Below are 57,671 nucleotides of genomic sequence, written 5' to 3'. Positions count from 1 at the left end.
CTTTTTCAGCTATCTCTGAGACAGAAACCTCTTTTATCCCATTTTCCATAAACATCTTCAAAGCGGTATTTAAGATAGTATCGCTTTTTTGCTTCCTTCGTCGTTCAAAACCGTCCATGCTGTTCACCTCACTATTATAATAATAAAAATAATGTAATTAAACAATGCAAATAGTTCATAAATATCTTGTAATGGCAGTCATTTTTATATATTATGAACTCAAAAGTATAAAATATTTCATAATTAAAAGGGAGGTCACAGTATGATGGTTTTAAAAGCAGCGAATTTAACAAAAAGATTTGGAAAGTTTACCGCATTGGATGGTATTAATCTTGAAATAGATGAGGGGCAGGTCTATGGTTTTATTGGTCCGAACGGTGCTGGTAAATCAACTACGATTCGCATACTTCTAGGCATTTTAAAGGCAACAGAAGGGGTTGTGGAGATTTTCGGGAAAGATGCTTGGAGTGATGCTGTTGAAATCCACAAACGGATCGCATATGTTCCTGGAGATGTTAACTTATGGCCAAACTTAACAGGTGGAGAAGTGATCGATCTTTTTACAAAACTGCATGGTCCCATCAATAAAAGCAGGCGTGAGGAACTGATCAGGAAATTCGATTTAGATCCAACGAAAAAATGCAGGACATATTCAAAAGGAAACAGGCAAAAGGTGGCTTTAGTTGCTGCTTTCTCTTCTGAGGCGGACCTCTATATACTGGACGAACCAACATCAGGTCTTGATCCTTTGATGGAGCAAGTTTTTCAGGAATGTGTATTGGATCTTAAAAGCCAAGGTAAGAGCATACTTCTTTCCAGTCACATCCTATCTGAAGTAGAAAAGCTATGCGATAAAGTGGCAATTATTCGGGATGGCCGCATTATCGAAACAGGGACACTGAATGACCTGCGTCACCTGACACGCATCCAGGTTCTTGTCGAGACGAAAATGCCGATCACGAATCTGAAGGATTTGAAAGGAATGCATCAAATAGAAGAGACCAATCAAGGGTTGTCCTGCCAGGTAGATACAGAAGAAATGGATAATGTGATGAGACATATTAGTCGATTTGGTATTGTTAAGCTGGAAAGTGCGCCACCAACATTGGAAGACTTATTTATGCGTCATTACGAAGGAAATGGAAAAGTTGCGGGTATAGGAGCGGGAGGTGATAACTAATGGCTCGGGCATTCATGGATAAAACAAGCTATCTTTCCCGGTTTCTTATCCGGCTTGATCGAATAAGGATAATGTTATGGCTATTTGGATTGGCATTCTTTACATTAATTGTGCCGAATGCGCTTGCTGAACTATATGGATCGCAGCAGGAAAGGGATGGGATGGCTGAGACAATGGCAAATCCTGCAATGATAGCAATGGTAGGTCCCGGCGATTTGACGAATTATACCGTTGGGGCTATGACTGCCCATCAGATGCTGCTGATGACTGCAGCTGTTGTCGGTTTAATGAGTATTTTACTTGTTAGTCGTCATACAAGGGCGGACGAAGAAGATGGTCGTATTGAAATGATACGATCCTTGCCGACAGGACGTCTGTCCTACTTGAATGCTTCCTTACTTGTTTCTGGAGGGACGAATGCAGTTTTAGCAATCATTACAGGTTTTGGATTATATGCACTTGGAATTGAAAGTATGGATTTAGAAGGATCATTGCTTTATGGTGCCGCATTAGGTGGAACTGGATTGGTTTTTGCAGGAGTGACAGCGATATTTGCACAGCTATTTGAAAGTTCCCGCAGCACAATTGGGTGGTCTGTCGCAGTCTTGCTTCTTGCCTATCTTTTTCGGGCGGTTACAGATATAAGTAATGAGGGACTTTCCTGGCTTTCTCCTTTAGGGTGGGTGACAAAGACCGAGGCGTATAGTTCTGATAATTGGTTGCCAGTCCTATTGATGATAGGCGTTTCTGGTACTTTGTATATCCTAGCAAATTATTTATATTCCATCCGCGATTTAGAAAGAGGTTTCTTCCCGTCCAGGCCAGGGAGGATGTATGCATCCCGCTTTTTGCAAAGTCCGATCGGTCTGGCGCTAAGACTGCAGCAAACAGGGACGATCTCATGGGCAATTGGATTATTTGTGGTGGGGGCTTCTTATGGATCGGTTTTAGGAGACATGGAGTCATTTTTTGCGGGTAATGAAATGATGGAACAGTTATTGCAGCCGGCTGAAGGTGTATCGCTTACAGAGCAATTCATTCCTATACTATTAATGGTAATGGCGATTCTGGCGACCATCCCTCCTGTCATGGCCATGAATAAGTTGAAGGGTGAGGAGAATAAGGACCGTGTTACACATTTGCTTGGGAGGGCAGTGTCACGTACCCGGCTAATGGGAGGATACTTAATGATTGCAATAGTGAACGGATTTGTGATGATATCTCTTACCGCGATTGGTCTGTGGGCGGCAGGAACCGCTGTGATGGTCGATGGAATTGAATTTGGAACGATTTACGGAGCGGCACTATCGTATTATCCAGCAATATTGATTATCATCAGCATTACAGTGTTCTTCATTGGATTTTTACCAAAACTTACTTCAATCGTTTGGTTGTACCTTTTTTATTCCTTCGTGGTTTTATATTTAGGCAGTTTAATGCAATTTCCGGATTGGGTAGGTAAACTGTCGCCGTTTGGCTATATTCCGCAAGTACCTATTGAAGATGCAGCACCTATGACTCTTATCATCTTGAGTGTAATTGCAGCAGGTCTAATTGTTTTTGGATTCATTGGATACAACAAGCGGGATATCCAAGGCTGATGGAATACAGAAAATATGGGCATTCAGTTCGTTATTCGAACTGAAGCCCTTTTTGGTTCCTATATATGATATGGCTGGATAAAGAAGCGCCGTATTTACTGCGGAAGAGATAACACTTCATCTCCTGCAGACTTACCAAACTTCTTCATAAAAAATATTATTTAGTACCTTGTAATAAACAGTACCATATGATATATTCTAGTCAGGTATTATACAATAAACAGTACTGAAAAAAGAATGAGGAGTAACTTCTGTATGAACATACAATTTAAAAAAGGCGTATTGGAATTATGTGTTCTCGTACTGCTTGATAAGCAGGACCGATACGGTTATGAACTTGTCCAAAAGATTTCCTGCCAGATCGATATATCTGAAGGGTCAGTATATCCGTTATTAAGGCGTTTAACGAAAGAAGGATACTTTACCACGTATCTAAAAGAATCCAAAGAAGGGCCACCCCGGAAGTATTATCGTTTAACAGCTGAAGGAAGAAATTATCTTCATGAACTGCTACAGGAATGGAAAGATTTCACGAATGGTGTGGATCAATTAATCAAAGAAGGTGTTAATGATGACTAAAGATCAATTTATGGCAAACTTGGAAGCGGCTTTAAAGAAACTGCCAACTGCGGAAAGGAAAGGCATATTAGAGGATTTTGAAGAGCATTTTACAATTGGGCTATCGGAAGGGAAGACGGAGGAGCAAATCTCAGCCTCACTTGGTATGCCACAGCAAATTGCAAAAGAAATGGTTGCAGCGTATCACGTTGAAAAAGTCGAGGCAACTGCCACGACTGGAAATATTTTTCGTGCATTATGGGCTGTCATTGGATTAGGATTTTTTAATCTGGTTATTGTGCTAGGGCCGTTTATTGCTGTATCTGCACTCATCATTGCTGGCTGGGTAGTTGCGGTTACGTTTGTTGCTTCCCCGCTGCTGGTACTGATAAATGTGATTCTATATCCGCAAAACTTCAAGTTTTTTGATTTATTCGTATCGCTTGGGCTTGCAGGTCTAGGCTTGTTTTTAGCAATTGGGATGCTCTTCATCACTCGCTGGCTAATCAGCGGATTTGTCCGGTATTTGAAATACAACATGAGTGTTGTTAAAGGGGGAATGAAACATGTTTAACCTTAAAAAGGTTTCATTAGTTGCTCTTATTCTTTTGGTAGTGGGGTTGGTCGGAAGCCTGCTTACCTTTCATTCAGTCAGCAGTACTCAAGTTGAAACCGAGGAGACTATCAAGGACCAATTTCAGCAGATTGATATCTCTACCGATAATGCCCGGGTAGAAATCTTGCCAGCAGATTCGAATGTGGCCACGGTAAAGTTTTCAGGCAATGATGAAGACAATAGGAAATATGATTTTAATACGAATGTAGAAGGGGATACCCTTCGAATAAACGTTAAAGAAAGAGGGTTTAGATTTTTCAGCTTTGACTTTTCTTTTTCAACGCCATCATTAAAAGTATATATACCTGAGAAAATGTATCAAACAGTAAATGTTGAAAGCAATAATGGACGTATCACTGCTATCGGACTGCAATCAGATGATATTAGTGCCAAAACGAACAATGGCAAAATAGAATTTAATAATGTCGTAAGCTCTGCCATGAGGGCAGAGACAGATAATGGAGAAATCCGTTTGGAAAACATCGAGGGAGAGGTCTCGGGCAGGACTAATAATGGAGGGATTTCTCTGATAACAGATAGAATAGATCGCCCCATTAACTTTGAAACAGACAATGGGCGCATTGCGATCCATACGGAAAAAGAGCCTGTCAATACGACCTTGGATATAAAGACTGACAACGGGAAAGTGACAGTTTTCGGGGATTCCAATTGGGATGCTGTGGCAGGAAATGGTGAAAACAAAGTGAAATTGACAACCAATAATGGGAGTATAACAATTGGAAATTAGCATAAGATCATCGTTCATTACAAGAGGGCTGTCGCATGTTCGGCAGTCCTCTATTTTTATTTACAGTTATGATATACACAGTCTATTAGAAATTGTAAACATAAAGGCTCACCAGACTGGTGCTTTTCCAAAATTAAAGTAGAATGAATAATAGAGAGTAATACGCTTGGGGGGAGTTTTTATATGAAAGAAAAACGAACGGGGCTAAAGCCATTTATATCGCTGGTACTATCAACAAATATACCGAAATGGTTTCTGACAATTGGTTTAATCGGAAGTATTATCACGATGCTTGTAGGTCTCTCGATTCCATTACTTACAAGAGAATTGGTTGACGGGTTCTCTGTAGAGTCCTTAAGCATTACATTGATTGTCGTCATTTTTGTGGTATTCATTCTTCAGGCAGTGGTTGATGGAATATCCACGTATGTACTTGCAGCTGTCGGACACAAGATTGTATCCAGGCTGCGTGAGATGATGTGGTTTAAATTGATTCGATTACCGGTAAGCTACTTTGACAAATCGGCAAGTGGTGAATCGGTAAGTCGTGTTGTCAATGATACAGGAATTGTAAAGGATTTGATTTCACAGCATTTCCCGCAGTTCATTACAGGCTTCATTACGATTATCGGTGCATTGGTGATTCTGCTGATCATGGACTGGAAAATGACACTCTTAATGTTAATTGCAGTTCCGGTTACATTTGCCATTATGATGCCGCTTGGCTCCAAAATGGCGAAAGTATCCAAGGGAGTGCAAGATGAAACGGCATCGTTTACAGGTAAAATCCAACAAACATTAGGTGAAGTCCGTTTAATGAAATCTTCATCCGCAGAACAAGTTGAAGAAGTCAATGGGATGAAGGGCATTATGAAATTATATGAATATGGTCTAAAAGAAGCACGCATATTTGCATTGATTGGCCCTTTTATGTATACGATTATGATGTTTGTGATAGTAGCTATTATCGGTTATGGCGGCATACGGGTTGCAGAAGGTTCTATGTCTACCGGGTCCCTTGTAGCATTTCTGCTTTACCTTTTTCAAATCATTTATCCGATCACTTCTTTCGCAATGTTTTTCACTGAACTGCAAAAGGCGAAAGGTGCAACAGAGCGGATTATCGAAATACTGGAAACGCCGGAAGAAGAAGGGCAGGAAGGGATTGAAAAGGATATCTCAGATGAGCCTGTCCATGTTGAATCCGTTTCGTTTGCCTATACGGAAAAAGAACCTGTTATTGAACGTGTTTCGTTTGAGGCATTGCCCGGCGAGATGATTGCCTTTGCTGGACCAAGTGGCGGAGGAAAGACGACCTTGTTTGGTTTGCTGGAAAGGTATTACGAACCGACAGAAGGTGAAATACGAATTGGGGAGACGCCAATACATGCCTTATCATTGGCTTCATGGCGCAGTCAAATCGGCTATGTTTCTCAGGAAAGTGCGATGATGGCGGGTACGATTCGTGATAACCTGACCTATGGATTAAAGGATTCTGAAAAGATTACGGATGAACAGTTATGGAAAGTTACGGGTATGGCATATGCCGATCAATTTATCAAGGCTTTCGAAAAAGGACTGGATACAGAAGTAGGGGAACGCGGGGTAAAATTATCGGGTGGTCAGCGGCAGCGGATTAATATTGCACGTGCATTCTTAAGGGATCCTAAAATTTTAATGCTTGATGAGGCAACGGCGAGTTTGGATAGCCAGTCAGAACATGCCGTTCAGGAAGCCCTGACCCGATTGATGGAAGGCCGTACCACCTTTGTCATTGCACACAGGTTATCAACAATTGTAGACGCAGATAAAATTATTTTTATTGAAAAAGGTAATATAACTGGTATAGGTTCACACCAGGAGCTGATTGAAAGCCATGAATTATACAGGAAGTTTGCAGAACAGCAATTAACATAAGCCATAAGCCAATATGAAAAAGACCGATAAGATGGATATTCCATTTTATCGGTCTTCTTTTTCTAGCGAATGTAATTCCTAAAAGGTTTCTATAATTTAATCGCTACTCTTTTTGTGATTATCCGGATCAATGCAAGGATAATGCCAATTAGCACGATCGCTCCTAAAAATGACCCATATAAAGGCAGATCAATGGAGCTGAATGGCAGCCAATTGGACAGGGGCTCTTCTAAAGCAATCCCCCAGATTAGATCGCCGATGACGATCAACACGATTGCCATCGCAATAAAGCCAAACCCGGCAATCCATCCAAAACGATAATAACCTGCGCCGATTAACCAGCCGATGGTATACATGGTAAGGATACTGAGGGCATACATCAGGATGGAGACTAACCAATTGCCGCTGTGGGCCAGAATCGATGTGTCCAGAATTTCCTTTGGTGAGAAATTGCTCACAGTATTGCTCGAACTTCCGGAACCGTTTCCTGTCATAGAATGGTCTATGGTTAAGGATAGGTTCGTCATTTCTGTGATGAGATGCTCCATCCCGGTAAATAACGCTGCGATGATGGCTATTGCGAGTGAAATTCCACATGCTGCCAAAGCTGAACCGTAGAAATAATCTCTTCTGGTTATCCCCTGACTTACATAGAAACTCAAGAAGCCATAAGCTGAGATAATTCCAATCACCAGCATATAGATTTTGGAGGAGCCATGTGAAAAGAATAAAAAGCTATCAATACTCTCTCTGGCAATTGCAGGAATGGCCAGCATGACGATATGCGCCAGCAAAAGAAAACTAATAAACCATAGTGACCATTTTAGCTGCGCTAGAAACATATCTATAGCAACTTTAGGAAAAAATGTATTTTGCTGCATTATGCATCCACCTCACCCGTCAAATGAATAAATAATTCCTGAAGAGAAACCGGACCAATTTCCAGACCGTTGTATTGTGCTGCTTGCCGCTGTTGCTCATTCAGATTTCCATAAACCATAACCGATTTCGTATTACCTAACTGCTGTACATTCAATTGCTGCATCCCGGCAGCAAATTCATCAACGATTTCAGCAGTTCCCGTGATGGAAGCGCCGCGAGAGGTTAGTGTCTCATAATCCTCTTGTATGACAACGGCACCCTTATCAATGATAATAATTTCATCAAACAAATACTCCATCTCGGAAACAAGATGTGTAGACAGAATGATGGTTCTTGGGTTTCTGGATTGTTCTTCTAATAATTCTTTGTAGAATATTTCTCTTGTAGGTGCGTCCATACCAAGATATGCTTCATCAAATATCGTGATGGGCGTCCTGCCGGCTAATCCCATCGTGACGTTAAGGGAAGATTGCATTCCTTTGGATAGCTTATTCACAGGCTTATCCAGCGGCAGCTTAAAGCGTTTCACAAGATATGCGGCATATTCAGCATCATAATTCGGGCGGTATCTTTCGATAGATTCAAGCATTCCGCTCACTTTTTCGTATTCGTCACTATAATCCTTTTCATAGATAAAGGCTAGATCTTGCATAACACTAGCATTTTCAAAAGGTGCTTCCCCGTTTATTTCAATGGATCCGCCCGTTGGCTCCCGGTAAGATGCAAGCAATGAAAGAAGAGTTGTTTTACCGGCTCCGTTCCTGCCGAGCAATCCACAGATTTTTGCACCGTCAATCCTAAATGAAATGTTTTTCAGAGCTTCGAAACTGCGATATTTCAAGGAAAGATTGCTAACTTTTATTTCCATCTTAAACACTTCCTTTAACTTTTTTATCATTTCGGCAATTTCATTCTCGGAAATCCCTAGCTTATCAGCTTCCAGCACTAAACTTAGAATGTAATCTTCAATAAACGCATTCTTGCGTTTTTGAATCAGTTTCTCTTTGGCTCCTTCAGCGACAAACATCCCAATCCCTCTTTTCTTAAAAAGGATTTCTTCATCGACTAATTGATTGATTCCTTTTGATACAGTCGCATGATTAATCTTGTAAAAATTCACAAGCTGGTTCGTGGAAGGGGCCTGTTCCCCTTCCTTCAATTGATCATTCACAATCTGATCTTCAATCCTTTCCCTCACTTGAATGAATATGGGTTTACTGCTATCGAACTGCTTACTCAAATTGGTTCACCACCTGGTAATTATCATAATGGTTATATGGTTATATACTCATGTGTATAACCATAACAGCTAAAGTTTAATAAGTCAATTTTTTTCTGAAGTTAGTGCTAACGAAACTGGAGCAAAGTTTCAAAATAAGTTATCGTAAAAAATAGATAGTTTTAAGGAGCTGTGTATATGAAATCTCTTGTGAAGGTTAGGGGATTAACGATAGGGGAAGGGATTCCAAAAATATGTGTGCCGATGATCGGGACTACGGATGCTGAGTTATTGGAAGAAGCGGAGACGTTGGCAGCTCTTCGCGTTGATATGGCAGAATGGCGAGTCGATTTATTTGACCATGTGGAAGATATCCGGCAGGTAAAGACAACATTAAAGAAGCTTAGAGAGATTCTGATAGATATTCCTATTCTATTTACGTTCCGAAGTGCCAAAGAAGGTGGGGAAAGGGAAATAGCTGCGAAGGATTATATGGGATTGATTAAGGGAATAGCTGAAACAGGGCAGGTTGACTTGGTGGATGTGGAGTTATTTCAACGTGAAAGTGATGTGAAAGAACTCATTCATACAGCCCATGATAACAATGTCGGTGTGATTGTTTCCAATCATGATTTTGAAAAAACCCCACCTGTAGAAGAGATCGTTTTGCGGCTGCGCAAGGCACAGGCATTGGGAGGAGATATTCCAAAAATTGCTGTGATGCCAAAAGATGCTGGAGATGTGCTGAAATTATTGCATGCAACTTATGAAATGAACGACCATTATGCAGACAGGCCGATCATTACAATGGCTATGGCGGGGAAGGGAGTAGTCAGCAGGCTCTCGGGAGAGGTATTCGGATCTGCCGTAACCTTTGCCGCGGTCAAGAAGGTTTCCGCTCCTGGCCAGATTGGAGTGGCAGAACTGAAGCATGCTTTGCGTGTAATTCACAATAGTCTTTGACGTGACGATGAGAGGGAGTGCTATCGATGAGATCACTAATTGTAAATGATGAAATTGTTATTAATGCTTCCGCTTCAAAGGTATGGGAGGTTCTTGTTAACCCAATCTATGTTAAGCGATGGGATGAACTCCCAGAGGATTATCCTGAAGAAATTATGGGGGTTGGAAGTGAAGTGATTTGGGACCTTCCAGATGGGGGGATTACGAAAACAGAGGTTATTGAAGCTGAATCGGAGAAAAGGCTGGTCATTTCACTGTCTGTTTCCGGCTGGGATGTTCATCTAAAGCCAGAAGACATAGCATACACATATACGATTGAAGAACAGGATGAAGGAGTAAAGTTGTCGTTTTCAATCGGTGATTTCTCGGTGCTGCCAAATGGGCGGGATTATTATGATTCATCAGTCGAGTTCGCAAATACTGCCAAGTTGAAAATCAAACAATTGGCTGAAATGTACTGATTTTGGCCATGAACAAAGCCACTGCAACTGCAGTGGCTTTGTTTCATTTTAATATGGGTCTGCATCATGCCCTTTTTTAATAGCATCTTTCGTTGCTTCTTCAGCACCATCGGCACCAAGCGGATGCATGCTTGATTTTTCTTTCATCATCTTGCTTGCTTCTTGCAGCCCTTCACGCAATCTGCGTCCATATTCATCATCTGCTTCTTCTGCCAGTGCAATCATTTTATCCTGGATACGCTGGTCGCAGGTAGAAAGGTCATTGACGAGATTGTTGATCAGCTCATCTTTTTCCCAGTCTTCAAACTCACGAAACGTCTGCCCAGCCTGCTTGGTATTGTCATTTCTGTCAATCGATTCACGTGATAATTTACCTTCAACATATGGCATATGTTCTTTGCCTGCCTGCTCAGCTTCTTTCAATCCGCCAAGTGTCGATGGCTCGTAATTTATATGTGGATTTTGGCCGGGCGCTTTATCATTCTGATGTCTTAATTGCCCGCCTTCCTGGTTAGTGGCTACACGTTTCTTGGCAGCATTGATTGGCATTTGCAGATAGTTTGCGCCTACACGATAACGCTGGGTATCTGAGTAGGAGAATGTTCTTCCCTGAAGCATTTTGTCATCGGAGAAATCAAGTCCGTCAACAAGAACTCCCGTACCAAAAGCTGCTTGTTCTACTTCATTAAAATAGTTTTCCGGGTTCTTATTCAGCACCATTTTCCCTACAGGACGCCAAGGAATTTGGTCTTTTGGCCAGAGCTTCGTATCATCAAGCGGATCGAAGTCCAATTCAGGATGCTCATCATCACTTAAGATTTGCACAAACAGTTCCCACTCCGGATACTCGCCACGTTCAATTGCATCATAGAGATCCTGTGTTGCATGGTTGAAATTCTCTGCTTGTATTTCTTCTGCTTCTTTGGCTGTTAAGTTTTTGATACCTTGTTTTGGTTCCCAGTGATATTTGACAAGTACAGCTTCTCCTTCACTGTTGACCCACTTGTATGTGTTGACTCCAGAACCCTGCATCATGCGGTAGTTTGCCGGTATGCCCCAAGGGGAGTAAATAAATGTGACCATATGGAAAGATTCAGGAGAGTTGGAGCAAAAGTCAAAGAAACGCTCAGCATCCTGAATGTTAGTTACCGGATCGGGCCTGAATGCATGTATCATATCAGGGAACTTCATTGCATCGCGGATGAAGAATATCTTTAAATTATTTCCAACCAAGTCCCAGTTCCCATCTTCTGTGTAAAATTTAACTGCAAATCCGCGCGGGTCACGTACCGTTTCAGGGGAACCAGCATTATTGACCACGGTGGAGAACCGGACAAATAAAGGCGTCTGTTTTCCTTTGTCCTGAAAAACTTTCGCACGTGTATATTTGGAAACGGGTTCGTCGCCAACTGTACCATATGTTTCAAAGTAACCATGAGCACCAGCTCCACGTGCGTGAACAATCCGCTCTGGCACTTTTTCCCGATCGAAATGACTGATTTTTTCAATGAAATCATAGTTCTCTAATGTGGCCGGACCGCGGTTTCCAACCGTTCTTATGTTTTGATTATTCGTAACGGGATGACCTTGTCTCGTTGTTAGCGTGTCATCGTTTTCTGCGTTCGTTTGAGAATGATTTTCTTTGGATGGATCTTTTGCCATTTACTCTCCTCTTTTCTCATAAAATTTTGGCCGATTTAACAAGAACCAACAGTAACTATAATTACCCTAAATATCAGAAATTAATCTGCTTAAATAGAATTATTGGAAACGGATTGCTCTTATTTACGGCAGCTTTTGGGAAGGAAGAGATTATTGGGGAAATGGAAGAACAGTAGTAAATCAGAAAGATACATCATAAGTAAAAATAAGTGTTAAAATAAGGAAGTATGGTCATAGAAAAGGGGAATGATGAAATGAATACAACAGAGAAAACTCAGGCTATAACGCCTGCAAACGATCCATGGGAAGCATACATGGATGTGGAACAGCATGGGAAAATGACCTTATCCAACATTGAATTCACAACTACTTATATGTGTAATATGCGCTGTGCCCATTGTGCAGTCGGGTATACACTGCAAAATATGGATCCGAATGCATTGCCGATGGAATTGCTGCAAAAAAGGCTGGATGAAATTCCTCACCTCCGTACACTTAGCATAACAGGCGGAGAACCAATGATGAATAAAAAGTCAGTTAGGGAATATGTCCTGCCACTGCTTAAATACGCCCATAACAGAGGTGTAAAGACGCAGATTAATTCTAACCTGACGTTACCTTATAATCGTTATGAAGAAATTATTCCATATCTCGATGTCCTGCATATTTCCCATAACTGGGGTACTGTCGAGGAATTTTCCGAGACAGGATTTGCGCTGATGGAACGTAAGCCGTCTGCCGAGAATCGCGAGAAATACTTTGAACGGATGGTCGAGAATTCGCAGCGTCTTTCCAGAGAAGGGGTCATGGTGTCTGCAGAGACGATGCTTAATAAACGGACATTCCCATATCTGGAAAAAATCCACGATCATGTGAATGAAATGGGATGTGCCCGCCATGAAATTCACCCTATGTACCCGGTTGATTTTGCTAGTAATCTGGAAATACTCAGTCTGGATGAGATGCGCACTGCCATTAAGCGCCTGCTGGATCATCGCAATAAGGATATGTGGATGCTGTTTGGAACATTGCCATTTTATCCATGCAGTGCTTCAAAAGAAGACCAGGAACTTTTAAAGCAGCTATATAAAGAGAAAAATGTAACTATCAGAAATGACCCGGATGGTCGTTCACGACTTAATGTAAACATTTTTACTGGAGACGTAATCGTGACGGATTTTGCGGATGAACCTTCGCTTGGAAATATCCAAACAACTAGTTTACTGGATTCCTATGACGCATGGATGCAGACGAAAACAGCGAAAAGCTTAAACTGTCACTGCCCGGCCGTCAAATGTCTGGGACCAAATGTACTTGTTAAAAATGCCTATTATCCAGATGTTGATTTCAGCAAGAGAAAGGCGAAGATCCTTATTTAAGAGATGGAGAATGTTTATGGAATTATGGGACCTATATGACAGTAACCGAAAGAAACTTGGAAAAACGCATAGACGCGGCGTACCTGTCCCGGAAGGATGCTACCATTTAGTCGTGCATGCTTGGATTCAAAACAGCAAGGGGGAAATCCTGCTGTCAAAGCGTCACCCAAATAAACATTATGGCGGTTTATGGGAATGTGCTGGTGGATCCGTGCTCGCTGGAGAAAGCAGTCTGGAAGGCGTCATAAGGGAAACGAGAGAGGAATTGGGTCTGGAAATAGATCCTGATTCGTTAAGCCTGCTCTATCGGCATCTGAAACCAACCTATCACTCAGACTACTGGCTGGCATACAGCAATGCTGATATAGCCAGTCTCAACCTGCAGGATACCGAAGTAATTGCAGCAAAATGGGTGGACAGGCATACATATTATCGAATGATTCGTAACGGAGAAATAGTCCCCACCCTTCCAGATTTCTATAAATTATTATCCGATTAAGACCGAGCCCAGCAGCTCTGCTGAATTGCGCAGGATCTTGATTGGGAGGGGATGAGAGACCATTAGATTTGGCCGTTTGGACAGTATTCGGTGGGATTCGGACAGTAAGTGAGCAGAATCGGCAAGTAAATGTCTATAATCGGACAGTAAATCGCCGAACTCGGACAGTAAGCTGGCGAGCGCGGACCGAATCAGCCGTGGATGGCCAATATTTTGCGCTCCAACTCCCAGCCAATACCCACCCCGACCCGGCGGAAGGATGCTCACATCGAAAGGCGGATCTGACAGAAATATAAATTTAACTTTTATTAGACTATATTGATTGATAGGCTTGAAAATCCCATCGTTTTGATATACGTTTTTGATATAAATAGAAGTAAATGGGAAGGGGATAGTTACAATGCCGATTCGAATACCGGGGCAATTGCCGGCTAAAGAAATACTTGAACAGGAAAATATATTTGTAATGGAAGAAGAACGGGCGACGACACAGGATATACGTCCTTTAAATATATTGATTTTAAATCTGATGCCAGAAAAGGAAAAAACGGAAGCCCAGCTGCTGCGTTTTCTTGGCAATACTCCCATTCAAGTAAATATATCCTTTTTAAGACTGACAACCCATCAATCGAAAAATACGAGTAAATATCATCTGGATACGTTTTATAAACCTTTTTCAGAGGTGATGAGTAAACGTTTTGACGGGATGATCATAACTGGTTCTCCTGTTGAGCATCTTCCTTTTGAAGAGGTTGATTACTGGGAAGAGCTCCAGGATATTATGAATTGGTCGAAGGAAAATGTAACCTCGACGCTTCACATTTGCTGGGGAGCCCAGGCGGCATTCTATCACCATTATGGTATTGGGAAACACGAATTATCCAAAAAATGCTTTGGTGTCTTTGAACATGAAGTGCTATTGCCGAACGAGAATCTGGTTCGCGGATTTGACGAATATTTTCTTGCTCCGCATTCAAGGTATACCGATATCATGCTTGAACAGATCCGTAATCACCCGGAACTTCAAATACTTGCCCAATCAGACCAAGCCGGTGTGTTTCTTGCGACTTCCAAGGACGGGAAAAACATCATGGCCACAGGGCATTTGGAATATGATGCAACGACATTGGCAGAGGAGTATTTCCGCGATTGTGCACGTGGCATAAAAACAGCATTGCCTGAAAACTATTTTCCCGATAATGACCCTGGTAAGGCTCCTGTATATCGCTGGAAGAGCCATTGCAGTCTGCTTTTCTCGAATTGGCTCAATTATTATGTATATCAAGCGACCCCTTATGAATGGGATTGATTTTACAGAAAGCAATAATTGCCGGGCTCTTCCACATGTTGTTGGGAGCTCGGCTTTTTATTTACCCAATCATTAAAAAAAGGCTGCTTTGAATAAATCAGTTTTGCAGCTTCAAAAGAACATTAGCAAAAATTGGGAATACATCGGCATGTCCCAGGTTAACGGGTCCTTGAAAATTAGTATATAATATGTAGTTAGAAACATGCTGGAGGTAAATAGGAATGTCTTTTGAGAGCATTTTTACATATGAAAACATACAGAACATTGGAATCAGCATCGGGATTTTTCTGCTCTTTCTCCTTGTGAGAAAGCTGTTTACGAAATATATCTTTTCCATTGTGCTTAGAATCACCAGAAAAGTTCGGATTGATTTCATGACACAGATATTACTTGCGTTTGAAAGACCGATCCAGAATATGTTTATGACCCTCGGTGTTGTAGTTGCTATGGTTTATTTCCCATTCTTGAACTATAACAATCCCCTATTTTTAAAGATTGTGAGCTCTTTGTTCATTATTCAATTCGCTTGGGGACTCTATAATCTTGCTGCCTCATCATCAATCTTATTTGCGAGGTTAAATGAGCGCTACAACTTTGATGTCGATAATATCCTGATTCCCCTTATTTCCAAAGGATTAAGGTTTGTTATCGTGGCTATTACTTTTACGGTAGTATTGCAGGAATTTGGTTATGAAATCAGTGGATTTGTTGCCGGTCTTGGTCTTGGAGGACTCGCAATATCTCTTGCTGCAAAAGATATGCTTGCCAATATGTTTGGAGGGTTTGTCATTATCATCGAAAAGCCGTTTCGGATAGGTGAGTGGATTCTGACTCAAAGTGTAGAAGGGACAGTTGAAGAAATCACCTTTAGAAGTACGAAGATCAGAACATTTGCAGATGCGCTGGTATCTGTTCCCAATGCAACACTGGCAAATGAATCCATCACCAACTGGAGCAGGATGGAGAAAAGGCAAGTATCCTTCAGCTTACGATTATCTTATGAGACATCCAGGGAGAAAGTAGAACAGATTGTCAGGCAGATTGATTATCTATTGAAGAACCATTCAGAGGTCCATCAGGATACTATCATGGTCAACTTTGACCAATATAAAGACAATGGAATGGATATTTTTATTTACTTTTTCACGAATACAACCGTCTGGTCGGAGTATTTAAACGTTAAGGAAGAGATAAATTTAAAGATTCTTGATTTGCTGAGAGAGGAAGATGTAGCCGTTGCATTGCCGGCCAGAAAGCTTTATCTCGATTCAGAATCGGACAACCATTTAAAAGACAAATCACATATAAGAGGAGAATCCTAGGGAAGCGGGCTATCGGAGCCGGCTTCCTTTATTGATTGCAGACAGCCGTTATTCAGCTGTATATATGATCGATAAGTCTTCAAATGGCGCTTGTTCATAGCTTTTGATTAACCCTTTTGATGATAAGATATCTTTGGATAGGACCTTTTGTTTTAATGCGACTTCAATAGGCCCTTCAAATGGAAAATCATCTATCGTAACGGTCGATGTACCCCGCCATTGAACCTGCAGTCTTTTATTGCAGACACTGTGCAATGCCGAATTTGTCTGAATCCCTTCTTTGAAAAAAGGGTGTTCCTGCTGTTTTGCGGCCCCCGGTTCATTCATGCAAATATATAAAGACAGGTTGTCTGCAAGCTGGATAAGGCCGTAATGGAAATTAAACAAACGTTTGTTTAATTTATCCTTTGAATCAGCAATTGCCTGCTGGCGCATTTCTTCCTGGGTAACGAAGGCTTTCGCTTCCATTGATGTACTGTTTAGCATAAACCGTTTATAGTGCTCACTGCACAGCATTGCTGCATAGGAATCGACTCTTTCCACCTCATCAATCCCATGCTTATACAGAATGATTTTTGGCAATTCAGGAAAGTCCAAAAAGGTATATGGCTTGTTGTTTTTATCATTCAGAAACGGTTGTTTGTCAAACTCCTTCCATCCATGATCATGCTGATAGGCTGCATATTCGACAGATTGGCGATATGCAGCGCCTTCAAAATAATCCGATTTCCATTGCTTTAAGATATCTCCTGCTATCTGGGCATGATGGTCCTGTTGTATCAAAACAAATTCGTTATCCCGCTCGCGGACGATCATCTATATTCCCCCTTCCATGAAACATTGTACTGGTTATTATATGCTTCCCCTAGGTAAAAAAATAAGGCTGTTACTTGTAGACGCAGGTGCATCTAGTGGGGTCTTAACGTCTTCAGTTTTTCTTAAGACAAAAAATCCAAAGTTAATTTCCTCATTCTATGCTCTATGCTACTCTGTCAATTTTTTGTAGAAATTATGGTGTGGTAATCTCCACTCCGGAAATACACTGCGCTTTCCGCGGGCTCGCGCTAAGCCTCCTCGCTCGCAAAGTTCGCTCTCTGTGGGGTCTTAGCGTCTTCGCTTTTCCCGCTGGAGTCTCCGTGTCTTTCCTTCGCTATGATTTTGTTTTCTGAATCGATTTGCTGATATTCAATCATGAAGCTGATGGATTGGAGCATAGGGCAGTCGACTCCAGCGGGAAAAGCAACGGCTGAAGATCCCGCAGGAAGTGGGTTTCTTCCGAGGAAGCTGAGAGCGCCCGCCGCGGAAAGCGACTGCCCGGAGCGGAAATCGGCCGAAGCAGTTATCGGGTTTACTGAGTGCTTTCTTTATAGAATAAATCCATAAATAATTTAAAAGGATGGGTAAAATCCAAGGAGGTACAGCGGGAAAAGCAACGGCTGAAGATCCCGCAAGAAGCCGGGATTGCTTCCGTGGAAGCTGAGAGCGCCTTCCATGAAAATCGACAGATGCTGTTACGTCACAGTTTATATATTTTATCTAAAAGCAACAGTCTTCGAGAAAAGAACCAAAAATAAAAACTTCATCATTCGCCCTTTGAAAGGGGAATGATGAAGTAATCAGATGAGTTTATCAAATTGTAATCTTTTATTCAAAGCATAGATAATCGGTATCCCTATTGCCAGCACAGCGAATTCGCCTATTGCTGTCGTAAACCATGTTACAGCGAATGGCAGTCCAATTGCTAAATTCAGTTCGAACGCAATAATAAACATATTGAATGTGAAGACAATTGTATTCGCATACAGCAGGATCCAAATATTCTTAATATATCTTGCCAACAGGATAATGATTGCTAATGAAATTGCCGAATGCGCCACACCAAATACTAAATCATACCAGCCGAGTGGTGAGAATAGCAGGTTATATAGGAAAACTCCCAATACGATTCCAAAGAAATATTTCTTGTCAAAGACAATCAGATGGTTGAAAACCTCTGAAATACGAAATTGAACACTGGTAAAACCGAATGGAACAATAAGTGCAGATACAGCGATATACAAGGCCGCTAACAGGCCATTAATAACTAACGTTCTAATATTCAAAACAATTCTCTCCTTAGTTTTTTTGCGTGGGATGGTTACGAACCACGTAGAGCAATGCAAATTAGTATAATATAAAATCTGTTAAAAGAAAAGCTTTATTTTTATTTATCAGCTTGTTATCCCCCTATAGAACTGGGCAGGTTTCCTGTATCAGTGCTTTGGCGTCTCATCCTGCATCCGCCAATCAGATTGGTTTTAATCAAGTTACTAATTTAGGGAAAATCATGAAGGGATCTATAAGGAAGATATTATCTTCATTTTATGAGATTTTTTTTCTGAAAAAGGGTAATGTTATACTATGTAAGAAAAATAATCTGTTAAAGGGCGAATATGACATGGCATACATATTATTGATTCTAGGATTTGCATTATTGATTAAAGGCGCAGATTGGTTTGTTGATGGCTCTTCCAACATAGCTGCATTGCTCCGAGTCTCTCCGCTGCTCATAGGGCTTACCATTGTTGCTTTTGGGACAAGTTCTCCGGAGCTGACAGTAAGTATCATCGCTGCTCTTGAGGGCAGTGCGGATGTTTCGCTGGGTAATGTGGTGGGAAGTAATATATTCAATATAACGCTTGTTGTCGGCATGGCAGCATTCTTATTTCCATTAAAGGTACAGAATGAAACGATCAAAAAAGAAATCCCTTTTACTTTGGTATCGACTGCTGCCTTATTGATTGTGATGAGTGATATATTCCTGCAGGGGAGCAGCAATAACTTAATTACCCGGGGTGATGGATTAATTCTCCTGCTATTCTTTGGCATTTTCATGATATATGTATTCGAAATTGCGTTAAAGGATAGGGAAGCCTCAAAGGAAGCTTCAAGGGAGGACACAGGTAAAACTTCGGAATCCGAGGGAGGCACCTGGGGGAAAAATATTCTGATTTCAGTAATTGGTTTAGCGGCTATTATCATTGGCGGGGAAATGGTTGTCTCGAATGCAACGGAGATAGCTTACTCGCTTGGCATGAGTGAAACGTTAGTGGGCCTGACGATTGTAGCGATAGGAACTTCATTGCCTGAACTTGTAACCTCTGTATCTGCAGCACTTAAAAAGCAAAGTGAAATTGCTTTAGGAAACATCGTCGGTAGCAATATTTTCAATATCCTCCTAGTTCTTGGCGGGTCTGCCTTCATTACACCGTTGGCTTTTGATGGGAAAGTTTTCATCGATTTATTCATTATGGTAATCCTGACATTGCTGTTACTGGTTTTTTCCAGAACAAATTACAAAATCGGCAAGCGGGAAGGACTTATTCTGGCACTAGCATACGTTGTATACCTGATCTATATCATCATTCGAAACTGAAAAAAACCGATGTTCTGCCTGGAGCGGCAGAGCATCGGTTTTTCACTTATTTATACCAGGCAGCTGCTGCCTGGACTTCATCGATTGTTAGCTGATGGCCCCGGTTTTCCCAGTGAAGCTCTACATCGGCACCAGCATTTTTCAGTAAGGATGTCAGTTCCTCTGATTCCTGTGCAGGGCAGATTGGATCATTTGTACCGGCTGCGATAAATACAGCTTTACCGGTCAGATCAGTCATCTCGATTCCACGTCTTGGTACCATCGGATGATGCAAAATGGCCTTATTTAAAGCGTCTTTATAATGGAATAGCAGGCTGGCGGCAATATTGGCTCCATTAGAGTAGCCGACTGCCGTAATATTACTGCGGTCAAATTCGTATTTCATGGCCGCTTCATCGAGAAATTCATTTAATTCTTTCGTTCGGAAAATCAGATCGTCTTCATCAAATACACCTTCTGCCAGACGCTTGAAGAATCGGGGCATACCATTCTCCAGTACATTTCCCCGTACACTGAGTATATTTGCTTCCTTATCAATAATCTCTGCAAGCTGAAGAAGGTCCTGCTCCGTCCCTCCTGTACCGTGCAGCAGCAGTAATGTCGGTCTTGATTGGTCTTTCCCTTTTTTAAAGATATGCTTCATATGGTATTCTCCTCTCATTATTAGGGGGTACTTTTTCTATAATAATTGTTCAGGATCTTTAATCTTGATTGGAATTAGCGTTTGATTTAATTGCTCACGATATTGCTCATACTGCTCCGGTAGTTTCAGTTCCAATCCCATTGTTTCGAACGATTCATCATTTGCAAATCCTGGTGGATCTGTTGCAATCTCGAATAGGAGTTGACCTGATTCCCTAAAGTAAATTGCGTTAAAATAATTTCGATCTCTGACAGGTGTAACGCCGTAGCCATGTTCCCTAATATAGCTCTGCCACTCCAAGTGATCTGCGTCATCTTCTGCCCGGAATGCAATATGGTGGACAGTGCCCACGCCCATTGATCCTGGTCCGCTGGTCGTTGTCTTGACTTCAATAATATTGCCGATATCGCCAAAGGATTTATACCTGACGAGACCAGCTTCTTCACCAATCTTTTCATAGCCCATCACTTTTTCAAGCAGATTCATCGTTTGACCGGGATTGGAAGATAATAATGTAGCACCAGCGAATCCTTTGATTGCAACCTCTTGGGTAACATCACCAATGGACCAGGCATTTTTCGTACCTTCTTCTCTTTCAACAAGCTCGAGGTGAAGCCCGTGTATATCATCGAAGGTCAAATAGGTTTCGCCAAATCGTTCCGTTTTATTGAAGGATATGTGGAATTTACCCAGTCTTTCCTCCCAAAACGATAATGCGCCTTTAGGTACAGCATAAGAAGTGACGCCAACCTGTCCATCACCGACCTTACCCTGGTAGGCTCCAGCCCATGGGAAAAAAGTAATGATTGACCCCGGCTTGCCGCCTTCGTTCCCGAAGTAGAGATGATATGTGCCAGGATCATCAAAATTTATCGTCTTTTTTACAAGCCGAAGCCCAAGTACGCTTGCATAGAAATCCACATTTTCCTGAGGGTGTCCGACAATAGCTGTTATATGATGGATCCCTTTTGTCCTTCTCACTTTCTGTTCTCTCCTTTATTTCCGACTTGTTTTAACACATCAATCAGGATCTGTTTATCTTCCTCAGAAACGTCTTCGAATACTTCCTCAATGACTTTCTGATGCTTTGGAAAGATTTCGTCCATTAGTTTCGTACCTTTATCCGTAATTTGGATGTAAACCGCACGTCGATCTTCCGAGCAATTACTTCGCTCCAGTAATCCTTTATTCTCCAATTTATCGATCACATAGGTGATAGAGCCGGTATTGATAAGAACTGCTTCCGAGATTTGTCTAATGGTCTGTCTGCCTTTATGATATAATGCTTCTAGAATAGTAAAGTCCGAAGTCCGCATTCCGTGGCTGCTAATATCCTTTTTCGTAATTTCCTCCAATGTTCTTGAAGCTTTCATTAACACGACAAAAGCTTTTAATGAAAAATTATCGCGCATTGAATTTCCTCCTAGCTTTCTTTTAAATGAATTCATTTATATTTAATTAAATTATTATTAATTAAGTACAATAATACCGAATGTCCATTATGATGTCAACTAATAGGATGGGCTTAATGAGAAGGAATTATGAAACAGTATTTACTGTCTGGAGAATAGGAAATGCCTGTCCGGAAATGGACAGGCATCTTATTTAGAAGAAAATAGTGCTGATTGCTTCTATATCTTGCTGATTTAATTTCATCTTCAAAATCTCTAAGTAGTATGCCACATCAATAAAGGAATGCTGTTGTCATTCAGCATTCCTTATTTATATTGGATCAGTTTTTCTCGCTTAGCTTCAGCAACTGCATCTGCTTATTAAAAAGGGTCGGATAGGACAGAAATCCGAGAAGAACACTCGTCACTGCGGCTGTTGTCAAAAGAAGGAACAATATCAGCAGTTGAAATTGAACTGCCTGAACTGGATCTGCACCTGCAATAATCTGTCCGCTCATCATACCTGGAAGCTGCACGAGCCCGATTGTCTTTTGACTTTCGATGGTTGGAATCATGCTTGCCTTTATAGATGTAATTAGTGAAGTGTGAATAGCTTGCTTCGGTGTTCCGCCCAGAGACAAAATCAATTCCGTTTCGTCTTGGCGTGATGCAATTTCGGCCGTGAATCGATTCAGAAAAAGAATGGAAAGTACCATTGAATTTCCAACAACCATCCCACTGATCGGAATAATATATTGCGCAATGGGAGGTGTTATCTGGAAGCCGAGAAGGATGGCTTGTGTGAGTATCTCAACAAAGAAAAACGTACCAACTAATTTCCAGGTGATTCCCTTGATAGAGGCTCCTTTTTTTCTTGCATTTTGTGTTGCCGCTCCAATCATCAGCATAATCATGAGAATGATGTACATATAATGATCGGCCGTAAAAACAAATGTGAGAACATATCCAACCGCAAGCAACTGGATGATAGACCGAACTGTTGCGATAATAGTATCTTTTTCGAGTCCGAGATTTAATGCTTTGGACAATGCTATCGGAATCAGGACGAAAATCAGCGAGAGGGACAAGGTAAGGAAACTCATGTAAATTCCCCCTTTACAAACCGTCTTACGCTTTCATTCCGGGGATGATGAAGTAAAGAACTTTCTCCGGATTCCATCAGCTTACCGCCTATCATTACCCAAGTATACTCCCCGATTGATAACGCCTGCTCCAAGTTGTGGGTGATCCAGACAATCGTTACCTGTGATCTTTGGTTGATTGCTGTGATCAGTTCTTCGACTTCTTGTTTGGATACCCGATCAAGCGAAGAAGTAATTTCATCCAGCAACAGAATCTTTGGTTTGTTTACAAGTGTTCTTGCGATGGATACCTTTTGCCGTTGCCCACCAGAGAGATCCCTCACATTCCGCTGCAAAAATTCTGCCTCCAGACCAACATCTTCAAGCAGTTTTGCAGCATCTGCTTCAGGTAACTTTCCCCCTTGCAGTGTTAATGGAAGCTCCAGGTTTTTAAATACAGTGCCCCTAAGCATGGCAGCACTTTGAAGTGCAAGGCCAACGGTACGTCTAAGTTCTGTTGGCTCATAGCTGCTGATGTCTTTTCCAGCCACTCTAATTTCTCCGGAATTGGGAGAAATCAGTCCATTGCACAATCTGAATAATGTTGTCTTACCAGCGCCTGAAGGTCCCACTAATGTAGTGATTTTACCTTCAGGGAAGATTCCGCTGATATCATTAATGATCGCTAAACTGTCATCAGAATAGGATACGTGCTTAAGCTCCAATGCGGCCTTATCGCTTGTTGTCATTTTGGACCTTCCTTATTAGCAAATTTAATAAAAACGGATTATCTCTTAGAGTGTACCAAAACGGAAACTTCCATGAAACCAATGCTGGAATGAAATTTAATAACTAATAGTAATGGTAAGTAAAGAATTGGCCAGTTTGCGCTGGGGCAATCCTTTTAGCTTTTATAGAAATCGCAGGGAGATTCCGTTGATTCAGGGGTGGTTAGGTTCTGCTGCATTATTGATGCAATCAACCCTCATTCTTTACTGGTAATTGCTCTTTTCTCTGCCAGCAATGCTTGGAATTCCTGTTCCAAACGATCAGTTGGCTCCATGCTAAGCTTACTGAGAATTTCGGTTATCTTTGTTTCAATCAGGAGCAGATCCTGTTCCTGTGAATTCACTTCCTTCTCGGGTTTATAATTGGTAAATGCTTCGTAGCTTCCATCGACTAGTGTTATTTCTTCATTTTCGATTGATAAAATCCGGTTTGCTATGCTCTGAATAAACCTTCGATCATGGGTGACAACGAGTATGGTCCCCTCATAGTCCTTGAGCAGATTTTCCAGGGCCTCCACAGCTTCTATATCGAGAAAGTTGGTTGGTTCATCCAAAATTAATAGGTTTACATCGCTAACAAATAATTTGGCAAAAGCAACCTTAACCCGCTCGCCTCCACTTAGGACATTAACTTTTTTATACACATCATCCTGATAAAAATGCAGTCTGGCAAGAACGGTTCGAATCAGTGTTTCGTCCTGCTCAGAGGTAACGCTGACATTTTGCATAATGGTTTGGTCCGTTTCCAGTACATCCAGGTTCTGACTGAAGTATCCAATTTTTAAAGCAGGAGAGATGCTGATGTTCTGATCCCCCGCTATTATTTTCTTGATAAGTGTTGTCTTTCCGACACCGTTTCTTCCAAGAATGGCAATCTTATCACCACCCTTGATATGAAAACTGGCGGGCCTCCAGAGCGTCCTGTCTGCCAAGTCGGCTTTTGCATCCTCGGCTCGAATGACAATTCTTCCAGCAATTTTTTCTTGATTGGGAAGACCCATCTTGATAGGGGTGTGTTCTTTTACTTTTTCTACAGCTTCCAGTTTCTCCAATCTTGTTTCAATTGCCTTAGCTGTTTTGTGCAGCTTTTTTTGCTTCTTGGCAAAGTATGGTTTGGCGCCTGTGATACTCGCTTCAGATTTACTGACACTCTTTGGTTTTTTTGTTGCCCTTTGTGCCTTTTGTTCTTTCTGTTCAAGCGCATTTTCCAATTGCCGTTTCTTTTGCTGATAGTTTTCGTAGGCATTTTCCTGCTGTCTGATCTCAAGTTCCTTTTGGGCGTTATAAACAGAATAGTTACCTTTATACATATGAATGTGTCCTCCATCGAGCTCCCAAATGGCAGTACAGAGGGAATCCAAAAACGCCCTGTCATGTGAAACCATTATAATTGCGCCTCTCCAGCGGGAGAGCTGTTTTTCCAGCTTTTCGATGTGCTCCGTATCCAGATTAGTTGTCGGTTCATCTGCAAATAGTATTCCGGTTTTCTTTGCAAGGGATTTATTGATATACTCCTGCGTGACTTCTCCGCCGCTTTTTGTTGTCTCTGTTTGCTTGAGCTGGGGCAGCAGCTCGGTGGCTGCTTCAGTGACAATCGACCCCTCGTCTGGTTCCCTTAAACCTGCAAGTATCTCCAGGAGAGTGGTTTTACCAGTACCATTGCGTCCAACCAATCCTATACGATCATCATGCTGGATAGCTAAATTCTCAATATCGAGAAGCAATTGATCTTTGATATAATACTTAAGATTCTTCATTTCAAGTACATTCATCTATTTCATCTCCATTCCGAGCATATTTCGGAGACAAAAAATGCCTCCTATCCATTTTCAGAATAGGAGGCATAGGTGTACTGCAAAAAGACATGAATTCCTTTATAGGGAACACACAACCTAACCAATCCTATTCTGAAAAAATCCAGCCTGCTGCATGACAAATAAATGGACATAATCCATGAATTTACATGCCTTAACTTGAATGTTTTCTAAAAATAGAATTAGTATTTCATGTCCCCTTTGTTCACCCTTCCGTCTTATATTACCCCCATTATAACTGATAGAAAGGTGCCTGTCACTTCCCGGTTTTTGTCGAATGCGGCTGGTATACTTTTAAGCAAGACAATTCAAAAAGCAGGATCCACATGGAATCCTGCTTTTTGCCCCGCTGAAAGGGAGCACACGGAAAATCTGTCATTTTAAATTTTTCTTTCCGTTTTGTTCTTTGACGAATTTCAACTCGTAAATCCTGACTGCATGATTCTCGAGAACGCTGCAAAGAGCCTTCGCAATCTGATCTCAAAACAGTCAGCCTAGCTATTCATTTGCACTTTTACAAAAAACTACTTACCGATTTGACACACATCATACAATGGAACGTGAATCTTTCAATTCCTGATGAGTTTAATATCCGTCAGTTAAGCAAATTCCCCGCCAAGGCTGTGCAATTCTCCATTGGAATTCATTCTTAAACAAGTTGCTGTAAAGACATCTGCAAGTCGTTTGCAAATTCCTCCCAATGCTAGTTCGCCTTGTATTATATAAATACCCTTTATTGAAAAGAATAAACCAGGGGTGCCTGTCACTTCCCGAATTTTGTCGAAGGACCTTTATTGTTATTGGCTGGGCTTTATGCTAGACTGGTTTTAATCTAATCGGAAATGGAGGGGTTTCTAGTGGCAATTAACAGATTTCGTATTCAGGTTTTGAATCGTTAATTTCATACGTTCAAAAGCTCTGTCTGCTGCAGAGTAAACGGAATCAGTCTGCCCTTTAAAAGGAACCCTTTTTAAATACGTTATGTTTAAAAGAAGGCGGAGTAGTCTACCTTCTTTTTTGTTGCCTGAAACCAAGATGCTGGATATGTTGAATTTACACGTTCCAAAATTCTCTTCAGCATTTTCAGCCTGTGGTTTCACGCGAAGCCCGTTTACGTTGCACAGACAGAGGTCTGTGTTTTTTTTATAGGCTCTTTTCGTAAGTGTTGTTGTTATCTCTAACATTGTATTTGATAGAAACTGCGGCATAACAAGAAATGATTGGTGTTCTATCCCCACTCCGGAAATGCACTGCGCTTTCCGCGGGCTCGCAGGAGTCTCCGTGTATTTCCTCCGCTAAGATTTAGCTTTCTGAATCAAATTGCTGAAATTCGATTATTAAGCTGATTGATTGGAGCGCAGGGCAGTCGACTCCAGCGGGAAAAGCAACGGCTGAAAGCGCTCGCCGCGGAATTCGGCAGAGTCTGTTACATCGCAGTTTATATATTTTATGTAAAAACAACAATCTTTGAGAAAACAGCCTTTTTATAAGAAAAAGGAGGAACATGATATGAATAAAAAGGCAATATTAGTTGGTGTTAATACTTCCCGAAAGGAAACAGATTTCGAGTACTCCATGGAAGAACTGGAAAATCTTGCTGCGGCGTGCGGGATCCAATCAGCAGGAAAGCTGACGCAAAACCTTGATCGTATCGTACAGGGCTATTATTTAGGTAAGGGTAAGCTGGAGGATTTAAAGAAAATGGTCGAGGATGCAGAGGTCGATGCCGTAATTTTCGATGATGAACTGACACCATCTCAGATCAGAAATATTGAGGAGACGATTGAATGTGAAGTGGTCGATAGAACGATGCTTATCCTCGAAATATTCGCAAGACGCGCCAAAACAAGAGAATCGAAACTCCAGGTTGAAGTTGCCAGACTGCGGTATATGCTTCCTCGATTAATAGGAAGCCGTGAATCACTGGGTCGTCAGGGGGGAGGCTCCGGGTTAACGAATAGGGGATCAGGGGAAACGAAACTGGAAACAGACAGAAGAAAAATTGAAGAACAGATAACGAAACTAAATCGCGAACTTGATAATCTTGTAAATCAGCGAAGGACGCAACGGAAACAGCGTGAAAAAAATAATATTCCTGTTGTTTCACTTGTCGGATATACAAATGCAGGGAAATCAACAATCATGAATGCGGTGTTGGATGCCCACAATTCGGGAATAGAGAAGCAAGTGTTTGAAAAGGATATGCTTTTTGCCACATTGGAAACCTCTGTGAGAAAGGTGGAGCTCGAAACAAATCAAACCTTTCTTTTGACAGATACGGTTGGCTTTATAAATAAATTGCCGCATCATCTGGTAAAAGCTTTTCGCTCTACACTGGAGGAGGTATTAGAAGCAGATCTTCTGGTACATGTCCTGGATGTGTCGAATCCTCACCATGAGGAGCATCTAAACTTGACCAACAGGATTTTAGAGGAGATCGGTGTTGATGGGATTCCGGTCATCTATGCGTATAATAAATCGGATCTTGCGGATATAGCCTATCCAGATGTGAAAGAGAACGAAGTCTATTTATCTGCCAGGAAAAAAGAAGGGCTGAATGAATTAACCGAGCTGATCAAGGCCGTAATTTTTAAATCATATAAAACTTGTGAACTATTGATTCCATATACAGACGGTCAGGTCGTAGCTTACTTTAATGAGCATGCGAATGTACTAGACGAAATATACGAAGAAGAAGGTACCAGGCTTGTAGTGAAATGCAAGAATGCAGATGCCGAAAAGTATGAAAAGTATTTAATTTAATACGTATAGGAAGTGAACAGGATGTCATTAACGAATGAGCAGGTTATTGGAAAAGCGAGAGATCATGGATTGGCTGTCAATCAGGATTCCTTGCGTTACAATGAATCAGGGTTGGACTTTCAAGTAGTATTCGCCACAGATGCAGAAGGGGAAAATTGGGTATTGCGTTTCCCTAGACGCAAGGATGTTATCCTGACAGCAAGAAAGGAAAAAAGGATTCTTGATTTGGTCGAACCGAAAATTTCTGTTCAAGCACCGAATTGGGTTATTTTCTCAGACGAATTAATTGCCTATAAGCTATTAAAAGGAATTCCTGCGGGAACGATTGATCCGGAGAAAAAGGCATATATATGGGAAATTGATGAAAAGAATGTACCTGATAGGTATCACGCTACCCTTGGGGCCGCCTTGGCAGATCTGCATCATATCAGCCATATCGAAGCTAGGGCTGCCGAATTAAACGTACAGAAACCTGAGGAAATTAAACGTTCGATGATCATAAGAATGGAAAAAGTAAAGGCAGAATTCGGTGTGAATGAGGATCTATGGGATAGATGGCAAAAGTGGGTTTCTGATGATTCCATTTGGCCAAAGCAGACAGTGCTCATTCATGGCGATCTGCATCCTGGTCATATTCTGGTGGATCAACAGGCGCAAGTGACTGGCTTAATTGACTGGACAGAGGCTAAGGTAGATGATCCGGCTAATGATTTTGTATCTCATTATATGGCCTTTGGCGAAGATGCCCTTCAACAATTGATAGCGGCATATGGCAGGGCGGGCGGCTATGTCTGGACGAATATGCACCAGCATATCGTAGAGCTATCGGCAGCCTATCCGATTGCCGTCGCCGAATTTGCTGTGAAATCAGATCTGGAAGATATGAAACAAATGGCAAAACAGGCACTTGGTGTCCTATAAACCGTGGGTAAAAGAGAGCGAGTGGAACTTACCATTCCATTTTGCTGGTGATTGACTGAATAAAAAAATGCTGCGTATCCAACTATGCAGCATTTTTTTAATGCTCTAATTCATTTTCAACTTATCAGCTAATATGAAGCCTCATTCAGATAATAGCTGTTTTAAAGTACTGGTAAAAAGACTTCTGAACTTTTCTTTATCCTCTGCTGTGAATGGTTTAGGTCCCTTGGTACGTTTTCCGCTTTTGCGTGCCATTGCACTCAAGTAGCGTGTCTGCAGCAGCTGGTCGATATTTTCATTGGTATAGGTGAAGCCTTTATGATGAAGTACGATGCATCCTTTTGCCAATCCGAGGGAAGCAAGTCCATAATCCTGTGTCACAATCATATCGCCTTTTTCCGCGAGCTTCATGATGCGATAGTCAGCGGCTTCAGCTCCTGTATCGACATAAATGGTTTTAACCCCTGAAGGATCCTCCTTTCTGGAATAGTGGGATATGCTGGTAATCATAATAACGGGTATTTTTAAAATATTTGCTTCTGCAATAATGATATCCTTCACAGGACAGGCATCAGCATCTACATAAATTTTCATTGTAATCTCTCCTGATTTAAACGAATTGGTCATGATACTAAGAGGTTGCTCCTGTTTTGTCAACATAAAGTCCTTTCATAAAGAATATACCATTTATATTTTTTATTAATGTGTACTTTACAATAGTGTACGACATACACTATAATAAATTCAGGAGTGATAACATGAGCAATGCACAGGAACATATGGATAAATTGATGCAGGAGTTACGCAGAGGGACGATAACGATTGGTGTACTCAGTCAGCTGTCTGAGCCTCAGTATGGATATTCGCTTGTCACAACATTAAGCGAAAAAGGAATTCAGGTCGAACCGGGTACCCTTTATCCACTTCTCAGGAGACTGGAGAAACAGGGCTTGCTTGAGAGCAAATGGGATACGAATGAATCGAGGCCGCGTAAGTATTATTTATTAAGTAAAACAGGCCATGATGTATTTGGATTATTGATTGCAGAATGGAAGAGTATGGCACAAAGCCTGGATCAATTAATAGGAGAAGAAGGGAGCGATCATAGTGGAAATGATTGAGCGCTATATTTATGCAGTAACACAAAAGCTTCCACAATCTCAGAGAAGCGATATAGCCGACGAACTTCGCACATTGATTGAAGATATGCTGGAGGAGCGTTCTTACGGTAGAGATGTTACGGATAAAGATATTGAAGGAGTCTTATTGGAATTGGGAAATCCTAAGAAACTGGCTCGAAATTACCGGGGAACAAAGAATTATATTATTGGACCTGATCTGTTTGATGTATTTATCCTCGTATTAAAAATTTCACTAATTTCTTTTGCTATTGGTATGGGAATGGTTTTTGTGGTCCAGATTAGTATTGATCCACTGGATATTTTGGACCATTTCGTGGGATTGATTGTTGGATGTGTCACCATCATTCCGCAAATCATTGGCTGGGTAGTCATCGGATTTGCCATTGCCGAGTATGCTGGCGGAAAAATAACCGAAGATATCTTGCAGGAGGAATCGTGGAAGCCAGCGGATTTGGCAGCAATACCTGACCCAAGGCAAAAAGGTATGATTAAACGAGGGGAACCAATCACAGGAATTGTCATTTATACGGTTCTCTTTATGGTATTGGCATTAAATAATGAATATTTTGGTGTGTGGTACTTTAGAGGAAGTGATGTTCCTGGGGTAGTGCCATTTCTTAACACCGAAACATATGGTACCTATCTATTATTTATTGCCGTTATTTTCGGTTTCGGTATTATAAAGGAATGTTTAAAGCTTATCTATGGTAAGTGGACCGTTAAGCTGGTCACGTATTCGGCAATCTTTAATATTGTTTCCTTGCTGATAATCGCTACAATGATAGCTGGTCCCGAATTTTGGAATCCTGAATTTATGGATCAGTTGGTGCAAAAGCAATTTTTTGCCGCTGGCAGTGATGCGTATCAGACAGTCAGTATCATTTGGGAGCAATCGACCAAATGGATACTGATATTAATGGGAGTTGGTTTGATTTGGGATGTTGCAGACGGTATCATTAAGATTAGGAAAAAGTAAATACAAGTATAATATGTTGAGAAACAAGAACGGGAAAGCTCTGAATGCCCTGACTGATTATAGCCATTCTGTTTTCATCGTTAAGTACAGTAGTGCTATCGTCTCTTTGCTATCTATGTAAATTAGGGTACAATGGGTCCAAGCATGATATGGCGGTGAGGGTGGGACGCTCACTATTTCCCTCTGGATACCATTACGAATGGTGAAGGGGGGATGTCTATGGATGGTTTAGCGACGTTATTGGTTGTTTTATTTGCAGCAGGTACCTTTTTGGTTTCGTTGCTGCAATTCATCCGGCAATTCATTAATGATTTAATGAATAAAAAGTGAACCCCCACCCTTTGATCCGCAAAAATCAATAAGGGTGAGGGTTCTTCTGCTTCAACAACTGTTGTTGTCCAGTGGGGAAACCCCGCCTGAACTTCTGTATCATGCAACCGGGGATGTGTCCAGCATTCCCGGTTATTTTATGTTTTCTTAGCATTCATTATACATCGGTGCTCACTATATGTCCATTAAGGAATTTTCAGATTATATGTATACTTCCCTGTAAGATACGAGTAAGTTCCCGAAACTATATCGCATCCATCCTAGCGTCTCTTTAGATGGGGATGCAAAGAATGTTATGGTATACTTGAGAAAATATAATATAAATTTCGCTTTATGGTGACTTTATATACAAGGTTCTCTTCGTAAGTATTGTTGTTATTTCTAACTCTTTATTTGATAAAAATTGCGACATAACAAGAAATGACTAGTGTTTTATCCCCGCCCGGAAATACACTGTGCTTTCCGCGGGCTCGCGCTAAGCCAGGGTACTGCTTGCGATTGCTTCCTTGTTCCCTTGCACCGAGGAAGTCTGCTTCGAAGCGAAACTGGAAGACGCAGGTGCATCTAGTGGGGTCTTATCGTCTTCGCTTTTCCCGCAGGACAAGGAAGGCTGCGTCAGCAAGACATCGCACGCAGAAATTGCGGATGCAATTTCAAGGAGTCTCCGTGTATTTCCTCCGTTGTGATTTGGCTTTCTGAGTGAAATTACTGATATTCAACTATTAAGCTGATTGATTGGAGCGCAGGGCAGTCGACTCCAGCGGGAAAAGCAACAGCTGAAGATCCCGCAGGAAGTGGGTTTCTTCCGAGGAAGCTGAGAGCGCCCGCCGCGGAAAGCGACTGCCCGGAGCGGAAATCGGCCGGAGCAGTTATCGGGTTTACTGAGTGCTTTTTTTTAGAATAAATCCATGAACAATTTGAGATGGCTCATAGAATCCAGGGAAGTATAGCGGGAAAAGCAACGGCTGAAAGCTCACGCCGTGGCATTCGGCAGAGTCTGTTACGTCGCAGTATATATATTTTATGTAAAAACAACAAACTTTGAGAAAACAGCCATATACAAAGTTGAAAAGGGAAGCTGGTGGAATTCCAGCACGGTCCCGCCACTGTAATGAGGAGAGTCCTTTTGATGGCCACTGTTATGATAACGGGAAGGCGGAAAGGATTTGTTGATACTGAGTCAGGAGACCTGCCATAAAGAAGAACATTTTTTCCTGCTGGAGATAGGAGGATGTTACGCTAAGTGCTTTCATTTTACAATGTATGGCTATAACATATTACGGTTATTCGCTAACATCTTCCATTCACGGAGGTGTTTTTTTAATTTTACTGAGGGGGATCTATCATGATCAAGAAATCTGTAAGCGATTCTAAAACGGTTCAGACAAGGCTGGTTATGCCGCCGGATACAAACCATTTGAATACTATTTTTGGAGGGAAGGTACTCGCCTATATCGATGAAATTGCTGCACTTACCGCAATGAAGCATGCTAATAGTGCAGTGGTTACAGCTTCCATTGATTCTGTGGATTTTCTGTCTTCCGCAAAAGTCGGTGATTCCTTGACATTGGAAGCATGTGTGACTTACACAGGAACAAGCTCAATGGAAGTCTATGTAAAGGTCAGTGCCCATGATCTAATTAAAAATGAAAAGAAACTAACAACCGAATCGTTTCTGACAATGGTAGCTGTGAATGAGGACGGACAGCCTATCCAAGTGCCTCAGGTATATCCGGAAAGTGAAGAGGAAAAGCTGCTGCATACAACAGCACCGGCAAGAAAAGAGAACCGCAAAAGGCGGAATGCTTATAAGCATAATACAATTTAAGCTTTGATTTTAGTTTTGATTAAACCTTTGATATAGGTATTTTGTTAAACAATTTCATACGAACCTGTTAAGATTAACCTAATATAGAGGGACGGAGTGAAATGATGAATGAAAAAGTTTGGATCAATGAGTTGGAACTAGATGCTAAAAACTATCAGGAAGAAACAGTATCGCGTGATGGCAGGGAATTACTGAAAATAGTCTTTGAATTTGAAGTGACCAGTAAAGACTACCATGATGTAACGGTACACCTATACAAAAATGATTTTATCGTCCGTGTCCCTGAACGGAATCTTGAATTTTCAGCAGTTATTCATCAGTATTCCACTTCGATAACTAATTTATATGAAGCAGAAGCTGTCGGTGAATTTAAATTGGAGCTTATAGAGAAATAAGTTGTTTCTGATAAATAAAGGGGGAAGAAGCAAACATGGAACCGATATTGATAGATTTTCCAGAAGAGTTTGAGACAGAGAATTTAATTATCCGAGCACCTAAAGCAGATGATGTAAAAGCTGTTAACGAGGCAATCAAAGCGTCGATTAATGAATTGAAGCCCTGGTTGCCCTTTGCCCAGCAGGAACAGAGCATGGAGGATACCGAAATCAATATAAGAACAGCTGTAGTCAAATTTTTGGAAAGAGAAGACCTTAGGCTTCATGTGTTTTTGAAGAAAACAGGTCAATTTATAATGTCATCAGGTCTGCATCGGATTGATTGGGACGTAAGAAAATTTGAAATAGGCTATTGGGCAGACAGCCGGTATACAGGGAAAGGCTATGTGACAGAAGCTGTTAAAGGCATTACAGATTTTGCCTTTCGGGAATTGGACGCCAATCGTATCGAAATTCGTTGTGATACCCTAAATGAGAAAAGCGCTGCTGTAGCCATAAGACTAAGCTATGAGCTGGAAGGTATTCTCAAAAAGGACCATTTTTCAACCGATCGAACCGAGCTCAGGGATACATATGTCTTTGCCAAGGTGAGAGAAGCCTAGAGGCTGCAGTACGATGCTAACTTGCACTATAGCTGCGTGTGATGCGATAATGTAAAAAAAGTGATTGGATGAAACTATGACACAGATTATTGAATTGATCGTTAAACATGACTTTGTAAGACAATATAAGAACAAATATCCATTAATAAATAAGGAATCTATTGTGAATCCTGATGCTCTTTCCAGGGAAGGTGCGATTGTTCATTTGCATGATGATCACCACACTTTCCTTGCGAAGGGGTACTATGGTGAACAGAATAAAGGTCTTGGCTGGGTACTCTCCTTTGATGAGGGAGAAAAAATCGATGGCGTGTTTTTCAAAAATAAAATTCTGACTGCGATTAATAAAAGACAATCCTTTTATAAGGATGAGTCTACCACTGCATTTCGAATCTTCAATGGGGAAGGCGATGGAATAGGCGGACTTACCATTGACTATTTTGATGGTTACTATTTAATTAATTGGTACAGTGAAGGAATTTATTCATTTAAGGAAAAAGTAATCACAGTGCTCGATGAACTCGGCGATTATAAAGCTATTTACGAGAAGAAACGTTTTGATTCGAAGGGCCAATATATTGATGACGATGATTTTGTTAAGGGAGTCCGCGGAGAATTTCCAATCATCATCAAGGAGAATGGCATGAATTATGCTGTCTATTTAAATGATGGCGCAATGGTGGGGATATTCCTGGACCAGCGGGACGTGCGCCAAGCTATTCGAGACCAATATGCAAAAGGAAAGCATGTGTTGAATACCTTTTCGTATACCGGGGCCTTTTCGATTGCTGCATCATTAGGCGGGGCATCCAAGACGACAAGTGTGGACCTTGCCAAACGCAGTAAAAGCAAAACGATCGAACAGTTCAGTATAAATGGGATTGATTTTGAACAGCAGGATATCATTGTCATGGATGTTTTTGACTATTTTAAATACGCGAAACGGAAAGACTTGAAATTCGATCTGATTATACTTGATCCGCCTAGCTTTGCCCGCTCGAAAAAGCACACCTTCAGCACCGCTAAGAATTATCCTGATCTGATTAAAGACTCTCTAGCCATTCTTGAAAAAAATGGTGTCATTGTCGCATCAACAAATAATGCATCGTTTGGCATGAAGAAATTTAAAGGGTTTATTGAAAAGGGATTCCGAACTATGAATATGAAATTTAATATACTAGACGAATTCGCGCTGCCTGCTGATTTTCAGGCTGATCGCAACTTTAAGCAGGGGAATTATTTGAAAGTTGTTATTGTACAGAAGGTGAATTAACGAAAAAACCGCTTCGATCATCACATAGAAGCGGTTTTTTTATTAACGAAGCAGCAAGTTAGCATTCATACCGATAGAATGAAAATATAATTCTGTTAATCTAATGAAAACTATTGTATATTTATTCTTTATGATGCATAATAATTCATACCATCATTTTTAGAAAGGGGAATTATTATGATAACGGAAGCGAAGGAAATAAATTTTCACAAACAGGAATTAAAGGGCCGCAGCTTTTTGACACTTGCAGATTATTCCCAGAACGAAATTAATTATCTGATTGACCTCGCTGATTATATAAAGAAACAGAAACGGGAAGGTATCGCATTCGAACCACTTAAAGGAAAAACGTTAGGAATGATTTTTGAAAAATCATCAACGAGAACTAGGGTTTCTTTTGAAGCGGGCATCTATCAGCTGGGCGGTCTTGGGATTTTCCTTAGTTCAAAGGATATACAGATTGGCAGAGGGGAAACCATAGCGGACACAGCACAAGTCCTGTCAGGATATCTGGATGGAATTATGATACGGACATTCTCCCAGGAAACAGTTGAGGAGCTTGCTGCAAAATCAAGCATTCCAGTTATTAACGGATTGACAGATTTGTACCATCCTTGCCAGGTGCTTGCCGATCTGCAGACAATAAAAGAAATCAAAGGAAAGCTGCAGGATATAAAGGTTGTGTATATTGGAGATGGAAACAATATGGCACATTCCCTAATGATTGGTGCTGCCAAGATGGGCATAGAGCTAGTCATTGCTGCGCCTGAAGGATATCATCCGGACACTTCAGTTACAGATAAAGCCAAAGCGATTGCCTCTGAACATCATGCTAAAGTCAGTATCGAAGCGAATCCATTTGAGGCTGTTAAACATGCTGATGTTATCTATACTGATGTATGGGCAAGCATGGGACAGGAGGCAGAACAACTCAAGAGAGAAAAGGATTTTGCAGGATACCAGGTTAATGCAGCATTAATCGAAAATGCAAAAGAAGAGGCTATCTTTATGCATTGTCTGCCGGCCCATCGCGGAGAGGAAGTAACAGCGGAAGTGATTGACGGAAAACAATCCGTTGTCTTCCAGCAGGCAGAAAATCGGCTGCATGCACAAAAAGCCCTTATGACTGCATTGATGGGGTAGAAAAGATTGGAAGATTAGCGATAGAATTACAATTGAGGTTATCCCATACAGATTAGGGGATAGCCTTTTTTGGAAGGGAAATGGATATTGCTTTTGAAGAATAGTATGATGGAATATATGTAATGATTATAGTGGAAAAAGTAGAAGACTCCCCCTGTGGTAGACAGATTAAAAACGGAATCTGTTTTACGATAGGAGGAGCCTTTTTCTCATTGCTGATTTAGTATAGGGCTTCCACTGTTAAACCATCGACGTCAATATCCAATGACTTCACCTGATAATCACCCAGCAGGTTCTGCATCTGAACAGCGACTGCTTGGCCAGCCCCTTTGGGAACAAAGGAAAGCATAGCAGGGCCAGCACCGCTAATTACGGTTCCGTATGCACCAAGCTTTTTAGCCTCCCTGCGTATTTCTTCATAGTTTGGAATCAATGGTGATCGATAGGGTTCATGGAATAGATCCCTTTCCATCATTCTGCCAGCGAGGTTAAAATCACCGGTCAGGAGCGCGGCTATAACGATATTGCTGATTCCGCTTGCGGTGGAGGCATGGCTTCTCGGATAATCTTCCGGAAGTACTTGTCTTGCCTTTTCCGTCTTTAACTCTACTTCCGGAATGTACAGGACCAAATCAACATCAAGTACCGGGATACGGATCCAGTCAATTTCCTCCTTCGTTACAGTAGAAATGACGAGTCCCCCAAATAGAGCTGGAGCAATATTATCAGGATGGCCTTCGATTTCCGCTCCATAACGGAGTTTCGCTGCAGAACTTAGAGAAAGCCCGCAAAGCTGATTAGCTAATTCAATTCCGGCAAGGATTGCAGAAGCGCTGCTCCCAAGGCCGCGTGCTAATGGAATATCACTCGTTTCTGCAATGCTGCAGGATGGAAGCTGCCTGTTATGCCGCTCAGCAGTCTGTTTGGCAATCTGGTAGATAAAGTGATCTTCATAGCTTGTACCAGGAAAAGAGGGGGAACTGAATTCCCATTGATCGGACTCTTTTACTTCTAATGATAAGTAAAGACTTTCGGCTAAACCCATGGAATCGAATCCTGGTCCGACGTTACCGGAGCTTGCCGGGACGGAAATCCTAAAGGGTTTCATTGTTTTATCATCTCTTCGATAAAGCTCATAACCGCTGCCTCATCATTTGGTAAGGAAACAGGGTTTATTTCCATTTGGTCGATGGCTGTTTGTGGATCTTTTAATCCATTTCCAGTTAAGACAGCGACAACCTTGCTGCCTTTCTTAATGGTTCCATTTGCACATTGCTGAATGACGCCGGCAATGGATGCGCAAGATCCAGGCTCGGCAAAGATGCCCTCTTTACTTGGCAATAATTTAAATGCATTTAAAATTTCTGCATCTGTGACAGAACCTATCATGCCCTCAGATTCATCTCTTGCCTGAACGGCCAAACTCCAGCTTGCTGGATTTCCGATACGAATGGCAGTAGCAACCGTTTCTGGATTGGCAATTACCTTATCCTGCACAATAGCTGCCGCTCCTTCTGCTTCAAAGCCAAACATTCTTGGCAAGCCGGTTTGTTTCTGTTCATTGTATTCTTTAAAGCCTTTCCAATAAGCACTGATATTCCCTGCATTGCCAACTGGTATGGCGAGAATGTCCGGTGCAGATCCTAATTGATCACAGATTTCAAATGCTGCTGTCTTTTGCCCTTCCAGACGATAGGGGTTAACAGAATTGACCAGCGTAACTGGGGTCTGTTCGCTGACCTTGCGTACCATCTTCAGTGCTTCATCAAAATTACCATCAATTTCAACAATCTCCGCTCCGTACATAACTGCCTGTGCAAGCTTTCCAAGGGCAACCTTCCCTTTTGGTATGACGATGATTGCACGTAAACCGGCTCTTGCAGCATAGGCGGCAGCGGCAGCAGATGTATTGCCGGTTGAAGCGCATATGACGGACTTGCTTCCATCTTCAACTGCTTTTGCCACAGCGACAACCATGCCTCTATCTTTAAAGGAACCTGTCGGGTTAGCTCCCTCAACTTTTCCATAGAGTTCAATCCCTAATTCCGCTGACAATGCCGGTAAATGAATCAGTGGGGTGTTGCCTTCTTGCAATGTCAGTGCGGGAGTATCTCCTGTCACAGGTAAGTAATTTTTGTATTGGTCCAGAAGCCCTTGCCAGCTCATGTAATTGCATCTCCTTCGACTTTATAGTAGCTTTTTACTTCCAGAACAGTATCAAGGCCTCCTAGGTTCTCGAGGGCCTCCTGGAAATTTTCCAAGGTAGTATGGTGTGTGATGAAAACAATTTCAGCAACTTCCTTTTTCATGATAGGAGCCTGCAGAATCCGTTTGAAGCTGATTTCACGCTCATGGAAGAGAGAAGAAATCGTTGAAAAGACACCTGACTGATCCTTGGCATAAATCCTTACATAATATTGGGCATGACGTTTATCGGGTGTTTTCAATTCTTTCTTGAAATGCGGTTCAATAAACTGATTTCCGGTGACGCCAAGCCGCATATTTTTAATAACGGAAATAATATCTGAAACAATTGCTGTCGCAGTTGGTAGACTACCTGCACCGGGACCGTAGAACATCGTTTCGCCTACAGCTTCTCCATATACATATACTGCATTGAATTCATTCTTTACAGCTGCCAGGGGATGACTCTTTGCAAGAAGTGTTGGTTGAACATTTACTTCCAGTTCATGGTCATCGAAATTTGCAAAACCAATCAGCTTCATGGTATAACCCATTTGATATCCATACTGCAAATCTTCTAATTCAATTCCCCTGATCCCAGTTACTTCAACGTCCTCGAGATCTACAGCTGTTGAAAATGCGAGCCTGGCAAGAATGGCCATTTTTCTTGCAGCATCCAGACCATCGACATCCGAAGTGGGATCGGATTCTGCAAATCCCAGTTCCTGTGCTGCTTTTAAGGCATCTTCATAGCTGACACCCTCACTATCCATTTGCGTTAATATGTAATTTGTTGTACCGTTGACAATCCCCATCACCTGCTGAATATGATCGGATGACAAACCATCGGCAATACCTCGTAAAATTGGGATACCACCTGCTACACTTGCTTCATAATAAAAGTCGCATTTATTTCTGTTAGCGGCATTTTGAAGCGCTGGCCCATGCAAGGCAACCAAATCCTTATTTGCCGAAACTACATGTTTTTTGGCAGCAAATGCACGTGAAATATGCTGCTTTGCTTCTTCTATTCCACCCATCACTTCAACAATGATATCGATCTCAGGGTCATTCAGGACATCATCTGGATTGGTTGTAAGTATGGATTCATCTATCGTTACATCACGACTCTTATCCAAATCGCGAACCAAAACACGTTTCACTTGTACACTGCATCCCAGCTGATGGGCAAGCTTTTCCTGGTGGTTTTCAATCAGTTTAATAACTCCCGAGCCAACAACGCCTAAACCTAATAGTCCTACAGAAACCTTGTTTTCCACATAATCACCTCATTTAGCCCTTCAAGAAGACCTCAATTTGTATATTTAATCCATTTAAACATGAAAATAGAAGTATAGCAATAGAGAATTTTTAAACAATTTGTATAGATGTTTTATGTTACCTCGGGATTAAGAACCAAAACTGCCTCGATACAATAAACTATAATAAATAGCCCAATATAGGGGGAGGGGTTCGTAATGAATGAAGTGGTGGCGGGTGCAATATTTGTAGCTTGTCTTGGGCTTGGCTTCAGCATCGGCTTTGTCTCAGGTCATGTCGAGTTCTGGGGTGCAGCTGGTCTTGGAGCTGGTTTGATAAGTGTGTTTATTTTGCGCAAGAGTGATAAATATAGATAAAATCATGCAATGCTTGTGCTCGGTCTGGAAATCGGCTTTATCGTAATGGCGTTTGCACGCAGGAAGACATGAATTTATAATATGATAGAAGGGCTGCCAAAGGTAATTGCAGGAGATACCTTTGGCAGCCCTTCTAGTGTCGGAGACCTACAGTGAAATGCAAAATCGAGAACGGTATCGACGTCCTATAATTCGACAAATTTCGGGAAGTGACAGGCACCCAACGAGAAAAAGGGGAAGGAATTTGTTATACTTGGTATACCTCATGAATGCGTAAAGGAGGAAAGGTCTTTGAGCAATAAAGCAGAATTGGAAAAAGAAGCTATGAAGGTCCTGAAGCTTACGAGCAGGACGTTTTATATTCCTATAAAATTATTGAATTCGACATTGAAAAAGACTGTTGGCTCTGCCTATCTCTGTATGAGAGCCATCGATGAAATTGAAGACCATGAACAGTTGGATGGAGATGTGAAGCATCGCTTGCTGACTGAAACCAGCAAATTGCTAAAATCCGATTTTGACGAGGCTGCATACAGGGAGCTGATTCAGCCATATGAATCTCTCTTGCCTGAGGTTACCGTTCGTCTTGGTGATTGGCTAAGATTCTGCCCCGCGGGAATCGTCGATGAAGTGAAGGCTTCAACCAGCGAAATGGCAGAAGGTATGGCTAAGTGGGTGACGAAAGGCTGGATTGTAGAAACAAAGGAAGATCTCGATGAATATACATATTATGTTGCAGGCCTGGTCGGTGTTATGCTCTCGGATATTTGGAAATGGTATGATGGTACAGAAACGGACCGTGAGCTGGCTATAGGCTATGGAAGGGGTTTGCAGGCAGTAAATATCCTAAGAAATAAGGATGAAGATGCTGAACGCGGTGTACGATTCTTTCCGGATGGGTGGACCAGAGATGACATGTTTGCATACGCTGAAGGTAATCTCAGCAGAGCGGATCAATATATGCAGCAGATTAATACAAGGAACATCATCCTTTTCTGTAAAATCCCATTGGCTTTGGCGAAGAGAACGCTTAAAACGTTGAAGAACGGGAAAGAAAAGATGACTCGAGCAGAGGTTGAGTCTACAGTGGATGAAATAATTAACGAGTAAAACTGTTATAGAAGCTCCCCTTTAGGGAGACAGATCAAATAAATCTGTCTGCTTAAAGGGGAGTTCTGTTGTTTCGTGTTAAAACATTTATCTCTTGCTGTATGTTCGATAGGGTCATGAGCTGAATATTTGAGAATAACTATTCAATCACCGAAGTGCATCGTTGCTGAAATGCTTTAAGTTTAATTAGCAGGGAAGCATCGCAAAGATTTGGGCCACTGGATTGATTGATGAAAAACATGATATTCCCTATGCCTCAACTATTGATGGTGTTTTAAGTTAGCACGGAAAAAAACGGTAGATACAAAGGTTTAAGCCCGTATTTATGCACGCAACCAGGGTATATTATTTGTAAGATGGATAATAAATACCTATAATGGAAGACTGTGTTACTAAAATGAGCAAGTTGGTGGAATATCGTCGTTAATTAGTTGATGTCAGGCATGATTGGCTGGCAATTAATTTTTCATCCAACGGTCTTTAATGACAAAATGGAATATCATATTATGGACACTTGCTCCTAACAAAATTAGGAGGTAAAGCGTGGATTCAAAAAAGAAGAAGGAAATTGATTGGCCGGTATTTATCATAAGTGGCGGATTTTTACTTGCATTTATTTTTCTATCCTTGATTAATAATGAAAAGGTAGGAGAGGTTGTCAATACATTATTTGCCTACAGCTCGGATTTATTTGGAGCCTATTGGCAATTGCTGTTACTTGCAAACTTTTTTATCGGTTTAGGATTGGCAATTTCAAAATATGGAAAAGTGAGGCTTGGTAAGCAGGACAAGCCTAAATATAGCTATTTCGGATGGGTATCCATGATATTGGTTACCTTGCTCGCCAGTGGCGGTGTATTCTGGGCGGCAGCAGAGCCGATGTATCATTATATGGATACTCCACCATTATTTGGCGGCGGGCAATTCAACAATATGAGCGCTGCATTTGCGCAAGCATTCATGCACTGGGGATTTACGGCATGGGCAATACTGGGCACACTTTCAGTTATTGTAATGATGTATGTGCATTATAATAGAGGCTTGCCGTTAAAGCCGAGGGGATTGCTGTATCCCATGTTTGGTGAGAAGATTTATCATAAGAGTGTCATTGGGTCAACAGCTGACATCTTCTCCATCATTGCAACGGTGGCGGGTACATTGGGACCTCTTGGATTTCTGGGATTGCAAATATCCTATGGACTGAATCACCTATTTGATGTTCCAAACACACTGGCAGTAAGCATTATCGTTGTAATGGTGCTGGTTTTAATTGCTGCCATTTCAGCGGCCACCGGTGTTGACCGCGGAATTTATCATCTTAGTAATTGGAATGTGAAGTTCACAATTCTATTGGCAGCGATTGTACTTGTAATTGGACCAACTACGTTTATTATAGATGCATTTGTAGGCGGGACAGGTGCTCATCTGCAGAATTTCTTTACAATGAGCATGTTCCGTGGGGATGAAGGTTGGCTTTCGCTATGGACAATCTTTTTCTGGGGATGGTTTATTGGTTATGCACCAATGCTCATTGTTTTTATAAGCCGAATTTCCCGCGGACGTACCATTCGTGAATTGATCATTGCTGTATCAATTATTGCTCCAATCGTTAATAACTTTTGGTTTTCAATAGTCGGTGGTACAGGTGTTTTCTTTGAAAACAATAACCCTGGCTCCATATCAAATGCTCTGAATGAAGGTGGCATGCCTGCAGCTGTGATGGCTATAACGGACCAGCTGCCGATGGGGACTTTAATGGGAATGGGATTCCTGCTAGTTTCTATTATTTTTGTTGCTACCACAACAGATACAATGGCCTATACTGTTGCGGCAACACTTTCGGGAAATGACCATCCGAAGCGCTGGCTGCGGGTATTCTGGGCATTGATCTTTGGAGCGACAACAATGGTGATTCTTACAATCGGAGAAGATAGCATCACGTCGATACAAAATTCTATTGTAATTACCGCCGTTCCGGTTTCCTTACTGTTGCTGCCACCATTATGGCATGCACCACGAATTGCGAAAAAGATGGCATTGGAACAAGGGCTTATCTGGCAGCGCGAAATGATGAAAAAACAAGATAGAAAATAGAATTTCCCATGCGAAATCGTGCAGAAACTATGATGGACTGCACAGATTCTACTTTAAATGTGAACTGCACCTTCTTTGTCGGACAGGATGACGAAGCAGGTGCAGTTTTTTTATTGCATCGGAAGGTTATCTTAATTCACGAAACAGGGCTTTTGATGCCAGGTAAAGTAATGCGAGCGCAAATACGATTACTGCGATAGATCCTAAGCCAATTAAGATGTTGATCACCGTTGCTGATAGGAAAGAGGCAGCAAGAGAAGTGACAACAATAAGTGCAAATCCAGCAAGAACAGCCGTCAAGAACAATAAAGCTAACTGATACATATTCATCCCTCCTTTCTTCAACATATGAAAAAAGGATGAACGCTGATTGTGTGGTTCACTATCCAATAATAGGAGCAAAGGAAGCTATAGTGGATTTATACATGTGTGGTACTAAAAGCATTGGAAACTTACAATACGGTCAAGGCTTATTCCGAAGAATACCCATCTAAACCCAGTCCATCTAAACCCGGCAATTGAATTTCTGCCAACAAAGATTGGGAAGAACCAAAACCCGTCACGCCATAGCCAAATATAGGTATTCCTGAACAGACAGCCGCGGATTCCTCCTGGATCAATGGCAAAGGGTTGAAATTGCGATTGCGTTGGTGTGAAGTTGGGGGGCGGAGATGTCGGCATGCCGCTCGGGACACCAGGTCCGCCACCTGGACCGCCACCCGGGAAACTACCTGGTCCGCCGGGTCCGCCACCCGGACCGCCACCTGGGAACCCGCCAGGCCCACCACCCGGGAATCCACCAAATCCGCCACCAGGGGAACCCCCTTGGCTTCCTGAGCCTAACATCTGATCAAGCAAGTTACCCGGAAGATTAAATTGTCTCTCGTCATTGTTATAAGGTTGTTGATTATATTTCAACGGCTATTTTCCTCCTCTATAATTAATAAAATCATTCTCTTTACTATATGAGGGATTAGTCCAGTTGGATATAAATTCATTCAGAATGGGCAAAAGTGGAAGAAGAAATGTCCATATTTGGTTGACTCTTCCGTTACGTTATGACTTATAGTGAAAATGAAAGGAGGAATCAACGATGAAAGTAAAAGAAGTTGCCGATTTGGCGGGGGTTAGTGTCCGCACACTGCATCATTATGATGAGATTGGCTTACTAAGTCCTAAAGAAAGGGAGGAGTCGGGTTACCGAGTTTACACTCACACGGACCTGGAAAAATTACAACAGATTTTATTTTTCAAAGAGCTTGGCTTTCCCTTGAAGAAAATTAAGGAAATAATCAACGATTCTTCTTTCAACCAGAAGGAAGCATTGGAGAATCATTACAAATTGCTTCTTGATAAGCGAAGAAGGATCGATAGCCTGATTGGTACAGTTGAGAAAACCATTCAATATAAGAAAGGTGAGATAGTTATGACGGATGAGGAAAGATTTGCAGGATTTGATTTTAGCGAAAATCCCTATGAGCAGGAAGCCCGCGATCTTTGGGGTGAAAAAACTGTAAATGATTCGAATGCAAAAATAGGAGGGATGTCAAAACAGCAGCAACAGGAATTGGGGGAAGAATTCAATGAAATCTACCGCAAATTGGCAGAGATTCGCCATGAAGCGCCCGATTCGGAGGATGCCCAAAAAAGAATCGAAGAATGGTATGACTATCTGAATAAGATAGGAGATTATTCGTTGGATGCTTTCAAAGGGCTTGGGCAAATGTATGTTGATGATGAAAGATTTACCAAAAACATTGATAAGTTTGGTGAGGGATTGGCTGTATTTATGCGTGATGCAATGGCCTATTATTCAGATATGCATCAATAATAATGGCAGGAAATATTATCGTTCTAACGCTTAAATCAGCAGACAAAGAAAAAGGTGGCGAGGACACATTATAAAAAACGTAAAACAGCCTTGTTTTTATCAAATAAATCCGTCTGGAATCAGACGGATTTATTTGCCTACTGTAAGCATTCATTATTGAAGACGTGTCTCAAATTGGGAATCCCTTACAGTAAGATAGCAACCTTTTCTTCCATGCAATTTTTCAGCATCGTAAAAAGCTTAATCTTATAAAGCATGGACAGCCCCATCTATATCGGACGCTTTTGTAACGGCAGAGATAAAGGATACGCCGTCTGCCCCAGCCTGTATAACAGAAGCAGAATTGCCGGGGTTAATGCCGCCAATGCCTACAATTGGCAGTTCCGGAAAGTGTTCTCGCAATGCCTTGATCCAATCGAGCCCTACTGCCGATTTTGCATCGGTTTTTGTATCAGTTGCAAAAATCGGCCCGGCCCCAATATAGTCGACCAATGAAATAGGGCTATTCGTTACCTCATTCCAATTCGATACGGAGAGTCCGATAATCTTTTCGGGATAGCGTCTGGAAAGCTCCGCAACGGACTGATCCTCCTGTCCAACGTGTATTCCATCCGCTTCCAACGGATCAACGAGTTCGATATCATCATTAACAATGAAGGGAATGTCATATACTCGGCAAATATTCCGAAGCTGTTTTCCTAAGTGTAGTTTGGCATTGCCTGTTAGTGAACCGGCTCCTTTTTCACGAAACTGAAATGCTGTAATTCCTGCCTTTGCTGCTGCTTCCAAAATGGCTAAGGGATTCCCAACACAATTCTGGCTCCCCATGATCAAATATTTGCGTAAGATCTGTTCAACGGATCGTTCCATGACCTGCACCTCCGTTAAGAGATTCATAATCAAATGAAAGGCTGTCGATAAAAGGAGGGATAAAGGTGCCAGATCCATTTACTCCTTTACAGGCAACGGCATATTCAGCAGCTAAACCATAAAATTTAACGGCTGCTAACGCCTGCTCTGCTGGATTGTCGTCCGTTGTAAGACATGCTGTGATGATAGATCCAAGCAAGCAGCCGGCACCTGTAACCTTTTTTAAGATTGGGTGGCCAGTGTGATTTCGAATTAGTTCCTTTTCTGTACAAATAATATCGATCTCATCCGTAATAACAGCGGTAGTATCGTAGACCTCAGATACTTTTTGGGCAATTTCTTCCGTGTTGCCACTCCCGATAGACTCAACACCTTTTGTTTTCCAGGGGATTCCAGCGATGTGAGCTAATTCACCTGCGTTCCCTTTGATGACAGTAGGATGCACCTCATCCAATATCCGCTTTACTGCAGCAGTGCGAAAGGGGGTTGCTGCGACACCTACAGGATCCAGCACTACGGGAATATTTCTTTCATTGGCCGTTTTTCCGGCAATGATCATAGAATTCAGTTCCTGTGATGTCAGAGTACCTATATTGATTAGAACTCCATCAGCAATGGACGCAATATCACGAGCTTCTTCTGGAGCCTTTGCCATGATAGGTGCAGCTCCAAAAGATAATAGCCCATTAGCGGTGAAATTCATGACGACCTGATTCGTTAAGTGATGGATTAATGGATTTTGTTTTCTTATCTTTTCAATAATTTGTTCCATATACAATCTTTTCCTTTCTTGCTGCCCAGTGGTTTGTTGGACCGTTTCCGGACCCTAGCGGAAATGCATGCTGGATCGCTGTTGTTACGAATTGCTTCGCTTCTTTAACGGCATCGTATAAAGGGACCCCCATACTCAAATAGGCGGTAATGGCGGCTGAGTACGTACAACCTGTTCCATGGGTGTTCGTTGTTTCAATTCTGGTTGCCGAGAATCTATTCATGGTCGATCCATCATAAAGAAAGTCAACTGCCTCTCCTGCCATATGACCACCTTTTACTAACGCAGCTCCGGCACCGAATTTAGACACAATCAGTTCAGCAGCCTGTTTCATATCATCGGTTGTTTGTATCTTTTCCCCAATCAGATATTCTGCTTCCGGAATATTCGGCGTCACGATACTGGACAGTGGTAAAAGATGCTGACGCAAGAAATCCCGCGCTTCAGTTTCCACTAAAGCATCCCCGCTAGTTGCTACCATGACAGGGTCCATTACATATGGAGCGTTTATATGCTGGATTTTATCAGCAATCAAATGCATCATGTCGATATTGGAGATCATACCAGTTTTAAATGCATGGATTGGCATATCCGTAGTAACAGAATCAAGCTGCTGTTCAATGATTGGTAATGGAACATGATGTACAGCCTGAACACCGGTCGTATTTTGTGCAACGACAGAGGTGATCACGGACATGCCATAGCTCTTGAGCTCCTGAAATGTTTTCAAGTCCGCCTGGATTCCTGCTCCACCGCTTGGGTCAGTGCCAGCAATTGTGAGTGAGCATGGTATATGGTTCATCGGCTGGACACCGCCTTTCCGCTTGGCCAGTCCTCACATGTCAGAGCCATTTCCCAAAATGCTAACTCCAGCTGGCAGCTTTTGCGAAAAGCATCTTTTATGCGCAGAATCTCTGCCCCGGATGCATCCGCAGCCTGTTTATCAAGCCAATTCCGCAAGTTCTCCGTCGTTTCACCTACATCGGCATAAAACGTAATCCATTGATAGAAAGGGTGATCCTTGGCTGGCCTGAATGTTTCAATCAGATATTGGCCGATTTCCAAATATGTCCATGGACAGGGAAGCAGGGCTCCCAGCGTCTCACCGAGTGTTCCTACTTGTGCGTGATACATCATATGCTTGACATAATGATCGGCGGTAGGAGGCAATTCCTTTCCTTGCAGTTCTTCATAGCTCTTACCGATATAATCACAGAAATTATGATGCGGATGAATTTCATCATGCAGAACGAAGTGAATCTGGCTATGAAAATAGGCAATTTCCTCCCGTGCTGCTGTCTTGGAAATGGCCATGCCATAAATACGCATGAAAGCATTCAAGTATTCATAATCTGCCTTAATATAGTGGGCAACTGCCTCGGCAGGGAGTTCACCCTTACCAATTCCCTGTACAAACGGATGGTGAAAGATCCGTTGGAAAATGTCGTCGTTTTCATTTCGCAACTCTTTGGTAAAAGTCATATCTTATCCTCCTCTTATTTAAACGCGTGCAATCGAATTTGTTTTAACCTTTGATACAACGAACCAGCCAATACATGCGCCGGAGATGCTGCTGATGATAAACCCTGGCAAGAAGGCAAATACTCCGACAGTCGTACCCATGAATATATAAGCGAATGGTACTGCAAAAAGCGATCCAAGAATACCGGATCCGAATGCCTCTCCGACAATGGCCCAGGATTTTCGGCCGACTTTCTTATAGAGATAACCAGCAAAGAAAGCTCCAATCATGCCTCCAGGGAATGCCAGCAACGTACCAGGACCAAATAGATTGCGGAGCAGCCCGATCATAAATGCAATGACTACTGCTGGACCGGGTCCGAGCATAATACCGGCCATCACATTGACAGCATGCTGCACAGGGTAGGCTCTTGCTATTCCTGTCGGGAACCATAGGAGCTGTGCGCCGATTGTTCCGATTGCAATAAATACTGCCATCGTAGTTAGCGTTCGTGTTCTCATATTCTCTCCTCCTTTCTTAACCAATCAATACCAAAAAAGCCAGATCCGTAAAGGACCTGGCTTACTAAGCTGAAAATAGAAAGGACGGCAAATTCGTCCGACTACTTCCCTCCGCTGGTATTAACCAGATCAGGTCCATAAGAGTCGGAAAGTTACGTGCTTTCCTCTCAGCCCACACAATATTGAGCACCCCTAGTAGTTCTTTCAAATTTATTGAATTGTTAAATCAATCATAACAGAGATGATTCGGTTTGTCATAGAATATTTTCTGCTTCTGATGCTCTTTGAGGATTTGTTAATTTGATCAAACGTTTGATCAAGGAAATTATTCTGCATTTTTAAGCAGTAGAAGAACGTGTTTGCTTTTTTATATAAAATATACTGCAGGACGGAAAAGTATACTGCCTGATTTCATACGTGGACTAATCCTTTATTCCTGTTTACTTAGTACCTCTTTTTTTCATTAATAACTAACATCCAGTTTACAGCAAATTAATAGTTTACTAGTAGAATTGCTAGTGTCAAGAGTAACCAGAAATAGAGGAGGAAGTTAAATTGTCAAACAAGAAAATAGGTAAAAAGCTAATCCCGATTGCTGCAGTAGCGACCATTGCTTTCGGAAGTATGCTGGGCGGATTTTCTCAGGATGCGGAGGTAGAGGCAAAGAAAGGGAATAAAAGCCAAGGGAAAATCAAGAATGTCATCTTCATGATTGGTGATGGAATGGGCCCTACATATAATACAGCATATCGTTCTTACCAGGATGATAAAACAACACCATACATGGAAAAGTCAGCATTTGACCAGTATTTAGTGGGGATGCAGGAAACCTATCCGTGGGATGAAGAAGAAAGCATCACAGATTCAGCAGCTGCTGCTACTGCGATGTCAGCTGGTATTAAAACATACAACGGTGCCATCGGTGTGGATAAAGATAAAAAGGAAGTTGAGACGGTATTGGAATCAGCGAAAACAGATGGAAAAGCAACTGGCCTAGTATCTACATCACAAGTTAACCATGCAACACCGGCATCATTTGGAGCGCATGATGAATCCAGAAATAATTATAATGATATAGCCGATGACTATCTCGATGAGAAAATAAATGGAAAGCCAAAGATTGACGTCATTTTAGGAGGGGGAACCTCTTATTTTGAACGTACTGACCGCAATCTTACGCAAGAATTCAAGGATGCCGGTTTCAGTTATGTCACCAGTAAAGAAGAGTTGTTAAATGACAAGAATGAACAAGTTCTTGGTTTGTTTGCTCCAGTAGGATTAAATTACACATTGGACCGCCCGGAAGAACAGCCTTCACTAGCGGATATGACAAATACAGCATTGGATCGCCTAAGTGAAGATAAAGATGGTTTCTTCCTGATGGTGGAGGGCAGCCAAGTGGACTGGGCAGGTCACGATAATGATATCGTAGCTGCGATGAGCGAAATGAAAGATTTTGAGGGTGCCTTTAAACGTGCGGTGGAATTTGCTGAAGAGGATGGAGAAACCTTGGTTATTACTACGGCAGACCATTCTACGGGCGGTTTTGCAATGGGAATCAATGGAGAGTACAAATGGGATCCCGCTCCACTATTGGCAGCAGAACGCACACCAGATTTCATGGCAGCGGAAATTGCGAGTGGTGCTGATACCGAAGAGGTTCTAAACCAATATATTGATCTTGAATTAACCAGCGAAGAGATTCAATCGGTCAAAGATGCGGCAGAAACAACTGACGTAACGGCAATTGATAATGCGATTGAACGTATCTTTGATGTTCGTTCTGGAACAGGCTGGACAACCGGCGGGCATGATGGAGTCGATGTGAATGTCTATGCTTATGGACCACAAGCTGATAAATTTGCAGGGCTTCATGATAATCATGAAGTTGGGGAAATGGTTATAGATGTTCTAAAGAATCATAGAAAAGGAAGATAATTAAGAAGCCCTGCTGCGAAAAGAGCAGCAGGATTCTTATCTTTTTTAGCCACTTAGACTGGAGGGATATCATTGCGAAAGATTATGTTAGCCATTATGGCTGCGGCGTTACTTGCCGGTTGTAATGTGAACAATGAATCAAAGGGGGAATCGCGGGGGGGAAATAATCAGGTACAAGCTGCTTCCCTGCAGAATGGAGATAAATATACGAATAATCCTCAAGCCCCAGCTACCGATACATTAAAGGAAATCGACCAATCATTCGGTGACGAGGATGGAGAAGTAATCCTAAAGGCACTATCGGATCATAAGAGTGCGCATACGCTTGGCCCAATAGAATTGACGATCGATGAAGTGAAGGTAATGAATTATATTCCAGCAAACCATCTAATCGATTACTTTCATGGATTTACCCACAATGAGACCAATTTTAATTATGTGAAATTAAAAGTTACTGTTAAAAATAATGCTAGCCAGACAGTGGATTTTGCCCCTGTATCGATTCTGGAGACGAATGAGGGGGAAATGAAAGACTTTGAGGATGATTTCTATTTACAGAGCCTTCATGGTCAGCTCAAGCAGCAGGAAGAGAAATCCGGGGAACTGGCATTTATTATCGATAAAACAGATCCAGAGAATCTTTCTAATATAAACATTACCACGAGTGACGTTTTTAATATGGAAGAAGAACCACTTGCAGAAGGGGAGACCATTCAAATTGAATTTTAATGACTAGTTAGCTAACTTTATTTCAAACCAAAGAAAGCTGCATCTACTTTATTGGATGCAGGCTTTTTATGTTGGAGCGGAGGAAATTTGGACTGTTTATTTACAGAAAAAATAGTATACTTAAGAAGTCTAAAACTTTTAAGCAATAGTTGCTAAAGGGGGCGTTCATTATGACAAAAAATATCATTTTTATAAATAACGGATACAAGGGGATAATGGCTAATTAAAATTAGTTTAGCATTTCCCCGAATTTTGAAAGGGGAAAATTATGGGTAAAGAAAAAGTGGAAATTGTAGAATTAAATGCGGAAAACTGGTATGAATGTTGTGAATTAGAAGTGTCAGAAGAACAAAGAGAATATATTGAGCCTAATGCAATATCTATAGCTCAGTCAAAGTTTGAGCCAACATTAAAGCCATATGCTATCTATGCTGAAGAGAAAGTAGTTGGCTTTTTGATGTACAATTCTGTTCAAGAAGAACTTGGTGGTTATTGGGTATATAGAATAATGGTAGATAAGAAATATCAAGGCAACGGTATAGGCAAAGCTGCAACTAAATTAATGATTGAAGAGATGGAGAAACTATCGGATGCGAAAAAAGTTGTTGTAGGTTATCATCCTGAAAATTTAGGAGCACATAATCTTTACGCTAGTTTGGGTTTTATTGATAATGGTGATAGGTTCGGGAAGGAAATGGCAGTCATTAAAAATATTACTGCGTGATAGAAATAACTTCAATATGGATGGCTATTATTTAGCCCGTTCTTATTAGGGTGACTGGTGACTTGCCCTTCAATCAATCCGAATAAAAAGAAAAAGCCCTTGATTATCAAGGGTTTTCGTTATGGAGCATAGCGGGCTCGAACCGCTGACCTCTTCGCTGCCAGCGAAGCGCTCTCCCAGCTGAGCTAATGCCCCGAAGCTGCAATTTACATTATATCGATTCTTCTTCTATTTTTCAAGAATAATTTTCAGACCCCCCTCTTTTTGTAATCCTATAAAATTTTAAATGAAAGATTTCGATCAGGACTAATTAACCATTTATCTAAAAATATAGTATAAATGGTCTGAATTTACAATATATTTACAAATATCTCGTGGAAACCGAGTCGTTTTTATGCAATATTTAAAAAGAGACTAGTGCGAATACTGTCAACAAAACTCGTAACTAGTATAAATATCATGATAAATGGAGGGTACCAATGAAAATGATGGCTAGTAAAAAGACCGTTAGCATGTTTCTGATTGCAGTCCTGATTTTAATGAATTTTACACCGGCATTAGCTGTCTCGGCTGCTGCCAATAGCAATCAAGAAGCAACAGCAGAGGATTTATTCATTTCTGAATATGTAGAAGGAAGTTCTTATAACAAGGCATTGGAGATTTACAATGGTACGGGAAGTGAGGTGGATCTTGAGGGGTATACTGTAGAGCTATACAGTAATGGTGCTTCCACCGCTAGTCAGACATTGGAACTTTCTGGAACAGTTGAACAAGGAGATGTGCTTGTCCTTGCTCATGGTAGTTCCGCACAGGAAATTCTCGATAAGGCAGATTTCGAAAATAACGCTGTGATTAATTTTAATGGTGATGATGTACTGGCATTGAAAAAGGATGGAGTATTAATCGATGAATTCGGTAATGTTGGCGTGGATGCTGACTTTGCAAAGGACGTAACAATGGTAAGAAAATCGGCTGTTACCGCGCCTTCGGAAGTTTATGACGAAACACAATATGATGAATATGGAAGAGATACATTTGCATACTTGGGTTCACATACAATGGATGGCGTTGAACCAACAGAACCACCAGAGGAACCAGGCGAACCCGATCCTGAAGCTGGAGAGTATTCGATTGAAGAAGCCCGTCAGTTAAATGATGGAACAGCAGTTGAGGTAGAGGGAACTGTAACAACAGATAATGCCGCAATCAGTACTGGCGCCCAGTTTACTACTTACATACAAGATGAAACTGGTGGCATTAATCTCTTTTCCTTTGAGCAAGGTGAATTGCCGGACCTTCATAAAGGGGATAGCGTAAAAGTTGTTGGAACGCTGGACACCTATAACGGGTTGAAAGAAATTATACCAACTTCAATAGAAGTATTGGAGACTGGTTTAGAATTGCCGGAAGCACAGCAAATAACGCTTAAAGATCTGCAAGACCCCGCAATTGCTGAGTCTTTAGAAGGTGAATTGGTTCAAGTTAATGGCTTCATTAACAACATTCCATCTGCTCCTGCTGGCGGTGGTTACAATGTATCGTTAACAGATGCAGATTTTAATGGTACAACACTGCGTATCATGGAGAGTGCACTGGATATCGCTCAATTGGCATCGGGTACATGGTACGATGTTACAGCAATTATAAGTCAATATAATGATTATCAGCTGATTCCTACTGAGCAGTCGGATTTGGAGATTGCGGAGGAACAGCCGGAGCCGCCATCTGCAGCTGGTTATTATGAAACTACGGTTGATAGTATCACAGATGGAGATACTATCCGTATTGAAACCCCTGTATTTGGTGAAACAAGAGTACGTTTCTTGAATATGGACACTGCAGAAACGTATGCAGCGAAGAACGATGATCCAGAGAGACAGGAAATAAACGAGAATCAGCAGCATTATGGTGAATTGGCAAAGTCCTATATGAACGAACTGCTTCAACCTGGTGATGAAATTCTGTTGAAGATTGGTGATGAGCCAACAGATGATTACGGCAGAATTTTGGCCGAGGTTATCCGCGCTGAGGATGAGTTGAATGTAAACTTGGAAATGGTTGCACAGGGTTATGCTTCATCGTATTTTATAGCCCCAATCGATGAAGAGTCGTATCCGCTTTATCAGGAGGCTGTTAAAGATGCAAAGGATGCCGGACTGGTAATTTGGAATCCTGAGAATCCATTATTGGAATTACCATTTGCCTTCCGTGCAAATGATGATCAAAAGGGTTTTCTGCGCTATGTTGGTAACTCTGACACAATGGAATATGTAGAGCCAAATGATTGGATGGACGTTCCCGTTGAGAAACGAATCTTCTTCTCGAGTGCTGAAGAAGCGGAGTCATTCGGATATGTCCCATCCGGTGAAGATGTTCCGGATAATAATATACTAGAATTACAGCTTTTAAGTATGAATGATTTGCATGGTAAGATCGATCAGGAATATATGCTCGATCCGGATGGGGATGGCACTTCTGATATGTATGGCCGCATGGACTATACAGCTTCAGCGATTAAAGAGCGGGAGCAGGATAATGAAAATACATTGCTTGTGCACGCAGGAGACATGATTGGCGGAAGCTCTCCGGTTTCCGGCCTATTGCAGGATGAACCGACAGTGGAAATCATGGAGGAATTAGGTTTTGATGTCGGTACAGTCGGAAATCATGAATTTGATGAAGGATTGCCTGAATTATTACGCATGATTGAAGGCGGTGAACATCCGGAGGGGCTTGGAACAGCAAACTACGATGGAATGAACTTCCCGGTGCTTTGTGCCAACTGTGTCTATGAAGATACTGGTGAAAGATTCCTTGATCCATATACCATTGAAGAGGTAGATGGTGAGAAAATCGGCTTTATTGGCGTAAACACACAGGAAACGGTAAATATGGTCATGCCAGCTTCGTTGGAAAATATTGCTTTTACCGATGAGGCACAGGCAGTAAATGAAGCCGCTGCGGAATTGAAAGAGCAGGGAGTGGAGGCGATTATCGTCCTGGCTCATATGCCGGCATATCAGTCTGGAGAAGAGGCGACTGGGGAGGCGGCAGAACTTGCCAATACGGTTGATGATGCAGTAGATGTTATCTTTGCAGCCCATAATCATGCCGTAAATAACGCTGTAGTCGACAATAAATTAATCGTGCAGGCATCTGAATATGGAAAGGCATTTGCTGATGTTGACCTGGAAATTGACCGTACAACAGGAGACATCGTAAATAAGGAAGCCGAAGTTGTATTCGTCAAACAAGAGGACTATACACCGGAAGAGACGGTTGCAGAAACACTGCAATTTTACGCTGAGCAAATTGCACCCATCATCAATGAAGTCGTCGGATATAATGCACAGGATTTAGTCGGTGATTATACCAATGACGGAGATCACGGACTAGGAAACTTGATCGCAGATGGAATGAACTGGGCAATGGAAAGTGATTTTGCTATGATGAATGGCGGTGGAATCCGTGATGATCTGCTGGCCGGTGAAGTTACTTGGGGAGACCTCTATAATATCCAGCCGTTTGGCAATACATTAATGATGGTGGAAATTAAAGGAGCAGATCTTTACCCAATCATTAATGAACAGTTGGACCCGTCTTATGGACCGGATTATAGTATTAGTGGATTGCATTATACATGGAACCGAGAATTGAATGAAGTGGTAGATATTACATTCCCGGATGGTACCCCGATTGATGAGGATGCGACATATACGCTGACAGTCAATAACTATATGGGTACTTCTGAAGGATCAATAAATGACCTGGGTCAAAATCCGGTTATGGGACCGGCAGATATTGATGCAACAGTTGATTTTGTCCAAAGCCTGAACAGTACAGAATCGAATCCAATTGTCTATGGCCCAGAGGGAAGGATTTCGGAGACGGAGGAAGTTCCTGGGGAGGATGAGGAAGAAGAACCGAAACTAGTCGAAATAGAGCCAAAGAAAAATAATGGAACTGCAACTGTTTATACAGCAGACTTGGAGGCAGTAGAAGCAGGGTCGCATGTTTCGATTAACATTTACAATAAGAAAAAACCAAGAGCATTATTGCTTAATAAAAAGCAGGTAGATATCTTGAAAGACAAAGAAGTAACATTAACCGTGACAAATGGAGAGGATGCAGTAACATTTGAAATGGCGGATGTGCAGAGTAAGGTATTGAAAGTTAATCTGAAGTAGGTTCTATTGAAAGAGGGTTCGGCCGATATAAAGGTCGAACCCTCTTTTTTATATACTTGTTTACATTTATAACCGCTTTCCATTATATTGGAACTAGTAATCTTTTAATCCATGCAGTTGTGAAATTAGGAGGTATTTAGGATGGATAAGCCCCATATTAATCATGAGGATAAACGATTTAAAATAGCCGGTAAAGAAGCGCTGATAGGGGTTGGGTTAGTTCTTTTTAATTTTATCTGGTGGTTTGGATTTGCCTATGGATTAGGTAGTAAGGATCCCTCTGAATATAACTATATACTAGGGTTTCCGGCATGGTTCTTTTATAGTTGTATCCTTGGATTTATCGTAATGGTTATCCTGATATGGATTGTATTAAAGTTATTCTTTACAGATCTACCATTAGAAGATGAGGAGATATAAAAAGATATGAATTGGCAGGCGATATTACCATTAGTATTATTTTTAATCATTATTTTTGCAGTTGGAATCTGGGCGGGAAAATTCGTTAAGAACACAGATTCATTTTTACAGGAATATTTCCTTGGGGGAAGGAGTCTTGGCGGGTTTGTACTTGCGATGACAATGGTAACTACCTATGGGAGTGCCAGCAGTTTCCTGAGCGGGCCTGGTACTGCGTATAATCAAGGTCTTGGCTGGGTATTGTTATCGATGACCCAATTGGCCACAGGCTATTTTGTATTAATGATATTAGGAAAGAAATTCGCTATCGTGACGCGAAAATATAAAGCGGTTACGATTGTCGATTTCTTGAAAGAGCGTTATCAATCAA

The 57,671-nt window shown here is 41.6% G+C and carries 57 protein-coding genes, 1 tRNA gene and 3 riboswitches (2 of these 61 cut by a window edge); of the genes, 33 read left to right on the top strand and 25 right to left on the bottom strand.

The features are described from left to right. Positions 1-118, bottom strand: the 5' portion of a protein-coding gene (locus OMHG_RS16170) for a TetR/AcrR family transcriptional regulator (protein ID WP_010651939.1). It extends 467 nt beyond the left edge of the window; 118 of the gene's 585 nt are visible here — the first part of the coding sequence; it begins with the start codon at positions 116-118; the stop codon falls past the left edge of the window. Positions 119-262: 144 nt separating this feature from the next. Here OMHG_RS16170 and OMHG_RS16165 point away from each other — a divergent pair, with 144 nt between their 5' ends. The 6 genes from OMHG_RS16165 to OMHG_RS16140 all read left to right on the top strand — a co-directional run bounded on the left by OMHG_RS16165 (position 263) and on the right by OMHG_RS16140 (position 6,620). Next, a complete protein-coding gene (locus tag OMHG_RS16165; protein ID WP_010651938.1) occupies positions 263-1,180 on the top strand; it encodes an ABC transporter ATP-binding protein in 918 nt (305 codons plus the stop codon). After that, positions 1,180-2,781, top strand: a complete 1,602-nt coding sequence (locus OMHG_RS16160; RefSeq protein ID WP_010651937.1) for an ABC transporter permease — start codon at positions 1,180-1,182, stop codon at positions 2,779-2,781. The genes OMHG_RS16165 and OMHG_RS16160 overlap by 1 nt, the downstream gene beginning before the upstream one ends. A gap of 255 nt (positions 2,782-3,036) precedes the next feature. Next, positions 3,037-3,360, top strand: coding sequence for a PadR family transcriptional regulator (locus OMHG_RS16155; protein ID WP_010651936.1), 324 nt, complete (start codon positions 3,037-3,039; stop codon positions 3,358-3,360). Then, a complete protein-coding gene (locus OMHG_RS16150; RefSeq protein WP_010651935.1) occupies positions 3,353-3,913 on the top strand; it encodes a DUF1700 domain-containing protein in 561 nt (186 codons plus the stop codon). The genes OMHG_RS16155 and OMHG_RS16150 overlap by 8 nt, the downstream gene beginning before the upstream one ends. Then, positions 3,906-4,703: a DUF4097 family beta strand repeat-containing protein gene (locus OMHG_RS16145; protein WP_010651934.1), complete on the top strand. Its 798-nt coding sequence runs from the start codon at positions 3,906-3,908 to the stop codon at positions 4,701-4,703. The genes OMHG_RS16150 and OMHG_RS16145 overlap by 8 nt, the downstream gene beginning before the upstream one ends. A 183-nt stretch (positions 4,704-4,886) precedes the next feature. Beyond that, positions 4,887-6,620: an ABC transporter ATP-binding protein gene (locus OMHG_RS16140; protein WP_010651933.1), complete on the top strand. Its 1,734-nt coding sequence runs from the start codon at positions 4,887-4,889 to the stop codon at positions 6,618-6,620. A gap of 89 nt (positions 6,621-6,709) precedes the next feature. On the opposite strand, the gene OMHG_RS16135 is transcribed toward OMHG_RS16140, so the two are convergent. Beyond that, the gene (locus OMHG_RS16135) at positions 6,710-7,501 is read right to left on the bottom strand and encodes a hypothetical protein (RefSeq protein WP_010651932.1); all 792 of its coding nucleotides are present in this window, start codon (positions 7,499-7,501) and stop codon (positions 6,710-6,712) included. Continuing rightward, a complete protein-coding gene (locus OMHG_RS16130; RefSeq protein WP_010651931.1) occupies positions 7,501-8,742 on the bottom strand; it encodes an ATP-binding cassette domain-containing protein in 1,242 nt (413 codons plus the stop codon). Before OMHG_RS16130 ends, OMHG_RS16135 begins: the two co-directional genes overlap by 1 nt. 177 nt (positions 8,743-8,919) lie before the next feature. Here OMHG_RS16130 and aroD point away from each other — a divergent pair, with 177 nt between their 5' ends. Together aroD and OMHG_RS16120 are read left to right on the top strand one after the other, a co-directional pair. Beyond that, positions 8,920-9,684, top strand: coding sequence for a type I 3-dehydroquinate dehydratase (gene aroD, locus OMHG_RS16125; RefSeq protein WP_010651930.1), 765 nt, complete (start codon positions 8,920-8,922; stop codon positions 9,682-9,684). A 26-nt stretch (positions 9,685-9,710) separates the two neighbouring features. Further along, positions 9,711-10,145 (top strand): SRPBCC family protein, encoded by a 435-nt coding sequence (locus OMHG_RS16120; protein ID WP_010651929.1) that lies wholly within the window; start codon positions 9,711-9,713, stop codon positions 10,143-10,145. Positions 10,146-10,193: 48 nt separating this feature from the next. Here the strand turns inward: OMHG_RS16120 and OMHG_RS16115 are convergent, their stop codons facing one another. Further along, positions 10,194-11,807, bottom strand: coding sequence for a catalase (locus tag OMHG_RS16115; RefSeq protein ID WP_010651928.1), 1,614 nt, complete (start codon positions 11,805-11,807; stop codon positions 10,194-10,196). A gap of 26 nt (positions 11,808-11,833) precedes the next feature. On the opposite strand from OMHG_RS16115, the gene OMHG_RS18625 reads away from it, so the two are divergent. The 5 genes from OMHG_RS18625 to OMHG_RS16095 all read left to right on the top strand — a co-directional run bounded on the left by OMHG_RS18625 (position 11,834) and on the right by OMHG_RS16095 (position 16,316). After that, on the top strand, positions 11,834-11,983 hold the full coding sequence (locus tag OMHG_RS18625) for a hypothetical protein (RefSeq protein WP_161603071.1): 150 nt from the start codon (positions 11,834-11,836) through the stop codon (positions 11,981-11,983). Positions 11,984-12,061: 78 nt separating this feature from the next. Then, a complete protein-coding gene (gene yfkAB / locus OMHG_RS16110; protein WP_010651927.1) occupies positions 12,062-13,186 on the top strand; it encodes a radical SAM/CxCxxxxC motif protein YfkAB in 1,125 nt (374 codons plus the stop codon). A gap of 16 nt (positions 13,187-13,202) precedes the next feature. Further along, complete coding sequence (locus tag OMHG_RS16105) at positions 13,203-13,685, top strand: NUDIX hydrolase (protein ID WP_010651926.1); 483 nt, start codon at positions 13,203-13,205, stop codon at positions 13,683-13,685. 400 nt (positions 13,686-14,085) lie between these two features. Continuing rightward, entirely contained in the window at positions 14,086-14,994 is a 909-nt protein-coding gene (gene metA, locus OMHG_RS16100) for a homoserine O-acetyltransferase MetA (protein ID WP_010651925.1), read from the top strand. A 221-nt stretch (positions 14,995-15,215) separates the two neighbouring features. Then, positions 15,216-16,316 (top strand): mechanosensitive ion channel family protein, encoded by a 1,101-nt coding sequence (locus OMHG_RS16095; RefSeq protein WP_010651924.1) that lies wholly within the window; start codon positions 15,216-15,218, stop codon positions 16,314-16,316. Positions 16,317-16,364: 48 nt separating this feature from the next. Here the strand turns inward: OMHG_RS16095 and OMHG_RS16090 are convergent, their stop codons facing one another. Further along, the gene (locus OMHG_RS16090) at positions 16,365-17,132 is read right to left on the bottom strand and encodes a DUF3891 family protein (protein ID WP_010651923.1); all 768 of its coding nucleotides are present in this window, start codon (positions 17,130-17,132) and stop codon (positions 16,365-16,367) included. 800 nt (positions 17,133-17,932) lie between these two features. Beyond that, on the bottom strand, positions 17,933-18,418 hold the full coding sequence (locus OMHG_RS16085) for a QueT transporter family protein (RefSeq protein WP_010651922.1): 486 nt from the start codon (positions 18,416-18,418) through the stop codon (positions 17,933-17,935). 7 nt (positions 18,419-18,425) lie between these two features. Next, positions 18,426-18,470: riboswitch (PreQ1 riboswitch) on the bottom strand. Positions 18,471-18,753: 283 nt separating this feature from the next. Here OMHG_RS16085 and OMHG_RS16080 point away from each other — a divergent pair. Then, on the top strand, positions 18,754-19,731 hold the full coding sequence (locus tag OMHG_RS16080) for a calcium/sodium antiporter (RefSeq protein ID WP_010651921.1): 978 nt from the start codon (positions 18,754-18,756) through the stop codon (positions 19,729-19,731). A gap of 46 nt (positions 19,732-19,777) precedes the next feature. Here the strand turns inward: OMHG_RS16080 and OMHG_RS16075 are convergent, their stop codons facing one another. The 7 genes from OMHG_RS16075 to OMHG_RS16045 all read right to left on the bottom strand — a co-directional run bounded on the left by OMHG_RS16075 (position 19,778) and on the right by OMHG_RS16045 (position 26,633). After that, positions 19,778-20,374 (bottom strand): alpha/beta hydrolase, encoded by a 597-nt coding sequence (locus OMHG_RS16075; protein ID WP_010651920.1) that lies wholly within the window; start codon positions 20,372-20,374, stop codon positions 19,778-19,780. A gap of 36 nt (positions 20,375-20,410) precedes the next feature. Beyond that, on the bottom strand, positions 20,411-21,355 hold the full coding sequence (locus tag OMHG_RS16070; protein WP_010651919.1) for a ring-cleaving dioxygenase: 945 nt from the start codon (positions 21,353-21,355) through the stop codon (positions 20,411-20,413). Continuing rightward, positions 21,352-21,786: a MarR family winged helix-turn-helix transcriptional regulator gene (locus OMHG_RS16065; protein WP_010651918.1), complete on the bottom strand. Its 435-nt coding sequence runs from the start codon at positions 21,784-21,786 to the stop codon at positions 21,352-21,354. Before OMHG_RS16065 ends, OMHG_RS16070 begins: the two co-directional genes overlap by 4 nt. 320 nt (positions 21,787-22,106) lie before the next feature. After that, the gene (locus OMHG_RS16060) at positions 22,107-22,868 is read right to left on the bottom strand and encodes an ABC transporter permease (protein WP_010651917.1); all 762 of its coding nucleotides are present in this window, start codon (positions 22,866-22,868) and stop codon (positions 22,107-22,109) included. Continuing rightward, complete coding sequence (locus OMHG_RS16055) at positions 22,865-23,596, bottom strand: ABC transporter ATP-binding protein (protein WP_010651916.1); 732 nt, start codon at positions 23,594-23,596, stop codon at positions 22,865-22,867. Before OMHG_RS16055 ends, OMHG_RS16060 begins: the two co-directional genes overlap by 4 nt. A 236-nt stretch (positions 23,597-23,832) precedes the next feature. Then, positions 23,833-25,407 (bottom strand): Vga family ABC-F type ribosomal protection protein, encoded by a 1,575-nt coding sequence (locus tag OMHG_RS16050; RefSeq protein ID WP_010651915.1) that lies wholly within the window; start codon positions 25,405-25,407, stop codon positions 23,833-23,835. Between the two features lie 896 nt (positions 25,408-26,303). After that, on the bottom strand, positions 26,304-26,633 hold the full coding sequence (locus OMHG_RS16045; protein ID WP_147629101.1) for a hypothetical protein: 330 nt from the start codon (positions 26,631-26,633) through the stop codon (positions 26,304-26,306). Between the two features lie 325 nt (positions 26,634-26,958). On the opposite strand from OMHG_RS16045, the gene hflX reads away from it, so the two are divergent. Both hflX and OMHG_RS16035 read left to right on the top strand, forming a co-directional pair. After that, a complete protein-coding gene (gene hflX / locus OMHG_RS16040; protein WP_010651913.1) occupies positions 26,959-28,212 on the top strand; it encodes a GTPase HflX in 1,254 nt (417 codons plus the stop codon). Between the two features lie 21 nt (positions 28,213-28,233). Next, positions 28,234-29,133: a macrolide 2'-phosphotransferase gene (locus tag OMHG_RS16035; RefSeq protein WP_010651912.1), complete on the top strand. Its 900-nt coding sequence runs from the start codon at positions 28,234-28,236 to the stop codon at positions 29,131-29,133. 141 nt (positions 29,134-29,274) lie between these two features. Here OMHG_RS16035 and OMHG_RS16030 read toward each other — a convergent pair whose 3' ends face one another. Continuing rightward, positions 29,275-29,727: a YaiI/YqxD family protein gene (locus OMHG_RS16030; protein WP_010651911.1), complete on the bottom strand. Its 453-nt coding sequence runs from the start codon at positions 29,725-29,727 to the stop codon at positions 29,275-29,277. A 164-nt stretch (positions 29,728-29,891) separates the two neighbouring features. On the opposite strand from OMHG_RS16030, the gene OMHG_RS16025 reads away from it, so the two are divergent. The 7 genes from OMHG_RS16025 to argF all read left to right on the top strand — a co-directional run bounded on the left by OMHG_RS16025 (position 29,892) and on the right by argF (position 36,822). Beyond that, positions 29,892-30,254, top strand: a complete 363-nt coding sequence (locus tag OMHG_RS16025; protein WP_010651910.1) for a PadR family transcriptional regulator — start codon at positions 29,892-29,894, stop codon at positions 30,252-30,254. Beyond that, positions 30,247-31,251 (top strand): HAAS signaling domain-containing protein, encoded by a 1,005-nt coding sequence (locus OMHG_RS16020; RefSeq protein WP_237566215.1) that lies wholly within the window; start codon positions 30,247-30,249, stop codon positions 31,249-31,251. The genes OMHG_RS16025 and OMHG_RS16020 overlap by 8 nt, the downstream gene beginning before the upstream one ends. Positions 31,252-32,605: 1,354 nt before the next feature. Continuing rightward, positions 32,606-32,791, top strand: a riboswitch (cobalamin riboswitch). Between the two features lie 135 nt (positions 32,792-32,926). After that, complete coding sequence (locus tag OMHG_RS16015; protein ID WP_010651908.1) at positions 32,927-33,409, top strand: acyl-CoA thioesterase; 483 nt, start codon at positions 32,927-32,929, stop codon at positions 33,407-33,409. 104 nt (positions 33,410-33,513) lie between these two features. Next, positions 33,514-33,804 (top strand): DUF3219 family protein, encoded by a 291-nt coding sequence (locus OMHG_RS16010; protein ID WP_044477067.1) that lies wholly within the window; start codon positions 33,514-33,516, stop codon positions 33,802-33,804. A 35-nt stretch (positions 33,805-33,839) separates the two neighbouring features. Beyond that, on the top strand, positions 33,840-34,406 hold the full coding sequence (locus tag OMHG_RS16005; protein WP_010651906.1) for a GNAT family N-acetyltransferase: 567 nt from the start codon (positions 33,840-33,842) through the stop codon (positions 34,404-34,406). A gap of 76 nt (positions 34,407-34,482) precedes the next feature. Next, positions 34,483-35,679 carry a class I SAM-dependent rRNA methyltransferase gene (locus OMHG_RS16000; protein ID WP_010651905.1) on the top strand — a complete coding sequence of 399 codons (1,197 nt, stop codon included), beginning with the start codon at positions 34,483-34,485 and terminating at the stop codon, positions 35,677-35,679. 177 nt (positions 35,680-35,856) lie between these two features. Continuing rightward, entirely contained in the window at positions 35,857-36,822 is a 966-nt protein-coding gene (gene argF, locus OMHG_RS15995; RefSeq protein WP_010651904.1) for an ornithine carbamoyltransferase, read from the top strand. A gap of 220 nt (positions 36,823-37,042) precedes the next feature. Here argF and thrB read toward each other — a convergent pair whose 3' ends face one another. Genes thrB through OMHG_RS15980 form a run of 3 tightly spaced genes read right to left on the bottom strand, consistent with a single transcriptional unit; the run spans position 37,043 to position 40,286 of the window. Further along, entirely contained in the window at positions 37,043-37,930 is an 888-nt protein-coding gene (thrB, locus tag OMHG_RS15990; RefSeq protein ID WP_010651903.1) for a homoserine kinase, read from the bottom strand. Beyond that, the gene (gene thrC / locus OMHG_RS15985) at positions 37,927-38,988 is read right to left on the bottom strand and encodes a threonine synthase (RefSeq protein ID WP_010651902.1); all 1,062 of its coding nucleotides are present in this window, start codon (positions 38,986-38,988) and stop codon (positions 37,927-37,929) included. Before thrC ends, thrB begins: the two co-directional genes overlap by 4 nt. After that, complete coding sequence (locus OMHG_RS15980; protein ID WP_010651901.1) at positions 38,985-40,286, bottom strand: homoserine dehydrogenase; 1,302 nt, start codon at positions 40,284-40,286, stop codon at positions 38,985-38,987. The genes thrC and OMHG_RS15980 overlap by 4 nt, the downstream gene beginning before the upstream one ends. 198 nt (positions 40,287-40,484) lie before the next feature. Between OMHG_RS15980 and OMHG_RS18480 the strand changes: the two genes are divergently transcribed. The 3 genes from OMHG_RS18480 (at position 40,485) to OMHG_RS15970 (ending at position 43,847) form a co-directional block, all read left to right on the top strand. After that, positions 40,485-40,643: a hypothetical protein gene (locus tag OMHG_RS18480; RefSeq protein ID WP_154648247.1), complete on the top strand. Its 159-nt coding sequence runs from the start codon at positions 40,485-40,487 to the stop codon at positions 40,641-40,643. A 291-nt stretch (positions 40,644-40,934) separates the two neighbouring features. Further along, positions 40,935-41,753, top strand: coding sequence for a squalene/phytoene synthase family protein (locus tag OMHG_RS15975; protein WP_010651900.1), 819 nt, complete (start codon positions 40,935-40,937; stop codon positions 41,751-41,753). Between the two features lie 543 nt (positions 41,754-42,296). Then, complete coding sequence (locus OMHG_RS15970) at positions 42,297-43,847, top strand: BCCT family transporter (protein WP_010651899.1); 1,551 nt, start codon at positions 42,297-42,299, stop codon at positions 43,845-43,847. 126 nt (positions 43,848-43,973) lie between these two features. On the opposite strand, the gene OMHG_RS15965 is transcribed toward OMHG_RS15970, so the two are convergent. Continuing rightward, the gene (locus OMHG_RS15965) at positions 43,974-44,171 is read right to left on the bottom strand and encodes a hypothetical protein (protein ID WP_010651898.1); all 198 of its coding nucleotides are present in this window, start codon (positions 44,169-44,171) and stop codon (positions 43,974-43,976) included. A 111-nt stretch (positions 44,172-44,282) separates the two neighbouring features. Continuing rightward, the gene (locus OMHG_RS15960) at positions 44,283-44,765 is read right to left on the bottom strand and encodes a hypothetical protein (protein WP_010651897.1); all 483 of its coding nucleotides are present in this window, start codon (positions 44,763-44,765) and stop codon (positions 44,283-44,285) included. A gap of 175 nt (positions 44,766-44,940) precedes the next feature. Between OMHG_RS15960 and OMHG_RS15955 the strand changes: the two genes are divergently transcribed. Next, positions 44,941-45,678: a MerR family transcriptional regulator gene (locus OMHG_RS15955; protein WP_010651896.1), complete on the top strand. Its 738-nt coding sequence runs from the start codon at positions 44,941-44,943 to the stop codon at positions 45,676-45,678. 246 nt (positions 45,679-45,924) lie between these two features. Here the strand turns inward: OMHG_RS15955 and thiE are convergent, their stop codons facing one another. Genes thiE through thiW form a run of 5 tightly spaced genes read right to left on the bottom strand, consistent with a single transcriptional unit; the run spans position 45,925 to position 49,303 of the window. Then, positions 45,925-46,548, bottom strand: coding sequence for a thiamine phosphate synthase (thiE, locus tag OMHG_RS15950; protein WP_010651895.1), 624 nt, complete (start codon positions 46,546-46,548; stop codon positions 45,925-45,927). Continuing rightward, positions 46,532-47,320: a hydroxyethylthiazole kinase gene (gene thiM, locus OMHG_RS15945; protein WP_010651894.1), complete on the bottom strand. Its 789-nt coding sequence runs from the start codon at positions 47,318-47,320 to the stop codon at positions 46,532-46,534. Before thiM ends, thiE begins: the two co-directional genes overlap by 17 nt. Further along, the gene (gene thiD / locus OMHG_RS15940; RefSeq protein WP_010651893.1) at positions 47,304-48,122 is read right to left on the bottom strand and encodes a bifunctional hydroxymethylpyrimidine kinase/phosphomethylpyrimidine kinase; all 819 of its coding nucleotides are present in this window, start codon (positions 48,120-48,122) and stop codon (positions 47,304-47,306) included. Before thiD ends, thiM begins: the two co-directional genes overlap by 17 nt. After that, positions 48,119-48,802, bottom strand: a complete 684-nt coding sequence (gene tenA / locus OMHG_RS15935) for a thiaminase II (RefSeq protein WP_010651892.1) — start codon at positions 48,800-48,802, stop codon at positions 48,119-48,121. Before tenA ends, thiD begins: the two co-directional genes overlap by 4 nt. Positions 48,803-48,820: 18 nt before the next feature. Beyond that, positions 48,821-49,303: an energy coupling factor transporter S component ThiW gene (gene thiW / locus OMHG_RS15930; RefSeq protein ID WP_010651891.1), complete on the bottom strand. Its 483-nt coding sequence runs from the start codon at positions 49,301-49,303 to the stop codon at positions 48,821-48,823. 89 nt (positions 49,304-49,392) lie between these two features. Beyond that, positions 49,393-49,507: riboswitch (TPP riboswitch) on the bottom strand. A gap of 351 nt (positions 49,508-49,858) precedes the next feature. Between thiW and OMHG_RS15925 the strand changes: the two genes are divergently transcribed. From OMHG_RS15925 to OMHG_RS15915, 3 genes are all read left to right on the top strand, one after another. Further along, entirely contained in the window at positions 49,859-51,241 is a 1,383-nt protein-coding gene (locus OMHG_RS15925) for an alkaline phosphatase (RefSeq protein WP_010651890.1), read from the top strand. A gap of 72 nt (positions 51,242-51,313) precedes the next feature. Continuing rightward, positions 51,314-51,970, top strand: coding sequence for a DUF4352 domain-containing protein (locus OMHG_RS15920; RefSeq protein ID WP_010651889.1), 657 nt, complete (start codon positions 51,314-51,316; stop codon positions 51,968-51,970). A 268-nt stretch (positions 51,971-52,238) separates the two neighbouring features. Beyond that, positions 52,239-52,694: a GNAT family N-acetyltransferase gene (locus OMHG_RS15915; RefSeq protein WP_010651888.1), complete on the top strand. Its 456-nt coding sequence runs from the start codon at positions 52,239-52,241 to the stop codon at positions 52,692-52,694. 122 nt (positions 52,695-52,816) lie between these two features. Here OMHG_RS15915 and OMHG_RS15910 read toward each other — a convergent pair. Then, positions 52,817-52,889 (bottom strand) — tRNA-Ala (locus OMHG_RS15910). Between the two features lie 284 nt (positions 52,890-53,173). Here OMHG_RS15910 and OMHG_RS15905 point away from each other — a divergent pair. The 3 genes from OMHG_RS15905 to panF form a co-directional block, all read left to right on the top strand. Next, positions 53,174-56,881 carry a 5'-nucleotidase C-terminal domain-containing protein gene (locus OMHG_RS15905; protein ID WP_010651887.1) on the top strand — a complete coding sequence of 1,236 codons (3,708 nt, stop codon included), beginning with the start codon at positions 53,174-53,176 and terminating at the stop codon, positions 56,879-56,881. A 141-nt stretch (positions 56,882-57,022) separates the two neighbouring features. Further along, a complete protein-coding gene (locus tag OMHG_RS15900) occupies positions 57,023-57,301 on the top strand; it encodes a YhdT family protein (RefSeq protein WP_010651886.1) in 279 nt (92 codons plus the stop codon). Positions 57,302-57,307: 6 nt separating this feature from the next. Further along, positions 57,308-57,671, top strand: partial view of a sodium/pantothenate symporter gene (panF, locus tag OMHG_RS15895; RefSeq protein ID WP_010651885.1) — the 5' portion only. Its footprint extends 1,076 nt past the window's final position; only the first 364 of its 1,440 coding nucleotides appear in the window; the start codon lies at positions 57,308-57,310; its stop codon lies off the right edge, out of view.

The sequence above is a fragment of the Oceanobacillus massiliensis str. N'diop genome (assembly GCF_000285495.1).
Lineage (GTDB): Bacteria > Bacillota > Bacilli > Bacillales > Amphibacillaceae > Oceanobacillus > Oceanobacillus massiliensis.
The sequence above is the reverse complement of the archived record's forward strand: the minus strand, read 5'-3'. Positions and strand labels throughout refer to the sequence as shown.

Excerpts from the sequence above, each read along its gene's own strand:
- OMHG_RS16165 (WP_010651938.1), top strand. The coding sequence starts at position 263 with ATGATGGTTTTAAAAGCAGCGAATTTAACAAAAAGATTTGGAAAGTTT.
- OMHG_RS16160 (WP_010651937.1), top strand. The coding sequence starts at position 1,180 with ATGGCTCGGGCATTCATGGATAAAACAAGCTATCTTTCCCGGTTTCTT.
- OMHG_RS16155 (WP_010651936.1), top strand. The coding sequence starts at position 3,037 with ATGAACATACAATTTAAAAAAGGCGTATTGGAATTATGTGTTCTCGTA.
- OMHG_RS16150 (WP_010651935.1), top strand. The coding sequence starts at position 3,353 with ATGACTAAAGATCAATTTATGGCAAACTTGGAAGCGGCTTTAAAGAAA.
- OMHG_RS16145 (WP_010651934.1), top strand. The coding sequence starts at position 3,906 with ATGTTTAACCTTAAAAAGGTTTCATTAGTTGCTCTTATTCTTTTGGTA.
- OMHG_RS16140 (WP_010651933.1), top strand. The coding sequence starts at position 4,887 with ATGAAAGAAAAACGAACGGGGCTAAAGCCATTTATATCGCTGGTACTA.
- OMHG_RS16135 (WP_010651932.1), bottom strand. The coding sequence starts at position 7,501 with ATGCAGCAAAATACATTTTTTCCTAAAGTTGCTATAGATATGTTTCTA.
- aroD (WP_010651930.1), top strand. The coding sequence starts at position 8,920 with ATGAAATCTCTTGTGAAGGTTAGGGGATTAACGATAGGGGAAGGGATT.
- OMHG_RS16120 (WP_010651929.1), top strand. The coding sequence starts at position 9,711 with ATGAGATCACTAATTGTAAATGATGAAATTGTTATTAATGCTTCCGCT.
- OMHG_RS16115 (WP_010651928.1), bottom strand. The coding sequence starts at position 11,807 with ATGGCAAAAGATCCATCCAAAGAAAATCATTCTCAAACGAACGCAGAA.
- yfkAB (WP_010651927.1), top strand. The coding sequence starts at position 12,062 with ATGAATACAACAGAGAAAACTCAGGCTATAACGCCTGCAAACGATCCA.
- OMHG_RS16105 (WP_010651926.1), top strand. The coding sequence starts at position 13,203 with ATGGAATTATGGGACCTATATGACAGTAACCGAAAGAAACTTGGAAAA.
- metA (WP_010651925.1), top strand. The coding sequence starts at position 14,086 with ATGCCGATTCGAATACCGGGGCAATTGCCGGCTAAAGAAATACTTGAA.
- OMHG_RS16095 (WP_010651924.1), top strand. The coding sequence starts at position 15,216 with ATGTCTTTTGAGAGCATTTTTACATATGAAAACATACAGAACATTGGA.
- OMHG_RS16090 (WP_010651923.1), bottom strand. The coding sequence starts at position 17,132 with ATGATCGTCCGCGAGCGGGATAACGAATTTGTTTTGATACAACAGGAC.
- OMHG_RS16080 (WP_010651921.1), top strand. The coding sequence starts at position 18,754 with ATGGCATACATATTATTGATTCTAGGATTTGCATTATTGATTAAAGGC.
- OMHG_RS16075 (WP_010651920.1), bottom strand. The coding sequence starts at position 20,374 with ATGAAGCATATCTTTAAAAAAGGGAAAGACCAATCAAGACCGACATTA.
- OMHG_RS16065 (WP_010651918.1), bottom strand. The coding sequence starts at position 21,786 with ATGCGCGATAATTTTTCATTAAAAGCTTTTGTCGTGTTAATGAAAGCT.
- OMHG_RS16060 (WP_010651917.1), bottom strand. The coding sequence starts at position 22,868 with ATGAGTTTCCTTACCTTGTCCCTCTCGCTGATTTTCGTCCTGATTCCG.
- OMHG_RS16055 (WP_010651916.1), bottom strand. The coding sequence starts at position 23,596 with ATGACAACAAGCGATAAGGCCGCATTGGAGCTTAAGCACGTATCCTAT.
- OMHG_RS16050 (WP_010651915.1), bottom strand. The coding sequence starts at position 25,407 with ATGAATGTACTTGAAATGAAGAATCTTAAGTATTATATCAAAGATCAA.
- OMHG_RS16045 (WP_147629101.1), bottom strand. The coding sequence starts at position 26,633 with ATGTTAGAGATAACAACAACACTTACGAAAAGAGCCTATAAAAAAAAC.
- hflX (WP_010651913.1), top strand. The coding sequence starts at position 26,959 with ATGAATAAAAAGGCAATATTAGTTGGTGTTAATACTTCCCGAAAGGAA.
- OMHG_RS16035 (WP_010651912.1), top strand. The coding sequence starts at position 28,234 with ATGTCATTAACGAATGAGCAGGTTATTGGAAAAGCGAGAGATCATGGA.
- OMHG_RS16030 (WP_010651911.1), bottom strand. The coding sequence starts at position 29,727 with ATGAAAATTTATGTAGATGCTGATGCCTGTCCTGTGAAGGATATCATT.
- OMHG_RS16025 (WP_010651910.1), top strand. The coding sequence starts at position 29,892 with ATGAGCAATGCACAGGAACATATGGATAAATTGATGCAGGAGTTACGC.
- OMHG_RS16020 (WP_237566215.1), top strand. The coding sequence starts at position 30,247 with ATGATTGAGCGCTATATTTATGCAGTAACACAAAAGCTTCCACAATCT.
- OMHG_RS16015 (WP_010651908.1), top strand. The coding sequence starts at position 32,927 with ATGATCAAGAAATCTGTAAGCGATTCTAAAACGGTTCAGACAAGGCTG.
- OMHG_RS16010 (WP_044477067.1), top strand. The coding sequence starts at position 33,514 with ATGAATGAAAAAGTTTGGATCAATGAGTTGGAACTAGATGCTAAAAAC.
- OMHG_RS16005 (WP_010651906.1), top strand. The coding sequence starts at position 33,840 with ATGGAACCGATATTGATAGATTTTCCAGAAGAGTTTGAGACAGAGAAT.
- OMHG_RS16000 (WP_010651905.1), top strand. The coding sequence starts at position 34,483 with ATGACACAGATTATTGAATTGATCGTTAAACATGACTTTGTAAGACAA.
- argF (WP_010651904.1), top strand. The coding sequence starts at position 35,857 with ATGATAACGGAAGCGAAGGAAATAAATTTTCACAAACAGGAATTAAAG.
- thrB (WP_010651903.1), bottom strand. The coding sequence starts at position 37,930 with ATGAAACCCTTTAGGATTTCCGTCCCGGCAAGCTCCGGTAACGTCGGA.
- thrC (WP_010651902.1), bottom strand. The coding sequence starts at position 38,988 with ATGAGCTGGCAAGGGCTTCTGGACCAATACAAAAATTACTTACCTGTG.
- OMHG_RS18480 (WP_154648247.1), top strand. The coding sequence starts at position 40,485 with ATGAATGAAGTGGTGGCGGGTGCAATATTTGTAGCTTGTCTTGGGCTT.
- OMHG_RS15965 (WP_010651898.1), bottom strand. The coding sequence starts at position 44,171 with ATGTATCAGTTAGCTTTATTGTTCTTGACGGCTGTTCTTGCTGGATTT.
- OMHG_RS15955 (WP_010651896.1), top strand. The coding sequence starts at position 44,941 with ATGAAAGTAAAAGAAGTTGCCGATTTGGCGGGGGTTAGTGTCCGCACA.
- thiE (WP_010651895.1), bottom strand. The coding sequence starts at position 46,548 with ATGGAACGATCCGTTGAACAGATCTTACGCAAATATTTGATCATGGGG.
- thiM (WP_010651894.1), bottom strand. The coding sequence starts at position 47,320 with ATGGAACAAATTATTGAAAAGATAAGAAAACAAAATCCATTAATCCAT.
- thiD (WP_010651893.1), bottom strand. The coding sequence starts at position 48,122 with ATGAACCATATACCATGCTCACTCACAATTGCTGGCACTGACCCAAGC.
- tenA (WP_010651892.1), bottom strand. The coding sequence starts at position 48,802 with ATGACTTTTACCAAAGAGTTGCGAAATGAAAACGACGACATTTTCCAA.
- thiW (WP_010651891.1), bottom strand. The coding sequence starts at position 49,303 with ATGAGAACACGAACGCTAACTACGATGGCAGTATTTATTGCAATCGGA.
- OMHG_RS15915 (WP_010651888.1), top strand. The coding sequence starts at position 52,239 with ATGGGTAAAGAAAAAGTGGAAATTGTAGAATTAAATGCGGAAAACTGG.
- OMHG_RS15905 (WP_010651887.1), top strand. The coding sequence starts at position 53,174 with ATGAAAATGATGGCTAGTAAAAAGACCGTTAGCATGTTTCTGATTGCA.
- OMHG_RS15900 (WP_010651886.1), top strand. The coding sequence starts at position 57,023 with ATGGATAAGCCCCATATTAATCATGAGGATAAACGATTTAAAATAGCC.